The following is a 54,563-nucleotide window of genomic DNA, read 5'->3' as shown; positions in this document are numbered from 1 at the left end:
CCCAGCCAACCGCAGGGGTCGGCGCGCCGCCAAGGCTTTCCATCAGCCCGTCATAGCGCCCGCCGCCGAGGATCGTGCTCTGCGAACCCAGCTTCGAGGCCGCTTCCGATCCCTCATCGGGAATGAACTCGAACGCCGTGTGGCGGTAATAGTCGAGCCCGCGCACCAGGCTTTCCGCGCGCACCCACTTCACGCCTGCTGCATCCAGCCCGCTAGTGACCGCTTCAAAAAACGCCCGTGCCTCGTCCGACAGGAAGGCGTCGATCTTCGGTGCGTCGGCGACGAACTTGCGATCGCGCGGGTCCTTCGAATCGAGGATGCGCAGCGGGTTTTTCTCCAGCCGCTCCTGCGAATCCTCGCTCAATTCGCCCTTCACGGCGCGGAAATGCTCAACCAGCGCCGCGCGCCAGGCCTCGCGGCTCTCGCCGTCGCCCAGCGTGTTGAGGTGCAGTGTGACCCCTTCGATGCCGAGTTCGCGAATAATCTGGTCGGCCATCGCCAGCAGTTCGACATCTGCCTGCGGTTCGGCCGCGCCGATGATCTCGGCATCGATCTGGTGGAACTGGCGGTAACGGCCCTTCTGCGGGCGCTCGTAGCGGAATAGCGGGCCATGGGTCGCGACCTTCAGCGGCGCGTGCTGCTGCCAGCCGTTGGTGAGGTAGGCGCGCGCGATCCCCGCGGTGAATTCCGGGCGCAACGTGAGCGAATCCCCGCCGCGATCCTCGAACGAATACATTTCCTTCGACACCACATCGGTTGTCTCGCCGATCGCGCGGCTGAACACCTCGGTCTTCTCGAACACCGGCATTTCGACCCGGCGGAAGCGATAGAGGCGCCGCACGCGCTCGAAGGTTTCGACCACGAAGGCGAACGCTTCGGCATCGGCGCCGAAGATGTCCTGGGTGCCTCTGATAGCTTGCGGGGTGTTCTTGCTCATGGAGAGCGCGATTAGGCGAGAGAACGACTTGCCGCAATAAGGCAGCAGCGCTAGAGCGCGCGCTCTAATCAATCAGTGCCGCGCGAAGGGGAGAGGGCCGGCACCGCAAGAACGAGATTATCATGCGTATCGACAAGATCCCCACCGGCAAGAACCCGCCCGAAGACCTCAACGTCATCATCGAAGTGCCGACCGGCGGCGAGCCGGTGAAGTACGAGTTCGACAAGGAATCGGGCGCGCTGTTCGTTGACCGGATCCTGCACACGCCGATGCGCTATCCGGCCAATTACGGTTTCATCCCGCACACGCTGTCGCCCGATGGCGACCCGCTTGATGCGCTGGTGATCGCGCGCAGCCCGTTCATTCCCGGCTGCGTGGTGCGCGCCCGCCCGATCGGTGTCCTCAACCTGGAAGACGAGCACGGCGGCGATGAAAAGCTGATCTGCGTGCCGGTCGACACGACTTTCCCGTATTATTCGGATGTCGGCGAAACCAAGGACCTGCCGTCAATCATCTTCCAGCAGATTGAGCACTTCTTCACCCACTACAAGGATCTCGAAGCCGAGAAGTGGGTGCGCGTAGGCAGCTGGGGCGATGCCGAGGAAGCACGCCGGATCGTGGTCGAGGCGATCGAGCGGGCGAAGGGCTAAGCCCTAAAGTACGGCGGCGATGCCCTTGAACAAGCCGGTCAGCACGAACGGAAGTCCGATAGCGAGCCCCCACAGCATCAAACGGTCGCGCTTGAAGGCATCGAGGTAGGATTCGTCGGCGGCCTGCTCGTCGGAAAGCCCGGACCAGCGTTTTTCGAACCAGCGGCAGGCGGGAATGATTCCGGCGACCAGCACAACCAGCGCCAGGTAAGGCAGTATGCTGTGCGATCCGCCCTTGATCGCATGGACCGTCACAAAGATCTGCAGGCCGGTATAGACCAGCAAGGCATAGGCGACATGGTCGCTCATCGCCTTGCGCCAGTCACGGGCATAAGTCTCGCGACCTGTTGCGCGCCCCTCGTGTGAATACACGTCGTTCATCGGTCCTGTCCCCTCAGTACCCCTCTCCGATTCCGGAGTATCACAGAGACTGGTCCGCAGCGCAAGTCTGCTAACCATCGCCAGCAGAAACCCATGCATAAATCCTGCCAATTCGGCGATTACGGGGTTTTCTGCGGGATTGGGGATGCTAAAGCAGGGGCCATGAACGAGTTGGAGACCCTTTCGGCAGCGAGCGGCAGCGAGTCCGCCATGAGCGCGACGGTGCCACTTCCCAATGGCGGGCTCGAAGTCATCTCGATCGCGAAAAGCTATGACAAGCGCGCGGTGCTGACCGATATCTCGCTCAGCGTGGCCAAGGGCGAGGTGCTGGGCCTGCTCGGCCCCAACGGGGCGGGCAAGACGACCTGCTTCTATTCGATCATGGGCCTGGTTCGGCCGGATTCGGGCCGCATCCTGATGGACGGCGAAGACGTCACCAATTTGCCGATGTATCGCCGCGCGATCCTGGGCCTCGGTTACCTGCCACAGGAAACGAGCATCTTCCGCGGGATGACCGTGGAACAGAACATCAATTGCGTGCTCGAGATGGTCGAACCCGATGCAGAAACCCGCGCCAGCGAACTGGAACGCCTGCTCGACGATTTCGGCCTTACCCGCCTGCGCGAAAGCCCGGCGATGGCGCTGTCGGGCGGCGAGCGGCGGCGTTGCGAGATCGCCCGCGCGCTGGCGGCCAAGCCCTCGATCATGCTGCTTGACGAGCCCTTTGCCGGGATCGACCCGCTCTCGATCAGCGACATCCGCGACCTGGTGAAAGACCTCAAGGAACGCGGGATCGGCGTGCTGATCACTGACCATAACGTGCGCGAAACGCTCGATATCGTCGATCGCGCCTGCATCATCTATGGCGGGCAAGTGCTGTTCGCCGGATCGCCGCAAGACCTGGTCGCAGACGAGAATGTCCGCCGCCTCTATCTTGGAGAGGGCTTCACGCTGTAGACCCAATGGCGCTGAGTCCCCGCCTAGACCTTAGGCAATCGCAATCGCTGGTGATGACGCCACAGCTGCAGCAGGCGATCAAGCTGCTGGCGCTGTCGAATCTCGAGATTGAGGCCTTCATCGGCGAAGCGCTCGAATCCAATCCGCTGCTTGAAGCGGGCGAGGTGTCGCGCGATGCGGAAAGCGCCGCCGACATCGACGACATGCCGCGCGATGAAATGTCTGCCGATATGCTGATCGCGCAAGGCGCCGGCGAAAGCGAGGCCCCGCTCGACCTCGACCCCACAGCGCTTGATCGCGACTACGATAGCGGCGGCGGCGACTGGGGCGCAACCCATTCGCTGGCTGCGCTCGATCCAGATGCCCCCGGCTTTGAAGAGCGCAGCAGCGCCGATCTCAGCCTGGCCGACCATCTGCAGGAACAGGTTGGCGCGCTCAGCCGCGATCCTAGCGAAGAATTCATCGCCCGCCACATCATCGGCCTGCTCGACGAAGCCGGCTACCTGCATTTCGACTTGCGCGAGATTGCCCGCGACCTGGATGTCGGGATTGGCGAGGCGGAACAGGCTCTCTCGCTGGTGCAGAAACTCGACCCCAGCGGCGTGGGCGCGCGTTCGCTGGCCGAATGCCTGGCAATCCAGGCGCGCGAAGCGGACCGCTATGATCCCTGCATGGCGCGGCTGATCGACAATCTCGACCTGCTCGCACGCGGAGAGATCGCCCGGCTGCGGCGGATGTGCGGCGTTGACGATGAAGATTTCGCCGACATGCTGAGCGAATTGCGCAGCTATGACCCGAAGCCCGGCCTCGCCTTTGGCGGCACCAGCGCGCAGGCCGTCGTCCCCGACATCCTGATCAGCGCGTCCGGCAATGGCGGGTGGGACATCAGGTTGAACGAGGACACCCTGCCGCGCCTGATCGTCAATCGCGGCTACCTGGTTGAATTGCGCCAGGGCGGGACTGACCAGGCCACCCGGCGCTGGCTCAAGGAAAAGCTGGCGGATGCCAACTGGCTGATCAAGGCACTCGACCAGCGGCAGAAGACCATCCTCAAGACTGCCGCCGAGATCGTGAAGCAGCAGGATGGCTTCTTCCGGCGCGGCGTGGCGGAATTGCGCCCGCTCACCTTGCGCGAAGTTGCCGAAGCGATCGAAATGCATGAAAGCACGGTCAGCCGGGTGACCAGCAACAAGTTCCTGCATTGCGATCGCGGCACGTTCGAGCTGAAGTATTTTTTCACCAGCGGGGTAGGCCGGATTGGAGTTTCTGGCGATGGCGAAGGCGCGTCTTCCGAAGCGGTAAAGGCCCGGATCAAGGCGCTGATCGATGCCGAAGATCCCAAAAAAATCCTGTCGGACGATACGCTGGTAGACCTGCTGAAAGCGGAAGGGTTCGACCTGGCGCGCCGCACCGTCGCGAAATACCGCGAGGCGATCGGGATCGGCTCGAGCGTGCAGCGGCGCCGTCAAAAGAAACTTAACGCACTCTAATTTCAACGACTTTGCTACGCGCGGCATTAGGATGCGCAGCTGTTGCCTCAAAGACTCAGTGTTAACCCGAAGTCGATCCCAGACCCGCTTTACCGTAAATTAACCTTTTTCGTTGAGACCTCGTGTGGTTAATTCATGGCAACCCTTCCTAACGGGGGGTTTCGAGCCAAGCTCTGGGGCAAAGGGGGAACCACCCATGCGCGTGCTTTTGATTGAGGATGAGCCGACAACCGCCAAGGCGATCGAGCTGATGCTCACGACTGAAGGTTTTAACGTCTATTCGACCGATCTTGGCGAAGAAGGCCTCGATCTGGGCAAGCTGTATGATTACGATATCATCCTGCTCGACCTGAACCTGCCGGACATGCACGGCTATGACGTGCTGAAGAAGCTGCGCGTCGCCAAGGTGCAGACGCCGGTCCTGATCCTCTCGGGCATTTCCGAGATGGACAGCAAGATCCGCAGCTTCGGCTTCGGCGCCGACGATTACGTGACCAAGCCGTTCCACCGTGAAGAGCTGGTCGCCCGCATCCACGCCGTGGTGCGCCGTTCGAAGGGCCACAGCCAGTCGATCATCCGCACCGGCAAGCTGGCGGTGAACCTCGATGCCAAGACCGTCGAAGTCGATGGCGCGCGCGTCCACCTGACCGGCAAGGAATATGCGATGCTCGAGCTGCTCAGCTTGCGCAAGGGTACCACGCTGACCAAGGAAATGTTCCTCAACCACCTTTACGGCGGGATGGACGAGCCGGAACTCAAGATCATCGACGTGTTCATCTGCAAGCTACGCAAGAAATTGAGCCATGCCTGCGGGGGGGACAATTACATCGAGACCGTGTGGGGCCGCGGCTATGTGCTACGCGATGCCGAGGACGCTGCCGAAGCGGCTTGAGCAGCCACATAGAGTTCAGCGAGAAATCGCCCTGTAGCCTTTGCTACGGGGCGATTTTTCTTTAGGCGGCCAGCCATGTCTGCATTCAAGGAAGGCGATCCGACCACGCTCAACCGGCTCTATGGCCGCAGCCAGGGCCGGCCGCTGCGCGCGCACCAGCAGGGCCTGGTGGACAACCTTTTGCCGCAGATTTCGGTGCCGACCGAGGGCCCCGTGACCTCGCAGCTGCTTTTCGGAGACGAAAGGCCTTTGCATTTCGAAATCGGCTTCGGCGGGGGCGAGCACCTCGCCTATCGCGCCGACCTGCTGCCCGATCACGGCTTCATCGGGGCCGAGCCTTTCGTCAACGGCGTGGCTCAGGCGTTGACCCATATCGAGGACCAGCGGCTCGCCAATGTGCGCCTGCATATGGGCGACGCGCTGGAAGTGCTGAGCCGCATCCCCGACGGGGCGCTGACCATGCTGTACCTGCTGCACCCCGATCCCTGGCCCAAAGCCAAACATGCCAAGCGGCGGATGATGAACGATGGTCCGGTGAGGATGTTTGCCGACAAGCTCAAGCCCGGCGGTGAATTCCGCTTCGGCACAGACCACCCGGTCTATCTGCGCCACGCGCTGATGGTGATGCAGCGCCACACCGACGCGTTCGAATGGCAGGTCAAGGACCGTTCAAGCTGGGAGAGCCGGCCGTCAGGCTGGCCCGAAACCCGCTATGAACACAAGGCCCGCACGGTCTATGGCCACGAAGTGTGGTACTTCCGCTATCGAAGAAAGGGCTGACGCTAGTCACCCGCCGCAAAAGTGAAATCGACCATGATTTCGCCGGAGATTTCCTCTAGCGCGGCCTGAGCGTCCTCGGGTGCAACACCATCGGGCAAAGTCACTTTCACTTCTGCCCGGAACAGGTGTTCACCGCTCCATGCGCCAGAGACTTCGCCGCTCGACAGGCTTTCGATATTCGCACCCAACCCGGCCAGGATCGAAGATACCTGCTTGATGATTCCGGGCCGGTCCTGTCCCACCAGTTCGAACAGCAGTTGCGGGCGATCGCCTTCAGGCGCAGTGCCAGCCGGGTTGATCACCACGTTGAGGCCGGCGGCATCGATCGCCTGGACCTGGTTCACCAGCTTGGCAACGTTGGCCGGCTCCAGCTCGACCAGCACCGAGCCGACATAGAGCCCGCCCAAGCGGCTAAGGTGCCCCTCTTTCCAGTTCCCGCCGGCGGCCAGCACGGCTTCGGACAGGGCCGAAGTCAGCCCCGGGCGGTCGCTGCCGGTGACCGATAGGACTATACGCGTGATTTCGCTCATGGCCTTACCCCGCCACGCCTGCCGCCGCGAGCACGGCCAGCGTTAGCACATCGGGCGCGATCGCCGTCATCGGCGCGATCTGCACCGGCTTTTGCATGCCCACCAGCATCGGACCGATGGTGGAGGCGCCAGCCAGTTCGCGCAGCAATTTGGCCGACAGGTTGGCCGATTGCAGCCCCGGCATGATCAGCACATTGGCCGGCGCCGACAGGCGGCTGAACGGATAGAGTTCCATCACCTTGGGATTGAGAGCGGCATCGGGCGCCATCTCGCCTTCGTATTCGAAGCCCGGGTCCTCCTCATCGAGGATCGACACCGCACCGCGAATGCTGTCGAGCCACTTGCCTGACGGATTGCCGAAGGTCGAATAGCTGAGGAAGGCAACGCGCGGTTCGTGCCCCAGCCGCCGCGCGACCGCTGCGGTGCCCTTGGCAATATGCGCCAGCTGCGCTGCATCCGGGCGCTCATTGATGGTCGTGTCCGCCAGGAATACCGTGTAGTTCTTGCCGATCATCAAATGGATGCCGAAGGGGATTTCGCCTTCCTTCGGATCGAGCACCAGGTTCACTTCGCGCGCGGTCTGCGCAAAGGGGCGGGTCAAACCGCTGATCATTGCATCGCCGTGGCCCAGCGCCACCAGCAGCGCCGCGAATACATTGCGCTCCTGGTTGACCATCCGCCCGACGTCGCGCTCGGTATACCCTTTGCGCTGCAAGCGATCATAGAGATAGGCATTCATTGCCGGCACGTGTTCGGAGGTCTTCGAGTTCTGGATTTCGAAGCTGTCGGGATCTTCGACCGCCAGTTCAACCAACTTCTCGCGCACCTTTTCCGTGCGCCCGACCAGGATCGGCGTGCCATAGCCGAAATCGCGGAACTGGATCGCAGCACGCAGCACCACGTCTTCTTCCGCTTCGGCGAAGACCACCCGTTTGGGATTGGCCTTCGCCATCTCATAGACCTGCGTCAGCACCGAAGTGGTCGGGTTGAGCCGCGCCTTCAGCGAATGGCGATAGGCGTCAAGATCCTCGATCGGGGCCAGCGCAACCCCTGAATCCATCGCCGCCTTGGCAACGGCAGAGGACACTACCTCCATCAGGCGCGGATCGAACGGCGCGGGGATGATGTACTCCTCGCCAAACTGGTGCGAGACGCCATAAGCCGCCGCGACTTCGTCCGGCACGCGCTCGCGTGCCAGTTCGGCAATCGCCCGTGCGGCGGCGATCTTCATCTCTTCATTGATCGTGGTCGCCTGCACATCCAGCGCGCCGCGGAAGATGAAGGGGAAGCCCAGCACATTGTTGACCTGGTTGGGAAAGTCCGAGCGGCCGGTGGCGATGATCGCATCGGGCTTCACCGCCTTGGCTTCATCCGGCATGATTTCGGGCACGGGGTTGGCCATGGCGAAGATGATCGGCTTGTCCGCCATCTTCGCCACCCATTCGGGCTTGAGCGCGCCGGCGGCGGAAAGGCCCAGGAAGATGTCTGCACCGACCAGCGCTTCTTCCAGGCTGCGTGCCTCGGTTGGCACGGCATGTGCGCTTTTCCATTGGTCGACATCGTCGCGGCCCGGATAGATCGGCCCGGAACGGTCGCACACGATCACGTTTTCATGAGGAATGCCCATCGCCTTGATCAGCGCGGTACAGGCCAGCGCCGAGGCCCCCGCACCGTTCACCACCATGCGGCAATCCTTGAGCTTGCGCCCGGTCAAAAGGCAGGCATTGATCAGTCCGGCGGCGGCGATGATTGCGGTGCCATGCTGGTCGTCATGCATCACCGGGATCTTCATCCGGTCGCGCAGCGCCTGTTCGATTATGAAGCACTCGGGCGCCTTGATGTCTTCAAGGTTGATGCCGCCAAAGCTCGGCTCCATCAGTGCAACCGCATTGATAAAGGCTTCGGGATCTTCGGTATCAAGCTCGATATCGATCAGATCGACATCGGCGAAGCGCTTGAACAGCACCGCCTTGCCTTCCATCACCGGCTTCGATGCCAGCGCGCCCAGATTGCCCAGGCCAAGGATAGCGGTGCCATTGGAAATCACCGCTACCAGGTTCGATCGCGCAGTATATTTCGCGGCGAGTTTGGGGTCTTCGGCGATAGCTTCGACCGGGGCGGCCACGCCGGGCGAATAGGCGAGGCTGAGGTCGCGCTGCGTTGCCATCGGCTTGGACGCGATGATCTCGATCTTACCCGGACGGATCGTCTCGTGGTAAAACAGCGCTTCGCGGGTCGTAAAAGTCACTTTGCTCTTGTCGGCCAAGGCTAACCTCCTGTCTGCCGCTTCCCCTAAACGAGCCTGACACGGAGCGATAGGGGAAAGCTTGGCTTGCCCCGTTCCGAATCGCCAGCCGCACCGCTACGGCTTGGCGAATGTCCGCCCAGCCGACTCCGATGATGCAGCAATATCTCGCGCTGAAGCGCGAAGCCGAAGGCAGCCTGCTGTTCTACCGGATGGGCGATTTCTTCGAATTGTTCTTCGACGATGCGAAACAGGCGGCGGCGATCCTCGACATCGCGCTCACCAGCCGCGGCGAACATGGCGGCGAACCGGTGCCGATGTGCGGGGTGCCGGTGCATTCGGCGGAAGGTTATCTCGCCCGGCTGATCAAGGCCGGGTGCCGGGTAGCGATCGCCGAACAGGTCGAAACGCCCGATGAAGCCAAGGCCCGCGCCAAACGCGAAGGCACGCCATCATCCAAGGCGCTGGTCAAGCGCGACATCGTCCGTTTCGTCACTGCCGGGACACTCACCGAGGAAGCCCTGCTCGAGCCGCGCCGCGCCAATTTGCTGGTGGCGCTGGCCGAAGTGCGCGGCACGGTCGGGATCGCCAGCTGCGACATATCCACCGGCGAGATGGTGCTGGAGGAATGCCCGCTCGATGGCATAGATGCGGCGCTCGCCCGCCTGCCGCTCAGCGAATGCGTGGTGCCCGAGGGATGGATCCACGGACCCGATGGCGCGGTCGCACGGGCCGCGTCCGAATTTGCCAGCGACGGTGGCGAAGCTGTGCTGCGCCGGATCCACGGCGTCGCCACGCTCGACGGGTTCGGCAGCTTCTCGCGCGCGATGCTGGCGGCTGCGGGCGGGCTGATTGCTTATCTCGACCATGTCGGGCGCGGCACCTTGCCGCTCCTCTTGCCGCCCCGCGCACGCGAGGCGGGCCAAGCGATGGCGATGGACGAGGCGACCCGCGGCAGCCTGGAAATCCTCGCCAGCCAGACGGGTTCGCGCGAAGGCAGCCTGATCGCGGCGATCGACCGCTGCGTTACCGGTGCCGGCGCCCGCCTGCTGGCCGAAGACCTTTCGGCGCCGCTGCTCGACATGGCAGCTATCGAGCGGCGCCTGGCGCTTGTGCAGTGGTTCCTGACCGACCCGCTCAGCCGCGCCGAGCTGCGCGATGCGATGCGCAACCTGCCTGACCTTGGCCGGGCCTTGGGGCGGATCGTCGCCGGGCGAGGCAGTCCGCGCGACCTCGGCCAGATCCGCGACGGGCTCAACGACGCGCGCCGCATTGCCGGATTTCTGGGGAATTTGCCCGACGCGCCCGGCTATCTTACGGAACTGCTCCCGCAATTGGGCGGGCATGGCGCGCTGACCGATTTGCTCGACCGTGCGCTGGTCACTTCGCCTCCGACCGAGCGTTCGAACGGCGGCTACATTGCTGAAGGCTATGATGCGGCGCTCGACGAATTGCGCGCGATTTCGGGCAATGCCCGCCGCGCAATCGCCGCGATGGAAGCGCGCTATCGAAGCGACACCGGCATCGCCGCGCTCAAGATCAGGCACAATGGCGTGCTCGGCTATTTCATCGAAGTGCCAGCAAAGCATGCCGACGCGCTGATGGCGCCGGATAGCGGCTTCGCCCACCGGCAAACCATGGCCGGGGCCGTCCGCTTCAATTCGGTCGCGCTGCATGAGGAAGCGAGCCGTATCGCCGAGGCTGGCGGACATGCCTTGGCCGCCGAGGAAGCGCATTTCGAGGAACTGGTCAGCGAGATCCGCGCCGCCGCGCCGCGCATCGCCGCCACCGCAGCCGCGCTCGCGCGGATCGATGTCAGCGCGGGGCAAGCAGAGCGCGCGGCCGAAGGCGGCTGGTGCCGCCCCGAAATCGAGGCGAGCCGCGCCTTGGAGATCACCGGCGGGCGCCATCCAGTGGTCGAAGCCGCGCTCGCGCGCAGCGGAGAGCGCTTCGTTGCCAACAATTGCCTGCTGAAGCCGGATGACCGGCTGTGGCTGATCGGCGGCCCCAACATGGGCGGCAAGTCCACCTTCCTACGCCAGAATGCGCTGATCGTGCTGCTGGCGCAGGCAGGCGGCTTCGTACCCGCCGAAAGCGCGCGGATCGGCCTGGTCGACCGCTTGTTCAGCCGCGTCGGCGCATCGGACAATCTCGCGCGCGGACGGTCTACCTTCATGGTCGAAATGGTCGAGACCGCCGCGATCCTGAGCCAGGCGAGCGAACGCAGCTTCGTGATCCTCGATGAAGTCGGGCGCGGCACATCGACCTATGACGGGCTGGCGCTGGCCTGGGCGGTGGTCGAGGCGGTGCACTCCTCGATCCGCTGTCGCTGCCTGTTTGCCACGCATTACCACGAGCTCGCGCGGCTGGCGGACAGCTGCGAAGCGTTGTCGCTCCATCATGTCCGTGCGCGCGAATACAAGGGTGACCTGGTGCTGCTGCACGAGCTGGCAGCCGGCCCGGCGGACCGCAGTTATGGCCTGGCCGTGGCAAAGCTGGCCGGCGTACCGGACACAGTCGTCGCCCGCGCGAAGCAGGTGCTCGACCGGCTGGAGAAGAACCGGGCCGAATCCGGCGGCCTCGCTGCTGGCCTGGGCGATCTGCCCTTGTTTGCGGCCATGGTTGCAGAACCGGAGCCCGAACGCGATTCACTGGCCGAAAGATTGCGCGCGATCGACCTCGACGCCCTGTCGCCGCGGGACGCACTCGATCTGCTCTATGAATTGGCGGCTGACGCCAAGGCTACGGAAAGTTAACGGCCAGGCGATTATACTCCATCCTCATGGCCAAGGGGTTGTTCGAGAGTCCCAAGAAAGCACTGCTGTTCGTCGGCATGACGATGTTCAGCGTAGCGATGCTCGTGGGCACCGAAAATGATGAAGGCGCGCTGATCAAGGCGGCCTCTGCGATCGATCCTGGCGGACAGGCGCCCGATGCGCGATATATGGGCAATACTCCATCGCAAGATCGCGCCGATCCATATCGTGATGACGCCCCGCCGACTGTCTTCGCGTCCGACGAAGACCTGATCGATTCGGCCGAGGGTTTCGATCCCACACCTGAAGGCGTAGAACCTTACGAGCCCGAGACCGATCTCGGCGCTAGCGAGACACAGGTTGTGAGGATTGAACCCGGTGACAGGCCAGAAGTTGGATTCTAACGAGCTCGCCGCAGAACGCACCGATATGGCGGAGGATCGCACGGTCATGGCGACCGAGCGGACTTTTGCCGGCTGGATGCGAACGGCCTTTGCTGCGATCGGTATCGGCCTGGCGTTCCGCGCAGTGTTCGGCGAATTCGATCCGCCTTGGCTGGCACGCGTAATTGCCACCGCGTTTATCCTGCTTGGCGGCGTGGTCGCATTCACGGCGGAACGGCGCGCCCGCAAGACTCTCTCACGGCTGAGCTCGCACCGCGCAGACGCCCCCGAAATTCCGAGCCTGAGCTGGATGGGTTGGGGGGTTAGCGCAGGTGCCGTAACACTGGCGATTGCGCTATGGATACTGCACAACGGGTCAGCGTTTAACTAGCGCGTCGGAACCGGCGCATCCCCGCTGTAGTCATAAAAGCCACGTCCGGTCTTGCGGCCCAGCCAACCGGCCTCGACATATTTCACCAGCAGCGGCGCCGGGCGATACTTGCTGTCACCGGTGGTGGCATAAAGCACCTTGATGATCTCGAAACAGGTGTCGAGCCCAACAAAATCGGCCAGCTCCAGTGGCCCCATCGGGTGGTTGAGGCCAAGGCGGCAACCCTTGTCGATATCCTCGATATTGGCGGTCGACTGCCCCAGCACGAAGATCGCTTCGTTGATCATCGGCAGCAGGATGCGGTTGACCACGAAGCCCGGCTCGTCCTGGCTCAGGACCACCTCTTTGCCGAGGCTCCTGGCGAAAGCGGTAATGCGGTCAGTCGTTTCCTGTGCGGTGGCCAGGCCGGGAATCACTTCGATCAGGCCCATCACCGGCACCGGATTGAAGAAGTGCAGCCCGATAAAGCGCGCCGGATCGGGCGCATAATTGCCCATGCGGGTGATCGGGATCGAGCTGGTGTTGCTCGCCATGATCGCGCCGCTCGCTAATTGCTTGCCAGCGGCTTCGAAGATCGCTTTCTTGATCTCCTCGCGTTCGGTTGCCGCCTCGATGATCAGTTCGGCGTCGGTCATCGGCGTATAGTCGGAAACCGGGCTGATCCGGCCCAGCAGCGCTTCGGCTTCGGCAATCTCCATCTTGCCGCGACCGACCAGCTTACCCAGCGCCTTGTCGATATTGGCCTTGCCAGCTTCGGCCCGCGCACGGTCGACATCGGCGAGCAGTACCTGCATGCCATGCTGGGCCACTGTCTGGGCGATGCCCGTACCCATCTGCCCCGCCCCAATAACCGCGACTGCCCGCATAGTGTCGATCCCTTCGCAACTGCAGCAAAGGCGGTGCGTTAGCGGCTGAGACCTTGCTTGCCTAGCGATTTGCGCCGGGAATCCACTTTACGTCGGCGCGGCCGCCATGGTTGAGCACACGGGCCAGCACGAACAGGTAATCCGACAGCCGATTGATATAGGCCAATGCCGCCGGATTGACCGGCTCGGCCGCGGCCAATGCGGTGACCGCGCGTTCGGCCGCACGCGTGCCCGCGCGGGCGACGTGCGTGCGCGCCGCCGCTTCGCTTCCGCCGGGAAGGATGAAGCTGGTGAGTGGCTCCAACTGCTCGTTCAATGTGTCGATCGACTGCTCAAGCCATTCCACCTGGCTTGGCAGGACCCGCAGAACCATCTCCGACGGTGCGAAATCGCCATCGGTCGCCGGCGTCGCCAGGTCAGCGCCCAGATCGAACAAATCGTTCTGGATGCGGAAGAGCGAAGCGGCATGAGCGCCTTCGTCCAGCGCGGCCGCGGCCAGCCCGATCGCGCTGTTGGCTTCATCGACTTTGCCGATCGCTTCGATGCGCAGCGAGGCCTTGGTCACCCGCGAACCATCGACCAGGCCCGTGGTGCCATCGTCACCCGTGCGGGTGTAGATCTTGTTGAGCTTGACCACCGAAAGTCAGGGCCGCGTTGTTACTGGCTGATCGCAAGGATGATCGCGACCACCGCGACCGCCAGCGCCTGATACTTGATGCGGGCGAACATCGCCTTGTTCTGCATCAGCTGCATTTCGGTAACGGTCTCGCCTTCACCGGATTCAAGGTCGATCTTGGTCGTTTTGAGGAACGCGACAATGCCGCGTACCAGCGAAAACACCACCAGCCCCATCAGGACTACGAGCACGAGGATAAGAAAAGCTGTCATGCGCTTAATTTAGGGCTTCGCCAGCGAGATACCAGCAGGAAATCGGTGCAACCGCAGTTGCTCGGCAAGCAACAGACCGTCCTCTCCCGCGGCGCGGCGATCGGCCAGCGACGGGCTGCCTTTGCGTTTGGCAAGCTTTTCGCCGTTCTCGTCGAGCAGCAGCCCATGATGGTGCCAGCGCGGTACAGGCAGGCCGAGCAGCGCCTGCAGCACCCGGTGAATATGTGTGGCCATGAACAGGTCGGCACCGCGGGTGACCAGCGTCACGCCATCTGCGGCATCGTCGAGCGTCGCCGCAAGGTGATAGCTCGCCGGCTCATCCTTGCGCCCCAGCACCACATCGCCGAACGGGCGCGGATCGGCGATCACTGCACCGTAGGTCGCATCCTCCCACACAATCTCACCGACCTGCGCGAGCGCCTTTTCGACATCGAGCCGCAGCGCGGCGGGCTTGGCCGGATCGAGGTTGCGGCCTTTGCAGGTGCCCGGATAGATCAGCCCTTCCGGCCCGGTGCGCGGCGCCAGCGCTGCAATTTCCTTGCGAGTGCAGCTACAGCGATAGAGCAAGCCCATCTCCAGCAGGCGCTGTGCCGCGGCTTCGTAGCTCGCCAGCCGGGTCGATTGCGCGGGCACTTCGTCCCATTCGAGACCGAGCCACTCCAGGTCGCGGCGGAACGCATCGGCCAGCTCGGGCCGGCTGCGGGCGCCGTCGATATCCTCGATCCGCAGCAGGAAGCGCCCCCCGCCTTGCCGCGCCAGATCATGCGCGACGATCGCTGAGAACGCGTGGCCCAGATGCAGCATGCCATTGGGGCTGGGGGCGAATCGCGTAACGATCATGCTTGACTCAATTCCCCCAATTCCTGCCGCATGCGTCAAATCATGCTTGTGGAAAGAGATTTTGTCACGGGGTTGACGCTTTCCTCCGCAAATGATTCTCTCGCATCAATCAGGGAGGAACGCGAGCCGTGTTCAAAGCCGAACTGATCGAGAAGACGGCGAATTTTCGCCAGGCGGGCGATGACCCGACACGCAATCTGTCGGCCTGCCCCGCGCTGGTGCTCAACGCCGACTATACCCCGCTGTCGTATTACCCGCTGAGCCTGTGGCCATGGCAGACCGCAATCAAGGCGGTGTTCCTTGACCGGGTGGACATCGTGGCGAGTTACGAACGCGAAGTCCACTCGCCATCGCTCGACATGAAGATCCCCAGCGTGATCGCGCTGCGGCAATATGTCCGGCAAAGCGAATTCCCGGCCTTCACCCGCTTCAACCTGTTCCTGCGCGACAGCTTCCAGTGCCAATATTGCGGGGCGCATGACCACCTGACCTTCGACCATGTGATCCCGCGCAGGCTGGGCGGCAAGACGGCCTGGGAAAACATCGTCACCGCCTGCGCGCCGTGCAATGCGAAGAAGGGTGGGCGCACGCCGGGGCAGGCGCATATGCATTTGCGCGAGCGGCCGATCCGCCCGACCAGCTGGCAATTGCAGCAGCGCGGGCGGCTGTTCCCGCCCAACCATCTCCACGAAACCTGGCTCGACTATCTCTACTGGGATATCGAACTGGAGGAGTAACTTCAGGTCACCGCCGCGCGCTGGCTGAATTCGGGCCGGTTCCATTCGCCCATATGCAGCACTTCGGACAGGTGCCGGGCGGCCTCGGCCATGTCCTCGAACCTCAGGTAAGCGGGCGCGAAGCCCAGCCGCAGGATATCGGGATCGCGGAAGTCCCCGATCACCCCGCGCGCGATCAGCGCCTGGCAGATCGCATAGGCGTTTTCATGGCGGAAGCTCAGTTGGCTGCCGCGCTGCGCGCTGTCGAGCGGGCTGACCAGCTCAAGATCGAGCCCCCATTCGCCCAGGCACACAAGGAAGAACTCGGACAGCGCGCGCGACTTGGCATGGAGCGGCTCGATCCCGATTTCCGCTAGCAGTTCGACTCCGACCTCCAACGCGGCGAGACCGAGGATCGGCGAGGTGCCGCACAGCAGCCGGTCGATGCCCGGTGCGGCCACGTAATCGTCCGAGAACGCAAACGGCGCGGCATGGCCGAACCAGCCGGTCAGCGGCTGGTGCAGCGCCGCGTGGTGCCGCTCAGCCACAAAAGCATAAGCCGGCGAACCGGGCCCGCCGTTGAGGTATTTGTAGCCGCAGCCGACCGCGAAGTCTGCTTTGGCGGCGTTGAGGTCGACCGGCAGCGCGCCGCAACTGTGCGACAGGTCCCACAGGACCAAAGCGCCCGCATCATGGGCGGCTTTGGTCAGCGCCGCCATGTCATGCATCGCGCCGCTCTTGTAGTGCACATGGGTGAGCAGGAGCAGTGCAACTTCGCTATCCAGGGCTTCTTCCAGGTTACATCGGTCTACCAGCCTACGCTTGGCCAGCCCCTGCCGCTCAAGCCCTTGAATCATGTAGAGATCGGTCGGGAAATTGCCCGGTTCGCTGAGGATTACCTTGCGCCCCCCATGCCCCTCGCGCCGCATGTCGAGTGCAGCAGCGATCAGCTTGAACAGATTTACGCTGGTGCTGTCAGCCGCTACGACTTCATGCGGCTGCGCGCCGATCAGCGGGGCGATCTTGCCGCCAACGCGCCGCGCGGCGCCGATCCAGTCCGCCGTATTCCAGCTGCGGATCAGCCCCTCACCCCATTCGCTGCGGATCACCTGTTCCATCCGTGCCGGGGTGGCTTTCGGCAGCGCGCCCAAGGAGTTACCGTCCAGGTAGATCACGCCTTCGGGCAGGGCGAAACGCTCGCGATAGTGGCCAAGCGGATCGCCGGCGTCGAGTTCGCGGGCTTTATCGAGCATCGGGCAACTCCCGCAGGATCGCCCGCACCGGCGAGGCGTCGCCGCCGACAATCGGCAGCGGCAGCGCGATCAGCTCGTATCGCCCCGCCGGCACATGATCGAGCACCAGCCCTTCGAGCACGCGCATATCTGCGGCGAGCACCGCCTTGTGTGCGTCCATGGTCTTGGAGTCTTGCGGATCGAGCGAGGGGCCATCCATGCCAACCAGCACCACGCGGGCTTGGGAAAGCGCAGCGATAGTTGCGGGCGAAATCGCCGTGTGGTTTTCGTCCCATTTATCGTGCGGAAACAGCGCATACGTGCGAAACAACACGCGCGAGGCGCCATCCAGATCGGGCAGGTGAGCGGGCTCGATCAGCGCCCCGCAGCCGCGCGCGTCGACCACCACGCATTCGCCGAGGTACGCATGCAGATCTACCGAAGCGATATCGGGCGCGGCCGCATCATAATGCAGCGGCGCATCGGCATGTGCACCGGTATGCGTCGACAGGGTGAGCTCAGAGACATTGACCGGTGAGCCCGCTTCCATCTGCCATGTGCGCACCTGCTGGAACGGAGTGTCGCCTGGCCATACCGGCATACGGGGCCGCAGCGGCTGCGAGATATCCCAGATGCGCCGAGTGTTGCTCATATCGCGGTCCGCACGCTCAGCAGCTCAGGAAAGAATGCCTGCTTCAGCACGCCGGCGAGATAGGGCACGCCGGGCGTGCCGCCAGTGCCGCGTTTGAAGCCGATGATGCGTTCTACCGTCTTCAAATGGCCGAAGCGCCAGCGCTGGAAATGATACTCCAGATCGACCAGCTTTTCAGCCAGCTCATAAAGGTCCCAATGCGCCTGAGGATCGCGATAGATCGCCGCCCATGCAGCCTCCACGCTGGCGTTGTGCTCATACGGGGCAGCCACGTCGCGCCCGGTCACGCTCCGGTCGATGGCGAAACCGCGCCGGGCAAGCAGATGGATGGCCGCGTCGTAAAGGCTTAGCCGGGCGGTCTCATTGCGCAGCCGCGAGGCCCAATCTCCGTTTTCCGCATGACGGTCGATATGCTCCGCATTCCGACCGCCCAGCATGAATTCCATCATTCGGTATTGCGCCGACTGGAACCCGCTCGAACTGCCCAGGTGCGGGCGGATCTGCGAATAATCGTGCGGAGTCATGGTGCTAAGCACGTCCCAGCTCTGGATCAGCTGTTCCTGCGCGCGGGCAACGCGCGACAGCATCTTGAAAGCGGGGCGCAGGTTGTCGCGCTCGATACAATCGCGCGCAGCAGCCAGTTCATGCAGGCACAGCTTGAGCCATAGCTCGCTCGCCTGGTGGACGACGATGAACAGCAGCTCGTCATGCGCATCCGAGGCCGGATGCTGCGCCTCCAGGATCCGCCCAAGATCGAGATAGCTGCTGTAGGTGACATCGCTTTTCGCCATGCGCCCAGCCCTAGCGCGAGACGATAACAATGGAAACTATCCCTCGATCACGCGGGTGGCGGGATGATGCTTGTCGAGATGCTTCTTGATGATCCGCAAATTGCGGGTGTTCGATCGGAACAGGAAGTCTGCCGCATCGCCGACCACCGGCACTGCGCCAATCGCGGTATCGAACGCGACATTGCCGACCATCCGCCACAGCTTCCACTTGGGCATGCCGAGATTGCGCGCTTCCCACACCAGATAGGCGCCCATCGCGGTGGTCACGAGATCGCCCAGCACCGGCACCAGGCCCACGATCGCATCGAGGCCGATCGGGTAATTGACGCCTGGAATGCGGAAGCTGCGTTCAAGCAGGATCTCCAGCGCTTCCACGCGCTGGCGGATCGAATGCGGATCGCTGCCAGTGGGGATGGACAGGCTTACCGGGCGGGGGCGCTGTGGATCAGGCATAAATCCTCATAATCATCTAATTGGGGGACTGTACCAGCGGGAACAAGGGGTGGAGCCCCCATTCGTTGTTCTCGAACCCGAACACGTTTCCGCGCACCAGCGACCAGCGGACCGGAGCGCCCAGCGGGATGAAGACCTCTGCCGAAACCAGTTCGCGGTGGGCCTGCGCCAGCACTTGCAGCTTTTCAGTTGCGCCTTGCTGGCGGTTGGCACGTTCGACCAGCTCATCCGCCTCGGGCGAGCACAGACCCAGTTTGAGCCGGCAATTGAACTGGTTGAGGTACCACAGCGGATAGCCATAGCGTGCAAGCCGATCATACAGTTCCAGGTCCGCCGCATCGCCCAGACCAACCGGCCTTGCCGTCACGCCGATCAGGCCAAGATCACCCGAAATCTGGGCAAACAGCGCGTCCGCTCCGGGCCCCTTGGGCATGGCAATCCGAACCACGGCATCCCGCCCTTGCGCGCGTTCCCAGGCTGTCACCCGCTGGCGTGCAATGTCGCGGCGGTCCTGAAGCGAGAGGTCTTCCCAGCGCTGCTGCTGCGGCCCGGCGTCGCCAAGCCCGCCAAGTGGCACGATCCAGGTTGAGGATTGCCAACCGCCGATATTGAGCGGCTGCATCAAGCCCGCACGGTCGATCGCCATCGACAAGGCCTCGCGCCGCTGCGGATCGCCCAGCAGCCCATTCTCGTTGCGGAAGACCAGCCCGAACAAGCCGTTGACCCCGTCCAGCCGGATGGTCCCACGGGTAAGCGGCCCGGTATCCGCCAGCGGGATACTGGCGATCCCGCCGTTCAGAACCAGATCGACTTCGCCGGAGGAAAAAGCCTCTACCGCTTGCTGAGCGGGAAGCGAGCGAACCATCAGCGGCCGCACAAACTCCCGCCAGTCTTCCCGGGCAGGCAAGCCGCGCCGCTCGGGCGGCAGGGCCTCAAGGGTTACGACGCCTTCTGCTCCGTCGGATACGATCCGCATCGGTCCTTCGCCGAGACTGCCCCGCATGATGCCCATTTCAGGTTGGGCGAGCAGCCTGAGGAAATCGGGCATCGGGCCCTTGAGGCGAATTTCGATCACTCGCCCGGTCATCGCCCTGATCTCGTCGATCTGCTCAAGGTCCAGTCCAAGCGAGGTGCCTTGGAGCCGGCGTACTAGCGACCGCAGCGAGTTGCGCACCTGTGTTGCGCTGACGGTTTCCCCGTCCGACCATTCGGAATTGCGCAGACGAAAGATGTAGCTTTGCCCGTCGTCGGTTACGATCCAGCGTTCCGCCAATGCCGGCACCACCTGGCCCGCTTCATCGAGCGCCACCAGACCTTCCGCGGTTGCAGCGCGCAAATGCTGGGCTGTCGGCGACAAACGCACGCCGCTCGCAGTCACTTCCGCAGGATCGCCGATAATCGCGACCTGGACCGGTCCGTCGGACCCGGAGGGGCTGCAGGCGGCCAGGACGCAAAGCAATAAAACCGAAATCAAGAATCGCATCGGATCAGCGATTAGCAGCTTGTTCGTTCAGGGTCAGCGCCGATCGGCCTTTCGGCGGCAAAATCATCGAGGCCGATATGCCGGCCCACTGTCGGTTATGGGTTCCCCAGTTCCGGCAACTCGTCATCGAAGGCCATGCCAAAGCGGGGATCCTGTACCCAAACGATGGTTCCGGATACCTCCCCGAAATCGGGCAGCGACACGACAAGCCTTGTGCCACTGGATACCGCCATGGGCGCTTCGCCCATGAGGCCGCGTGACGAAAGATTGCGCACCTTGATCCGGTGAATTGCCGGATCCTTGCCGATCTGCGCATCGGCCAGCTGGAACAGATTTTCGCGCTCGACGCTGCGTCGTTGCAAACCGGCCATGGCCCTTACCGCCCCTGCAATTGCAATTAACCATCGGCATACCGGAAACCCCGGCATTCTACCACGGCATTAACAATGCAATGCTAAGGAAGCTTTAACCGCAAAGCGGCGCCGTCCCCAGTCAATCAGTCGTCGCGCGAAATCTTTTCGCGCCGTTCATGCGCCTCTTGCGCTTCGACCGTCATGGTTGCCACCGGGCGGGCAATCAGCCGCCTGAGGCCGATCGGATCGCCAGTGACTTCGCAATAACCGTATTCACCGGCATCAATCCGGCGCAGCGCCGCGTCGATCTTGGAGATCAGCTTGCGCTGCCGGTCGCGAGTGCGCAACTCGATGCCCCAATCGGTTTCGCTGGAGGCGCGATCGTTGAGGTCCGGCTCGCGGATCGGTCCATCCTGCAAGGACTGCAGTGTCTGCCCTGCCGCCTGATGGATCGAGCGCTTCCATTCGAGCAACAGCATGCGGAAATAGTTCTGCTGCTTCTCGTTCATGTAAGGCTCGTCTTCGCTCGGCGTGTAATCCGGGCCCAAGATGCGTTTTGCCTTCGCCAGAATATCAATTTCTTCAGATGCCGCGGTGGCCATGTAGTCCTCTCAACCCAGTCAAACCCTGCCAGACCGTTCCATGCCCTGCTGCCCCGATGTTGCGGTGGCGAAGGGGGTGACCCTCTGCGCGCGCCTATAGGCTTGGGCCATTACACGCACAAGACGTTTCCCCCGCACACGTGATAAAGTCTGCGGATTAATCTCGCGCCAACCGGTCCGTTCTCCTGCGAAAGTGAAATCTTTGCGGCATCGTTAACCAATTATTGACCATGTTCTGGCGAATTCCCCTTAGGCGGACCGGCAAGGGGGCAGGGCCGCCAGAAACTGGGGGACCGGAATAATGGAACTGACGGGTATCGACGGAAGCGCGGCAACCGAACTCAAGCCGAGCGAGTGCAACAAGATTGTGGCGCAATGCCTGGCAGCCGCCGCGCAGGGGCAGATTGCCGCCTATTTCGACCTTGGCGTGGCATTTTCCACCGGAAGTCACGGGCTGGAATGCGACCTCGTCGAAGCGCACAAGTGGTTCAACCTTGCCGCTTCGAAGGGCCATGAGGAAGCGGCCTATTGCCGCGCCGATATTTCCGAGGAAATGACCGCGCGCGAAATCGCCGAAGCCCAACGCCAGGCCCGCGAGTGGCTGTCGAGCGAACGCCGGCAGGCCGCCTGATTACCCTTTCCGGAAAGGCGTCCGCCGGTCCAAATAGTTCTGGTCCTGCGCGACGCCCGCACGTTCGCGTTCCAGGAAATCGGACACAGCCTCGCGAAAGCCCGGATCGGCGATCCAATGGGCTGACCAGGTCTGGACCGGTTCATATCCGCGAGCGAGCTTATGCCCGCCTTGCGCGCCAGCCTCGACCCGTTTCAATCCGCGTTCGATGGCAAAATCGATCGCCTGATAATAGCACAGCTCGAAATGCAGGAAGCGCTTGTCGACGCTGCACCCCCAGTAGCGGCCATAGAGCGCTTCATCGCCGATGAAATTGAGCGCTCCGGCAATCGGGTGCCCCTCCACCAGCGCCAGAATCATCACGATCCGGTCTGACATCCGCTCGCCCAGCAGCGTGAAGGCCTCACGCGTCAGATAGGGCCGGCCCCATTTTCGCGCACCGGTGTCTTGGTAGAAAATCCAGAACGCATCCCAATGTTCGGGCCGGATGGCATCGCCTGACAGGCGCACGATCTCGACGCCAGCCTGCGCCGCGGCGCGTTCCTTGCGCAGCGTGCGCCGTTTGCGCGAGGCCAGCTCTCCGAGAAAATCGTCGAAATTCTCGTATCCGCGGTTCTCCCAGTGAAACTGGATATCGCTGCGCATCAGCCAACCGGCATCTTCGAACAGCTCCAGTTGCTGCGGTTCGATAAAGGTCGCGTGGGCGGAGGAAAGCCCGCTTTTCAGGCAGACCGTCTCTGCCGCCTTGAGCAGGTGCGGCGCAAGGCTTTCATCGCGCAGCAACAGCCGCGGGCCGTTGGCGGGTGTGAACGGCGCGGCGATCTGCAGCTTGGGATAATATTGCCCACCGGCGCGGTGCCAGGCATCGGCCCAGGCATGGTCAAACACATATTCGCCCTGACTGTGCCCCTTGGCATAACTCGGCATCGCCGCAAGCAAGGCGCCCGATGCATCTGTGATCACGATCGGCACTGGGTCCCAGCCGGTGCCCTCGCCCACGCTGCCCGAGTCCTCCAGCGCGGTGAGGAATTCATGGGCAACGAAAGGATTGCGATTCCCGCCCAGCGCATTCCATTCGCCGGCATCGAACGCGCCGACCGAGGGCGCGATCCTGACGGTGAGCTCCTGATCGCTCATGCCAGCCCCGCCCCCTCAGCGATAAGTGCATCGGCATTCTGCAAAGCGCGGGCGCGGGTTTCGGGCGAATTGACCGTCCAGGTCAGGATCGGCAGCCCCTTGGCGCGCAAGCCCGCCACCCAGCGGCTAGGCAGCGCGGCAATATGGTAGGCGAGGAAATCGGGCTTCGCGATCCAAAGCGCCAGCCGCCGCTGCCACGCCTTCTGGGTATAGCCATGTTCGTCTTCGCGCATGACCAGCCCTGCGCAGGTCTGCGGCGAGTGGTGGCGAAACCAGCGTGCCACGCGCGGGTCGAAGCTCATCACGGCGTGAGGGCCGGAGTAATCATGCAAACAGTCGGCAACTATTCGGCACGTGCATTCGACGTCATAGCCGCGCTTCGACTTGATTTCGATCAGCAACGGCACCCGGCCATCAACCAATGTAAGCAAATCGATCAGCGGAGCCGGTGCCTCTTCGCTATCGAGATAACGCAATTCGCGCAGTTCCACTGCGGTGCGGCCTTCGGTCAGGCCTTCGTTGCCCGTCAGCCGCAACAGATCCCAATCGTGGAACACCATCGGCCATTCATCACGGCTGCGCTGGATATCGCATTCGATCCCCATACCGCGTTCGATCGCCAGCCGCGCGCCGGCCAGCGAATTTTCCGGCACGCCCCCAAACTCACCGGCGCCATGTAGCCCGCGGTGGGCGTATTCCCACTGCGTCAGCCAGTCCGGAACAAGCCGGTCACGCACCCTTGATCGCGACCACCGCATCGACTTCGACCGCCACGCCGCGCGGTAGCGAAGGCACGCCCACCGCGGCGCGGGCATGCTTGCCGGCATCGCCGAACACATCGAGCATCAGGTCGGAGGCGCCATTGACCACCTCGGGCTGGTCGGTGAAGTCGGGCGTCGAATTGACGAAACCGCCAAGCTTCACAATCCGCTCCACCCGGTCGAGCGAGCCGAGCGCGGCCTTGAGCTGAGCCAGGATCATGAGCCCGCATCCCCGCGCCGCCTTGATCCCGTCTTCCAGCGAAACGTCTTCGCCCAGCCGCCCTTTCAGCAGCTCGCCGTCCACAAGCGAGACCTGGCCCGAAACAAAGGCAAGGTCGCCATGGATCACGACCGGGACATAGCTCGCCACCGGCGCGGCCGCCTGCGGCAGAGTTATCCCCAATTCCTCAAGGCGTGTTTCGATACTCATCGCGGTTCCCTTTCCAGTTCTTCGAGCAGCCAGGGCAAGGCCTCGGCCCATTGGTCTATACGGGCATGGGCGTGGCCCGCCTCATGCGCACAATCGATATGCGGTGCGATCATCGGTTCGCCGCACAGATGCAGGCGGCTGACGTTCGGTACGGTTTCCGCGGCAGACTGGTGGTGCTGCGGCAGATCGTCGATGAAGATCGCCTTGCTTGGTGCATACTCTTCCAGGATGGCTTTCAACGCCGGGCCTTTGGGCCCCTGGTTCGTATAGACCCGCGCATGCACCCCGTGTTCGGCCAATTGCCGTGTGCGCCGTTCCTGCCGCTCGTCATTGAGGTTGGTCAGGATCACGACATCGGCATTTTCGGCCAGCCGGTTGATCCCTTCAACCGCGCCTGCGATCGGCAGCTGGCGATGCATCTGGCTGTCGAAAAAGCCGCCAAGGAAACGCCAGATATCCGCCTGCTCCAGCGGTTCGCCGGTCTTTTCCCAGCGCATCGCCGTGGCAAAATTGTTGCCCTTCAGCTCGAAGCGGACACCCTCGCTCTCTTCAAGCCATTCCTTGAAATGCGCGACCATATGCAGCAGCACTTCATCGCAATCGCTGATCACCAGCGGGCGGCTCATCGTGCCAGCTCCCGCGCGGCGCTGACCAGTTCTTCCGGCGCCACCGCCAAGGCTTCCGCGCAACGCAGCAGGTCGGGCTCGTGGTTGGCGAGGAATTCCATCACGGCGGCAAGCACCGCCGGATCGCCCAACCCGGCTCGCAGATTGTCGGGGTCAAGGCCTGTCAACGACAGCAAGCGCTGCGCGCGATCCGTATCTTCCAGCAGCCAACCAAGCGCTGAAAGAGCCAGGACCTGAGGCTCGTCTGCCGCGCGGCCGGGGGCATGATTGGGGGATGAACTTCGCATTCGAATTGTCAGCAGCCTTTCCGCTCGACTATCTGGGGTACAAGACATGGGAGTGCCAGAGGGCAGTGGCAAAGAGAATCCTGGTTGTCGAGGATAACGACCTAAACCGGAAATTGTTCTGCGACGTGCTGAAGGCCAACGGTTTCGAAGTGGAACCGGTGGGTGATGGCAGAGTCGCGCTCGACGCCGCGCGCCAGCTCTCGCCCGACCTGATCATCATGGATATCCAGCTGCCCGAGGTATCCGGCATCGACCTGATCGAACAGGCCAAGCGCGACCTGCAATTGCAGGCGATACCCGTGCTGGCCGTGACCGCCTATGCCGCCAAGGGCGATGAAGAGCGGATCAGGGAAGCCGGTGCGGCCGGTTATCTGGCCAAACCGATCTCGATCATGCCCTTCATGAATGCTGTCAGGGAACTGTTGCCCGATTGAACTGGAGCGTTCAGCTTCGCCCCGCTATGAGCGACGGTGCTTGACAAGCGGGCCCAACAACCGCTTTTCCGCCGCAACCGCGTGGCAGCCGCCGCGCATGAGTCACACGAGAAGGTTTTGCCCGCATGGACCGCGCCGAAGTCGACACCACAATCCGCTCGCTGATCGAGCCGTTCAACAAGAAGGGCGTCGAGATCACCGATGCGACGACCTTCGCCAATGACCTCGAGTTCGACAGCCTGACGGTGATGGATTTCGTCGCCGAGATCGAAGACGCGTTCGACATCATCATCAGCATGAACCAGCAGGCCGAGATCGAGAATTTCGGGCAGCTGATCGATGCGGTGACCAAGCTGCAGGCCGACTGATGGATCAGGCCATGGCCAGCGGAGACCTGTTCTCGAAGTTCGACGAGCTCATCGCGATGCGCGAAGGCTTGCTCGCAGGCGGGCGGGAGGATCCCTTCAGCCTGGTGATGGAAAAGGTGCTGAGCCCGACGCAGGCGATCTGCAACGGGCGCGACACCATCCTGCTTGGCACCTACAATTACATGGGCATGACTTTCGACGACGATGTGATCGCCGCCGGAAAGCAGGCCTATGATGAATTCGGTGCAGGCACCACTGGCAGCCGGGTGCTCAACGGCACGTTCTTCCATCACCGCGACGTAGAAGACGCGCTCAAGGAATTCTACGCCATGGACCATGCCATGGTGTTTTCGACCGGGTACCAGGCGAACCTCGGCATCATCAGCACCATTGCCGGCAAGGGCGATTACATCGTGCTCGACATCGATAGCCACGCCAGCATCTGGGATGGTTGCGCGATGGGCAATGCCGAAGTCGTGCCGTTCAAGCACAATGACATAGAAGCGATGGAAAAGCGCCTTCGCCGCATTCCTGAAGGCGCCGGCAGGCTGGTGGTGCTGGAAGGCGTCTATTCGATGCTCGGCGATATCGCGCCGCTCGCCGAAATGGTCGCGGTCGCCAAGAAATACGGCGCCATGGTGCTGGTCGATGAAGCGCATTCGATGGGCTTCATTGGCGAACACGGCCGCGGCGTGTGCGAAGCGGCCGGCTGCATCGACGATGTCGATTTCATCATCGGCACGTTCTCCAAAAGCGTAGGCACGGTCGGCGGTTTTTGCGTCTCGAACCACCCCAAGTTCGAAGTGATGCGGCTGGTCTGCCGCCCCTATGTCTTCACCGCGGCGCTGCCGCCTGCAGTAATGGCATCAAGTGCCGCCTCGATCCGCAAGCTCATGCACAATGGCAACAAGCGGGCGCACCTGTGGGAGAATTCGCGCACGCTGCATGCGGGGCTGCGCGCGCTCGGGTTCGAGCTCGGCACCGACGAGCCGCAAAGCGCGATCATCGCGGTGGTCATGCCCGATCTGGAGCGGGGCGCGGCGATGTGGGAAGCGCTGCTCAAGGAAGGACTTTACGTTAATCTGGCGCGCCCGCCGGCAACGCCTGCCAATATGACGCTGCTGCGCTGCTCGCTCTGCGCCGAGCATTCGTCCGAACAAGTGCAGACGATCCTCGGTATGTTCGAACGCGCGGGGAAAGCGGTGGGGATCATTTGATCAGCTGCGCTTGGCCGCGCTTCAATTGATCGAAATTACCCCGTCGACCGCGCGCCATTCCTGCGGGCCGATCAGCTGCTTGTGCGCCACCCGCACCGAATGCAGCACTGCATCGATCTCGCGCCGCCAGAATTCCAGGAACTTGCCCAGTTCGGGGAATTTCGGCGCCAAATCATATTGCTGCATCACGAACAGCTGCAGCAGGCTGACATGGTCGGGCATGTAATAGTGGATCTCGACGGTGGTCAGGCCATAACCGTCCAGTTGGCGAATGAACCCCGGATCGCTCATCAAACTCCTCCCCAAAGACCCCAGGTGAAGAAAGCTCGATGGCAGAATTTATGTCTATCGCATTTCGGTCAAGTTACCCGCGCGGGTTTTTCCGCAATTTGAAAGTGTTGGGCGGCCGGCACCTCTCCCTGCCGGCCGCACCTGGAAGCATCAGGCGCTTTGAGCGGCCATGCTCCCTTCGTCCTGTTCACCGCGCATAACCTTGTTTTCCGGAAAGATCGGCCACAGCAATTGCTGGCCCAGCGTCGCCGGTGCAAGGTTCTCCACCCCATAGCTTTGCGGGAAGGTGCGGGTGATCTTCGCCGTGCCGAACAGCACGTCCCAGAAGAACAGCAGATTACCATAATTGCCCTTGTAGTGGACCGCCGGGTCGTCGGCATGGCGGCCGTGGTGGGCGTGGTGCGTGGCGGGCGTCGAGATCGTGCGTTCGACCAGCCACATCAGCGGCGAAAGCCACTTGATCCGGTAGAGCGGCTTGTCCCAGGCAACGTCCGAATGCGCGCCGATGATCACCGCCATCTTCACCACCAGGTAAAAAGCATAAACCCAGCCGAGCCCCAAATAGAGCAGCGCGCCCGACAGCCACAGGCTGGGCATCATCGCATAGTAGATCACGTTGTTCCGGTAGACGAGCCGCACGCTCATATACTGCGCGTTGTGATGCGCGCGGTGGAGGTTGTAGAGCCATGAAAAGCTGTGGCTGGCGCGGTGCCACCAATATTGCGTCATGTCGTCCAGCACGAGGAACAGTGCGATCGCAGCGAACACGTTGATGCCGGCCAGCGCGCCTTCGAGCCCGGGTGCGGCCCAGCCCATCAGGGCAGCCGATCCGAAAACGATCGCGGGCTGCGTCACCGCGAGCAGCATGATCATGCTGATGCTTTCGACAATCCCGTCATCGCGGGTCTGCTCATCCTTGGAGAAGAGGTTCGATTGCCACAGCTCCAGCAAGGCGAAGCCGAAATAGATGGCCAGAATGGCGATGGTGTATCCGGGCATGATCCTCTCCTTTGACGCGAGATGGAATAGCCGATAAATCCGCATTAAAATGTCAGATATTTTACATTCTTCGAGCCGGTCGCTTAGGGCGCCGATGCTCTTCTCGACGCTGCCGGAAGAACAGCGGGCAGCGCTGGTAGCAGCTGCCCCGGCCCGGCCCTTTGCCGAAGGGGCGATCATCCAGCAGCGCGGCGAGGAGGCGGGCGGGTTCTACCTGATCGAGCGCGGCTCGGTCGCGGTAGGACAGTTCCTTTCCAGCGGCGAGTTCCGCAGCATCGCGCTGCTCGGCCCCGGCGATTCCTGGGGTGAACTGGCGATGTTCGCCCAGCGGCCCCGCGTGGTCGATGCCCTTGCCCGCGCGCCCAGCGTGGTGAGGTTCATTCCCACAGCCACTTTCGACCGCGTGCTGGCGGGCAACCCGCAGGTGATGCGCGAGCTGCTGGGGGCGCTGTCGAGCCAGCTGCAAGAAGTGCTCGACGTGATGGCCGGGATCCGTCGCGGCTCGGCCCGGCCGCGCGTGGCCGCGATCCTTGCCACGCTTACCCACGATGCGAGCATGATCGCGAACATTGCGATTACGCAGCAGGAACTGGCTGAGCTGCTCGGCCTGACTCGCGCGACGGTCAACAGCGTGCTCAGCGAGCTGGAAGGCGCCGGGATAATCGCGCGCGGCTATGGCACAATCCGCGTGCTCGACCGCGCGGCGCTGGACGAACGCGCGCTGGATGGCTGAAAGCGCTTAGCTCGCCAGCGCAACCGACTGTTCGATCGCCGCATTTGCGCATGGGTCATTGGCGTCTTCACTGTCCCCGCCGAATTGGGTGATCGCAACGATCCCGGCCACAACCAGCAACACGAAGGCCGTGGTTGCAAGGCCCAGGTACTTGTCGATGAAGGCCTTGATCGGCGCGCCGAATACCTTGAACAGCACGCCCACCGTGAAGAAGATCATGCCCCGCCCGGCAAGGCTTGCCAGTGTAAATGTGACGAGGTTCATGCCGATGAAACCGGCGGTGATGGTGAGCAGCTTGAACGGGATCGGCGTGGCCCCGGCGATGACGATCGCCTCCCAGTCATATTCCTTGAGATAACACGCCGCCTGCGGGAAGCTTTCGGTCAATCCCAGCAGCCCGAGCAGCCACGCGCCGACGAGGTCATACAGGCCCCAACCGATGAAATAGCCGAACAGCCCGCCCGCGACCGACGCCAGCGTGGCGATAATGCCGAAGCGCAGCGCCTTTTGCGGTTCGGCCAGGCACATCAGGCCCAGCAGCGGATGCGGCGGGATCGGGAAAAAGCTCGCTTCGACAAAGCAGAAGAACGCCAGCCAGCCCTGCGCATGCGGATGCGCCGCCTTGTCCATCGTCCAGTTATAGAGCCCGCGCAGCGGTTTCATGATCATGGAGGAAGCGATCCTAATGCGGTTTTGCGGCAATTACGGCAGCAGCGATGGCGAGGCAAGATTGACCATCTCGGCCGTGCTACCGGTGCTCCGCAGCCATGGTCTGCTAGGCAATTTTGCCTTATACCTCGGCAACTTCATGATAATCGGACGTTGTAACGTGCAGCATCAACGACAGAGCGATTGCGATGCAAGAATGCTGCTTAAATGCAACACTTTGGCTTTAAAGCCCGCTTGCTTCGGCACCTTTGAGGCGATAGAAGCGATACCAACCTAAATGCAGTTTGTAAGCAAAGGGGAATATAAAAATGCGCAGACTAGTCATGGGGATGGCGCTTGCGTCGACCGCGCTCGCCACGCCCGCACTTGCCCGCGACGGCCAATGGTACATTGGCGTTGATGGCGGTGCGATGATCGTTGAAGACGCATCGGACAATGACGCCGGTGTAACCGTTAGTCACGACGAAGGATACGATTTCGGCGGCGTGGTTGGCTATGATTTCGGGGCATTCCGTCTCGAAACCGAAGCTGCCTACAAGAAGGCCACGCTCGACACGATCGAAGTGGGCTCGGCAGTTCTCGAGGGCGATGGGTCAGGCAGTATCCTTAGCTTCATGCTGAACGGCCTTCTTGACTTTGGACCAGACGACGGATTGCAGGGCTTCGTCGGCGCCGGTATCGGCGTGGCACGCACAGATCTGCAGGGCACCCGCCGTACTGGTGGCCCGGATCTCTACAATGATTCGGATACCGGCCTTGCATGGCAGGCACTGGCTGGCATCCGTGCCCCGCTCAGTGGCAATTGGGACGTTGGCCTGAAGTATCGCTACTTCAACGCCACCGACGTTGGCATTGTCGACGCCGGCGGAAATTCGATCAATACGGACGTTTCGACGCACTCGATCCTGGGTTCGTTGATTTACAACTTCGGCGCCCAGGCCGCCCCGCCGCCGCCTCCGCCGCCCCCGCCGCCTCCGCCGCCTCCGCCGCCGCCCCCGCCGCCTCCGCCGCCTCCGCCGCCGGCGCCGGTCTGCAACACGGGCCCGTACATCGTCTTCTTCAACTGGGACGAATCGGACATCACGCCTGAGGCAGCAACGGTTCTCGATAACGCGGTCACCGCTTATGCGGATTGCGGCACGGCAAGCGTCATGCTGGCCGGTCACACCGACCGTTCGGGCACCGCGACATACAACATGGGTCTGGCAGGCCGCCGTAACGCATCGGTTCGCGAATATCTGACCGGTCGGGGCATCCCCGATGGCCGGATCAGCAGCGAAGCCTTCGGTGAAACGCAAAACCGCGTTCCGACCGAAGACGGCGTGCGCGAACTGCAGAACCGCCGCGTCGAGGTGACTTACGGTCCGGGCTCGGGCATGTAATCATCCGATCGTTCGGATAGAAAAATGAAGAGGGGCCGGAGCAATCCGGCCCCTTTTTCGTTAGTGCAGGGAAAGCTACTGGCGGAGAATTGAAATGCACTATCGCTCGCTCATCACGCTCACCCTGGCATCCGCGATCTCGGCTGGTTGCGTCACGACCGGTGGACCAGGCTTGGAAGAAGTCGCCTCAGGGGCGCTGATCAAATCGGATGGCGCGACGGCAGGCACCGCCCGCCTCGTCCGCGCGGACAATAGCCTGTCTCTAGAAATTCAGGGACAAGGGTTTGAAGCGGGCGAGCGAGCGCTGCATCTCCACCAAACCGGCACATGCGAAGGGCCCGCCTTTACATCGGCTGGCGGTCACTTGAATCCCTTTGGCAAAACGCACGGCCACCTGAGCCCGGATGGCAAGCACCTGGGCGACCTGCCAAATCTCCAAATTCCATCAAGCGGGCAGTTCGATGTTACCGTTCAAGTCAGCGAAGACGCTGCCGCCGTCTTGCCAAAGATCTTTGACACGGACGGAACCGCCGTGATGATCCATGCCGGGCCGGACGATTATCGCACCGACCCGACCGGCGCGGCCGGTGCGCGCATCGCCTGTGCGGTGCTTGCGTCCTGATTCGAAAGCGCCGCGCTTGGCCTAATCGACTCCCAGGCCAGGCTCTCCCGCCGCCTTGGCGCGCGCCAGAAGTGTCTCGCTCGCCTTGGGCACCAGTTTGATCGCCAAGGCGAGCAACACCAGTCCGACCGGCGTGATCCAGAGGGTCGACAGTACACCGCGTGACAGATCCCCGTCATGCTGGGCAGAGACATAACCGGCAAGGTAAGGCCCCAGCGCCAGACCGACGAGCGTGGTCGCGAGGAAGAACGTCGCCGTGGCTGTGCCGCGCATCCGCGGCAGTACCAGCGCCTGGCTGCTGGCCGCCGCCGCACCCAGCGCCGATGCCGCCAACGCGCCCACGACAACATTCAGGATCAGGAAGAGCGCGAAGCTCTCCGTCGTGTACTGCACGATGGCAAACGGGATCGGCGACAGCAGACCGAACATGATTACCCATATCCGCCCGGCGGCAAAGCGCGTGAAGAGGTAATCCGCCATCCGCCCGCCCAGGATAACCCCCAGGAAACCGCCAGCCGCACCGCCGCCGCCAAGCCAGAAGCCCAGTTCGGCCTTGCTCACATCGAACACGCGTTCCGCGTAGGGCGCACCCCAATAGGACGCGGCATAGGCCATGAAGGCGACAGTGCCATACCCAAGGATCGTGCACAGGAAGGCAGGCGATCCCCAGGTCAGGGCAAAGGTCGGGTAGTCCCGCTGGCGCAGCGCGCTGGCCCAGCAAAACACCGCGTAATAGCCGATCGCCAGCAGCAGCCACTGGTCGGTGATCTGCGGCACGATCAGGCCCCGGCCAGAATCCAGCACCTCGGTCAATCCAAAGGCGACGGACATGGCCAAGATAAACACAGCGATGTTGATGAGCAGCGCAACCCCGCCGCGAGCGGCTGCTCCAAGGAAGGTGAAGGGCGGTATGACGGTATAGAGTTCCCGCACAAATCCGCGGAAGGGTTCCGGGTCTTCAGGGCTTGCCAATCCGTCAATCGCTCCGCGCACGGGTTCGCGCAAAGTCATCACCCATAGAGCGAGCAGGAGGCCGGGCACGCCGACAGCAATGAATGCTGCCTGCCAGCCGGCAAACCCGAACCATGGGTCGCCATTCGGAAATGCCGCATTCCAGCGATCGACGATCACGCCGCCGATCGCGAGCGACACACCCCCGCCGATGTAGAGGCCTGAGCTGTAGATCGCCAGGGCCGTCGCCCGCAGTCGGGCGGGGAACCAGTCAGAGATCAGTGAGTAGGCCGAGGGGCTGGCCGTCGCCTCGCCGACGCCCACCCCGATCCGGGCAACGGTCAGCGTCGCAGCGTCTCTGGCGAAGCCCGACACGGCAGTCATCGCCGACCACAGTGTCAGGCCAAGCGTCATCAATCGCACGCGCTTCCAGCTGTCAGCCAGTTTGCCCAGCGGGATGCCGAACAGCGCATAAAAGATCGCAAAGGCGGTCCCGTAGAGGAAGCCGAGATAGGCATCATCGACGCCCAGGTCCGCCTTGATATCATTCGCAAGGATCGAAAGAATCTGGCGATCGATGAAGTTCAATACATAGATCAACACCAGCACACTCAACGCATACCAGCTGTATGCTGGAACACTGTCGCTCGGCGTTGCCGGCACCGCAGGATCGGTGTCTTGCTCGGTCATCAATCTCTCCCGGGAAAGGCTTTCGCCTTAAGCTGCGTAACAGGTGCTATCCTCAACGCCCGACTCGGCAAACCCCTTTTTTCGCAATCGGCAGGAATCGCACATCCCGCAGGCCATACCTTCGCTGGTGGGGTCATAGCACGACCAACTCCAGCCGGGATCGAGCCCCAAACGGTCGCATTCCCTGGCGATGTCAGCCTTTGTCATGTGCTGGAGCGGTGCATGGATCTGAAACGGCAGACCTTCCACCCCCGCCTTTGTACCCAGCCGGGCGGTTTCGGCAAAACTGGCAATGAATTCAGGGCGGCAATCGGGATAGCCCGAATAGTCGAGCGCGTTCACGCCGATGAAGATATCGCGTGACCCGACCGCTTCAGCAGCGGCAACGGTCAGCGAAAGGAAAACGAGATTGCGCGCAGGAACGTAAGTGACCGGTATGGTATCATCCACCCCGGTCTTGGGGACCTCGATATCGTCTGTCAGGGCAGATCCGCCAAATGCACGCAGATCGAGCGCCAATTCGATATGCCGCTCCGCCCCCAGTTGCTTGGCGATGGAACGCGCCGCCTGAAGCTCGCGCCGGTGACGCTGGCCATAATCGATCGACAAGGCATGAAGCCGGAAACCCTGCTCGCGCGCGATTGCTGCGGAAACCATCGAGTCCAGCCCGCCCGAAAGCAGGACCAGGGCTATCGGCTGGTGTTCGGAACTATCTTTGTGCATCCGCCCGGCTTAGCGTCTCGCGTGCCCGATGCAATCGGAACCGTTCCCGCGGTTAACCAGCCTGTTACTGGCAGGTGCCGGTGCGGCGCGCTTCGGCCTGGAACTGGAACGGCAGCCCCTCGGCGATCCCCTGGCTTTCGATCTGGACCAATGAAGACGTTTCCCGGCGGACATTGGTCCGGCCATAGCCGTTGCCACGGCAAGTGTACTGCACTGTGACTTCGCTGGCTGCATCATCGACAACAAAGCGGCTGCAATTGCGATCGTCGTGGCGCAGCTGGATCAGCTCGTCACCCTTGCGCAGGCAAATCTTGCGGTCAGGCGAACCATCGCGGTAGCGCACGGTCCACTCGCCCTTGGCAAGTCCATCCAGCATCGCCAGCGCCCCGGTTTGGGCCTGCCCAGGCGCAGCCAGCACAAGACCGGCCGCAGCAATCGCTGCAACCAAGCTTGTCATGCCTGCCAAAAACCTGTTCATCATGTCCGATCCACTGTGCGCTTTCGCATTTACATGCGGTGAATTAGCACCGCTGCGATAAACCGTTTCTGAACAGCGACGAACCGCTTCAAAGGTCGATAACGAACTCTTTCGAGCAAAAGGCGCAATCGACCACGATCTCGCCGTTGGCATTGCGCATCGCATTGCGCTCGTCTTCGGGAAAGCGGGAAAGCACGCTGTTGTAATGCGCGACATCGCAACGGCATCCCTTGCTGAGGCAAGCGCCCGGCTCGACCCGCACTTCGTCTTCTTCGTGGAACAGCCGCCAGACGATCGCCTCCATCGACAGGCCCGGATCGACCAATTCCTGATGGCTTAGCGATCCGGCCATCACCGCGACATGTTCCCAGTCAGGATGGTCAAGCCGCACATGCAGCCGTTCGCGCCCTTCCTCGCCTTGCGGCAGGTGCTGCAGCAGCAGCCCACCGGCAATGCAGCTGGAGCCCTGGGCCAGAATTCCGACCTTGAGCAATGTCGGGATCTGTTCGGACTGGAAGAAATATTGTTCGCAGGCTTCGGCCAGCGAAGCGCCCTCGAGCGGCACAATTCCCTGATAGCGTCGCCCCTGCCCGGTTTCGAAAGTGATCGCGAGATAGCCTTTCCCGAATAGCGCCGAAAGCGACGGATTGGTGCCGAGACTGCCCAATTGCTGGTCGTCGAAATCGGCATAGCCGCGCATCTGGCCGGAACGGTAATCGCACACCATCAGCCTGATCGGCCCGCCTTCGGTCTGCGCCTGCATCGTGAGCTGGGCGTGCTCTTCCTTGAGCAAGCCGCCCATCAGCGCGGTCAGCACCAAGGCTTCGGCCAGCAGGTGTTTGACCGGCGCGGGGTAGTCATGTGCGCTGAGGATATCGTCAAGCGAACGATCGAGCCGTACCACCCGTCCTCGCGCATCGCGCGACGGGACGCTGAAACCGAGCAGCTGCTCCGTGAAGATTTCCGATGTGTCCGTCATCCGCGGCTATATGGTGGCTTGAGCCGGGAAATTAAGGGCTGCTCGCCGTTCAGCCGTCACAACTGGCCAAAGCACCAGCGCAGGACCGACTTCTGCGCATGGATGCGGTTCTCGGCTTCGTCGAAGACGACAGACTGGCTTCCTTCGAACACTTCGTCGGAGACCTCCTCGCCCACGTGAGCCGGCAGGCAATGCAGGAAGATCGCGTCTGCCTTCGCCTTGGCCATCAGCGCCGAATTGACCTGATAGGGCGCCATGGCAGCCAGTTTTTCCTCGGCATGCGCCTGGCCCATCGAAATCCACGTGTCCGTAACGACCACATCGGCGCCTTCGGCAGCGGCTGCCGCATCATGGGTCAGGGTGACTTTGGCCCCGCCCGATCTCGCCATGTCAACGAATTCCCGATCCGGCTCATAGCCTGCAGGGGTGGCCACCCGCACGTTGAACTTCATCAGGCCGGCAGCCTCAAGGATCGAGTGCAGCACGTTGTTGCCGTCGCCGAACCAGGCGACTTCCAGGCCCGGCAGCGGTTTGCCATGCTCGATGATGGTGAGGAGGTCAGCCACGATCTGGCAGGGATGAGAACGATCGGTCAGGCCGTTGATCACCGGAACGCTGGCATGGCGCGCCATTTCCTCGATCTTGGCATGATCGTCCGTCCGCAGCATGATCGCGTCGACCATCCGGCTCAAGACACGGGCCGTATCGGCAATCGTCTCGCCCCGCCCCAGCTGGCTCGAAGCGGAATCCAGGATCAGCGTCGAACCGCCCAACTGGCGCATCGCGATGTCGAAGCTGACGCGGGTGCGGGTCGAATTCTTCTCGAACACCATGCCCAGCACGTGATCCGCGAGCGGCCGGTCGGCATCGGGTCTGCCCTTGGGCCAACCTTCACGCGCCGCTTTCCGGTCAATCGCATCGCCCAGCATGGCGGCAATCGCATCGCCGCCTGCATCGCCTAGATCGAGGAAATGGCGCGGCTGGGCCATTACTGCTCTGGCGAGAAGCTCGCCGCCCCGGCCGATAGTTTCTCGAAGAACTCGTCGATCTCGGCATCGCCGATCACCAGCGGCGGCAAGACGCGAATCGTGTTGTCGCCCGCGGCCACGGTCAGCAATTGATGATTGTCGCGCAGGTGAACGAAGAAGGGACGGCTCTCGACCTTCATCTTGATGCCCAGCATCAACCCCTTGCCGCGCACCAGTTCGAACAGCTCCGGATAATTGCCGATGAACTGTTCCAGGCGGCTGCGCAGGCGCTCGCCCTTTTCGCGGACGGAGCTGAGGAATTCTTCGTTCGCGACCGCTTCCATGACCGCGCTGCCCGCTGCCATCGCCAGCGGATTGCCGCCATAGGTCGAGCCATGCGTGCCGAACACCATGCCGCGCGCGGCCTTTTCCGTGGCCAGGCACGCACCCAGCGGGAAGCCGCCGCCGATACCCTTCGCGGTGGCAAGGATATCTGGCTCGATTCCGTATTGCTCATAGGCATAGAGCGTGCCCGTGCGCGCAACCCCGCACTGCACCTCATCCAGCACTAGCATCAAATCGTGCTGGTTGGCGAGTTCGCGCAGGCCCTTCATGAAGGCATCGCTGGCCGGGCGAATGCCGCCTTCGCCCTGGATCGGTTCGACCAGGAAGCCGGCGGTGTGCGGCCCCATCAGCGCTTTCGCGCTCTCCAGATCGTCGAACTCGGCATATTTGAACCCGGCGAGCAGCGGTGAAAAACCGTGGTGCATCTTTTCCTGATTCGACGCGCTGATTGTAGCCATCGTCCGGCCATGGAACGCGTTCTTGAAGGTGATCAGTTCGAACTTCGTCGTATCGCCTTCATGCTGGTGATAGGCGCGCGCCGTCTTGATCGCGCATTCGACCGCCTCGGCACCGGAATTGGTAAAGAAGACGGTGTCGGCAAAGGTGTTGTCGACCAGTGCCTGTGCCAGCTTTTCACCCTGCGGGCTGCCGTAGAGGTTCGAAACATGCATCAGCGTTGCCGCCTGCTGCTGGATCGCTGAAATCAGCCCTTCATGGCTGTGGCCCAGCAGGTTCACTGCGATCCCGCTGGCGAAATCGAGATAGCGCGTGCCATCCTCATCGATGAGGTGGCAGTGCTCGCCGCGCACCGGCCGCACGCCGCAACGGGGATAAACGGGCATCAGGGGAGTGATCGACATCGCGGAACCTCAAGCAAATTCAAATCAGGCAAATGAGAAATGGCGGCCCCGCAGGACCGCCATTTCCACGTCGTGTAAAGCCTCATCAGCGGCCGGTCAAATGGCCGCGCAAGGCAGCTGATCAACCCTGGACGGGAACGAGGTTGACCGCCGAGTGCTTGCCTCGTCGATCGACTTCGATGTCGAATTCGTAACGTTCGCCTTCATTCAGGCTGGAGAGGCCCGACCGCTCGACCGCGCTGATATGAACGAATGCATCCGGCTGGCCATCGTCACGTACGAGGAAGCCGAAACCCTTCATCGAATTGAAGAACTTGACTGTCCCGGTCGCCTTCTCACCGGTAAGCTCGCGCTGCGGCGCAGCAGGACGCTTTTCGACCGCGATCACGTCGCCCACAACCTGCAGGTCCTGCGCCGACACCTTGCCGCCGCGATCCACTAGGTTGAACTCAAGCTCTTGCCCCTCTGCCAGGCCTTCCAGCCCGGCCCGTTCGACCGCGCTGATATGAACGAAGATATCTTCGCCGCCCGAATCCTGCTGGATGAAGCCAAAACCCTTCTGGCTATTGAAGAATTTGACCGTGCCCTTACCGGTGCCGATCACCTGGGCCGGCATGCGGTTGAAACCGCCGCCACCGCCGCCACCACCGGGCCCACGGCCACCACCACCCGGACCGCGACCACCGCCGCCGAACCGGTCGCCGCCGCCCGGGCCGCGATCATCTCCAAACCCGCGGCCACCGCCGCCAAAACGATCCTGCTGTCCGAAATTGTCGCGCGGGGGGAAGCTGTCACCGCCGCCGAATGGATCGAAGCCGTCCTCGCCGAATCCGTCGCGCTTGTCCCGGCCGCGGCGGCGCCCTCTGTCGTAACCCATAACCTAATTCGTACCTTGTCTCTCCGCCCTGAAACACCCACGCCAATGCTGCGGACGGAAAGCAGCATTTTGCGCAGCAGGCATCGCAGCTGATTTGCCGGAACCCCACCTCTACTCCTGCAACATAGCGGACAAAGCCTTGCGAGGCGAATGATTTAACGCGCCCTGCTCGTTTGGCGCAAAAATGTGACATTTTCGCATTGCGATTGTTGCCGGGAATGCTTGCCCCAGCCAAGGGTTTTGGGCGAAACCACCGTGCGAGTCGCGCCGGCCGCGAGACAGGAGAGATATCATGACCGATTTTCGCGAGCTTTCGCCAACCATGCTGGCCAGTCCGCAGATCCAGCTGGACGATATAGCTGAGGCAGCGAACGCGGGGGTAACTCTGGTCATCAACAACCGGCCCGATGGGGAAGCCCCAGAGGAACCGCAGGGCGCCGAAATCGAAGCGGCCGTGCGCGCGGCCGGAATGGATTATCTCGCCATCCCTATCGGCCATTCCGGCTTCAGCGAACCGCAAGTGGCGGCGATGCAGGCGGCGCTTTCCAGCACTGACGGGAAGGTGCTCGGCTATTGCCGCAGTGGCACGCGTTCAACCTTGCTCTGGTCGCTGGCGCAAGCGCGCGCCGGTCATAATCCTGACGAAATCGCCGCGGCAGCGCGCAACGCTGGCTATGACGTATCGCCGGTCCGACCGGCGATGGACATGCTGGCTGCGCAAGCCAAGGGCTGAACGGCGAAGCTACTTGCGGTAGTCGAGCGGTGGCGGGCGATCGCCCAACAGCGAGCGGTACTGGTAGCCAGGACCGCGCGACTGGTCGAATTCCGCCCGGGCCGCAGCCCGCAATTCGGGATTGGTGAACAGCTCCGCCGCCATCAGCGCCATCGCTTTCGCCGCGACTTGCGCCCCCTTGTGCCCGATCGAATGGCCACTGGCTGCCACCGCCTGCCAGCTGTGTGCGCTGGTGCCTGGCACCCATGTCGCGGTGCGCACACCAACGGTCGGCGTCGCCCATGAGACATCGCCGACGTCGGTCGAACCATATCCCAGGCTCTTGCTGTAAGGCTGGATTTCAGCAGCGCTTTCGAGCGCTTTTGCTGCGTCGCCCAGCGACTTCTGGATTTCCGCTGCCCAGACCCGCTCTTCCGCTGAATAGGCCACGCCGCCGACCTGCCGAAGCTTGGCATCCATCACCATGGCCAGCGTTTCGTTCACGAGCAACGGGTTGTTGCCGTGGATCACTTCCCAATCGACCTTGGTGCCGGTGCCTAGCGCCGCGCCGCGCGCCGCATCTTCAAGTCGCGCCCAGATATCCTCTACGCCCTTCGGGTCTGGATGGCGCACATAATAGAACACCTCGGCAAAGTCCGGGACGACATTGGGTGCGTTCCCGCCCGACGTGATCACATAATGCATGCGCGCCTGCTGCGGCATATGCTCATGCATCATATTGGCCATCATGTTCATGGCCTCGACCCCGTCAAGGGCCGAGCGCCCGCGTTCTGGAGCACCGGCGGCATGGGCCGAGACCCCGTGGAAGCGGAACTTGGCGGAGCGATTGGCGAGGCTGGTGCGCGCCGCAGCGCTGTTTTCATCGTCGGCATGCCAATGGATCGCGATATCCACGTCATCGAACAGGCCCGCGCGGGTCATGTAGACCTTGCCCGAGCCACCTTCTTCGGCAGGCGTGCCGTAAAGCCGGATGCGGCCTGGTGTGCCGGTTGCCTCCAGCCAGTTCTTGACTGCAATCGCCGCCGTCAAGGAGCCCGCACCGAACAGATTGTGCCCGCAGGCATGCCCCGCGCCCTTGCCATCGACCGGATCGCGCGTGGCCGAAGCCGACTGGTTGATTCCGGGCAGCGCGTCATATTCGGCCAGGATCGCAATCACCGGCCCACCCTTGCCCCATTCGGCCACAAAGGCGGTGGGGATATCGGCTATGCCCGCTTCGATCCGGAAGCCTTCCCCGGCAAGCTCTTCCATCATCAGCCCGCTCGAACGCTGTTCAAGGTAGCCAAGTTCGGCCCAATCCCACAGCTGCTGCGCCACCCGGGCGGTGCGGTCCTTCTGCGCGGCCACCTCTGCAGCCGGGTCAGGCACCTGCGCGGCGAGCGGGGCGGCGATCAGTGTGGCGATAGCAAGAATGCTGGCAAATCTGGTCATGCAGTGGTCCTCTCTCTTGCCTGACTGCTTGCCGCAAAGCACCGCCCGTGCCAATCGGCATTTCGATGAATCTGCCGCCAGAAATCCTCCAGTTTGTCGGCTCGCTGCTGGCTATTCTGCTGCTCGCCTGGCTGGCGCATGCCTTGCGCCTGGGGGGCAAGCCAGCCTTGGACAGCGAAGCCGCCATCCGCAGGGCTGCCGACGAAGCGGTCGACGGCTATGAGCCCACCGCCTGGTCGGTCGACATGAGCGGCAAGTCCGCGATTATGTGCGACGCAAATGGTCGGCTGTTGTTGCTGAGACAGCATGGCAACAAGTTGGCAGGTCGAATTCTGGGGCCTGACGCAACCGCAAGAATTGCGCCGAGCACGCTCCGAATCGATAGCGGCGAACGTCGCTTTGGCAGCGTTGAGCTCAAGCTGGATGATGCTCAGGCTTGGGCAGAAGCGGTGAATGCATTAGGATCGCATAGCAATGCCTGATTTCTCACCTGTCGACTATGCCGTACCGGGCTTTGTGGCGCTCGTCCTGATCGAGATGATCTGGGCGTGGCGCAAACGGCCATACGCCTATGAGCCGCGCGACACGCTGACCAGCCTGCTGTTCGGCCTTGGCAGCACCGTATCCAGCCTGCTCTTCGGCGGCTTCTTTTTCGTGCTGTTCCTGGGGGTATGGCAGTTCCGCCTATTCGACATCGGATGGGCGTGGTGGGCCTGGCCGCTATGTTTCGTGCTCGATGATCTCAAATACTACTGGGTTCACCGGGCCGGGCATCGCATCCGCTGGATGTGGGCTGCGCATGTGAACCATCATTCGAGCCAGCACTACAATCTTTCGACTGCGCTGCGGCAAACGTGGACCGGGCCGTTCACGTTCGGCTTCCTGTTCGCGCTGCCGCTGGTGCTGCTCGGCTTCCACCCGGCGATGATCGCGATTTGCGGCGGGTTCAACCTGATTTACCAGTTCTGGATCCACACTGAGGCGATCGGACGCATGCCGCGCTGGTTCGAAGCGGTGATGAACACGCCCAGCCACCACCGCGTGCACCACGCCACCAATCCGCGCTATCTCGACCGCAACTATGCTGGCGTTTTCATCGTATGGGACAAGATGTTCGGCACGTTCGAGCCGGAGAGCGATGAGGAGCCAATCCGCTACGGCATCATCAAGCAGCTGGGCAGCTTCAACCTGCTGTGGGCGGTGTTCCACGAATGGATCGGGATGATCCAGGATATCTGGCGCGCGCCGTGGGGCAGCAAGCTGGGCTATCTGCTGCGCGAGCCGGGCTGGACTCATGACGACAGCCGCGACACGTCCGACACGATCCGCGCGCGCTGGCTGGAACGGCAAGGGCATAATCCTGCGCATAAAAACTCAGTGGTCAATCAAAACCCGATTGCCGGGCAAAGCGAGCCTGCCTAACACTCTCCGCCAAGAGGAGAGATGATGGACAGCTTCGATTATATCGTGATTGGCGCGGGCAGCGCCGGCAGCGCTGCAACCGCCCGATTGGCCGAAGACGGCCGTAACACGGTGTGCCTGCTCGAAGCGGGTGGCAACAATACGCATATCTTCACGCGCACGCCCGGCCTGCTGGCGATGATGCCCAAGGCCAGCAATTGGGCCTTCGATACCGAGCCGATGGAGAGCCTCGGCGGCAGGATCGGTTACCAGCCGCGCGGTCGCGGGTTGGGCGGGACCAGCGCGATCAACGGCATGGTCTATATTCGCGGAAATCCCTGGGATTATGACAATTGGGCCGCGATGGGCTGCACCGGCTGGGCGTGGGAGGATGTGCTGCCCGTCTTCAAACGGCAGGAAGGCAATCAGCGCGGCGGGGACGCATGGCATGGCGGTAATGGCCCGCTGACCGTGAGCGAGCAAATCAGCCCCAGCCCGGTTGCGCAGGCCTTTGTCGAGGCGGCCGAGCAGTTGCAGATCCCGCACAATGACGATTTCAACGGGCCGCGCCAGGAAGGCTTCGGCCTTTACCAGGTGACCCAACAGAATGGCGAGCGCTGGTCATCTGCCCGCGCCTTCCTCGATCCGCTGCAAGGCAGGCCGAACCTCGACATCCGCACCGGCGTGGTCATCGAACGGATATTGATCGAGGATGGCCGGGCGACGGGCGTGATGGTGCGCCGCGGCAGCAAGCGCGAAACGATCACGGCACGATCGGGCGTGATTCTCAGCGCAGGGGCCTTCGGATCGCCGCAGATCTTGATGCTGTCAGGCATTGGCCCGGGCGCAGAACTGTCGCGGCACGGAATTGACGTGCTGCTGGACCGGGGCGCAGTTGGCGAAAACCTGCAGGACCATTGCGACTTCCTGACCAGTTATGAGCTCAACGACCTCGGCCTGTTTGGCGGTTCGCTGCGCGGCATCTGGGCAGTTGCGAAGGCTTTCGTCGAACATCGTCGCCATCGTACCGGCATGCTGACCACCAATTTCGCGGAGAGTGGCGGCTTCGTCACGATCGACCCTGAGGCGCCCTGCCCCGACGTGCAATATCATTTCATCCGCGCCATCATCCAGAACCACGGGCGCGACAAGCTGAGGGAACACGGCTTCTCGCTCCACGTCTGCGTGCTGCGGCCAGAGAGCAAGGGCTGGGTGCGGCTGAAGAGCGCCGATCCGACTGATGCGCCCGCGATCAACCCCAATTTCCTGTCCGATCCGCGCGACATGGAGTTGCTCAAGAAAGGCGCGCGACTGATGGCGCGCATTGCCGATACGCCACCGCTGTCGACGCTGGGCGCGCGTGACCGTAACCCGATCGATTATGAGGATGATGCCGCGCTGGAGCGTCGCATTCGAGAGGTATCCGATACTATCTATCACCCGGTCGGCACCTGCCGGATGGGCTGCGATGCCGACAGCGTAGTCGATCCGCAGCTGAAGCTGCGCGGGCTCGATGGGCTTTGGGTGGCCGATGCATCGATCATGCCCAAGATCGTCAGCGGCAATACCAACGCGCCGAGCATCATGATTGGCGAACGCTGCGGGGATTTCGTGCTCGCGGCAGCGCGCGGCTGAGGCTCAGGCGATCCGCTTCCACATCGTTGCCAGCGGTACTGGCACAGCGCCATTCTCGTCGAACCATTCGCTCTCGACCGCGTAACCGCAAGCTTCATAAAGCGGCTTGCCTGCCATGGTTGCCGCCATCTCCAGCTCGCTAAAGCCTTCGCGCCGCGCAGCCTCCTCGGCGGTGTCGAGGATCAAGCGCCCGATCCCTTTGCGCGTGTGTTCCGGGTGGGTGTACATCGCGCGGATTCGCGCGCTTTCGGTTGCGGGATCGAGCAGGCGCGGATTGCGCCCGGCCGAATGATTACCGCCATAAAGCGTCGCGCGGCGCGACCACCCGCCGCACCCGACCAGCACCCCATCCTCTTCGACGCAGAAATAGGTGCCGTCTTCGATCAGCTGCAGGTCCAGCCCCATCGCGACATGCGATGCGGCGATCTGTTCAGGGGTTAGGAAACCCTGCTGCAATTCGGCGATGGCGCGATCCATCAGCGCCTTGATCGAAGGCGCATCATCCGAGGTGGCTATGCGAATCTCGAGCATGCCAAGGCTCCAAGCAAAAAGGGGCGACCCGCCACCCGCCTCCGCATTCTAGCGTAGAATTTGGCGAGGCAGAACAGAATGCGTGCTTACCCACCCAAGGCTGCCGCCATCAACAGCCTAGACAAAAAGGGGCCGGAGCGGCTGGCTCCGGCCCTTTCGCAGTTTGTTCGTTCGCAGGAGGAACGAGGTGAGGCGGGGTGGGGAGGGAGAGGAGAGAGAGAGGTTCCCCGCCCCGCCAAACTGGTGTTGCTTCCGGTTGCGTTGCGCGGAGAACAGTCCCCACTTCCCGCGCAACGCTTCGGTTAGTTGTAGGCGCGCTCCCCGTGTTCGGAGATGTCGAGCCCGTTGACTTCGGTCTCTTCGTCGACCCTGAGGCCGATCAGCAGCTTGACGACATAGGCGGCGATCAGGGTGCCGATACCGGCCCACACGATCGTCACCAGCACGCCATGCGTCTGTGTCCAGAGCTGCGCACCAAGAGTGGTCGAACCATCTCCAGGGCCGCCGAGGAACGGCTGGTAAACCACTGCCGTGCCGATCGCGCCAACGATCCCGCCAACGCCGTGGATGCCGAATGCGTCGAGCGAGTCGTCGTAGCCGAACTTCGCCTTGAGTTTGGCAACCGCGAAATAGCACACTGCAGAGGAAACGATGCCCAGCAGGATTGCGCCGAATGGACCGCTGTTGCCTGCCGCGGGAGTCACCGCCACAAGACCTGCGATCACACCCGAACAGAAGCCGAGCGCCGAACCCTTGTGGCCAGCAAGCCGTTCGATGACCATCCAGGTCAGCGCTGCAGCTGCGGTAGCGACGAAGGTGTTGAGCATGGCGAGGCCCGCGAAAGCGTCAGCTTCGAGCGCCGAGCCAGCGTTGAAGCCAAACCAGCCCACCCACAGCAAGCCGGTGCCAACCATAGTCAGGGTCAGGCTATGCGGGGGCATCGGCTCGGCCGGATAGCCGCGACGCTTGCCGAGGAGATAGGCCAGCACGAGTCCGGAGACGCCGGCGTTGATGTGGACCACGGTACCACCGGCAAAGTCGAGCGCGCCCTTCTCAAACAGGTAGCCACCGCCAGCCCAAACCATGTGTGCGATCGGGAAATAGACAATCGTCAGCCAGATCGGGACGAACAGCATCAACGCATTGAATTTCATACGTTCTGCGGTCGCACCCAGAATCAGCGCGGCGGTGATTGCTGCGAAGGTCATCTGGAAGCTGATGAACACATATTCGCTGATCACTTCGTCGGAGAAGGTCGCTGCTGTGCTTTCATAGGTTGAAGCAGTCAGGAACAGATTGCCCCAGCTGTAGAAAGCATTGCCCTCAGGACCAAAGGCAGTCGAATAGCCCCAGATCACCCAGACTATCATGGCCAAGGCAGCGGTAGCGCCGACCTGGGTCATGGTGCTGAGCATGTTCTTCGATCGCGTCAGGCCGCCGTAAAACAGCGCCAGGCCCGGCAGGATCATCAGCAGGACAAGCAGCGTGGAAGTCATCATCCAGGCATTGTTGCCCGGATTGGGAACGGCTGCTGCCGCCTCAACGACTTCAGCTGGAACGGCTTCTGCGACTTCAGCGACAGTTTCGGCCACCGCTTCGGCGGCTTCCTGCGCGAAGGCAGCGGTAGCGGCAAACATCGAAGCTGCAACAGCTCCTGTGCCGGTCACGAATTTGCGGATCATGGTTGAGCCCCTCATTGCGATTAAAGCGCCGTGTCGCCGGTTTCGCCGGTGCGAATCCGGGTGGCCGAAGCCAGGTCGAGCACGAAGATCTTGCCGTCGCCGATCGCGTCGGTGCTGGCGGTTTGCTGAATGGTTTCGACGACCTGAGCGGCGATGTCGTCACTCGCGGCGATCTCCAGCTTCACCTTGGGAAGCATGTTGGTCGAATATTCGGCACCGCGATAGATTTCGGTCTGGCCCTTCTGGCGACCGAAGCCCTTCACTTCCGAGACTGTCATGCCGGCGACCCCGATGGCGCCCAGCGCTTCGCGGACCTCATCGAGCTTGAATGGTTTTATTACGGCGATGATGAACTTCATCTCTGCCCCCTACTGCTTACCGGACACTCTTCCGGCTGTGCAGGTGCAGCAAAAGCCGTGCCAGAACTGAAAATAAGCAGGAAATCAGATTCTTAGCTGCTCACAAGGCTGCTAACAATCAAGGCATCGTGCGGGTAATTGCCTAAATATTAATCGCTAGCCTAGTATTTGGGCAATCTTAACCGGGCCCAGACAGGCAGGTGATCGGATGCCTGCACTGCGGTTGCGCTGTGGTGCACGCTGCTGTCGCAATAGTCCCAATGCGGCGTCGCCACGATCCGGTCGAGCGGGGCGATCGGCCGACGCGCAGGATAGCTGGGCCCTGGGGTAATCTGCTGCCACGCGACGCCGAAAGCACGCATCGCCCCCGTCAACCTGCTCCACTGGTTGAAATCGCCCATGATCACCGTCGGAAGGCGCGGCCCGCGCGCGCAGTGTTGCAACATGGCCTTGAGCTGGTCACGGCGCCTGAGGCCGGAGATATCGAGATGTGCGCCCATGACCCGCAACGGGCGCCCTTCGACCTCAAGTTCGGCAACCACCGCACCGCGCGGTTCCAGTGTCGGCAAATCGAGCGGGTGCGACAACACGCAGTCGATGTCGCGCCGCACCAGCAGCGCATTGCCATGCCAGCCCAGGCTGCGCGGCCGTTCCGCCACATCAAGCGCACGCCAATGCGTGTCATCAAGCAGCGCTCGAGGAAGCACCGATGCGCGCTGTCCGAACCGCCGATCCGCCTCCTGCAGGGCAATGATATCGGCATCCACTTCGCGTAGCACCGCGATAATCCGCTCGGGATCGCGCTTGCCATCCAACCCCACTGCCTTGTGGATGTTGTAGCTGGCGAAAGTCAGTTCCACCCGCTGCGCCCGCTAGTCGCCTGCGATGTAGCGATCTGTCGCGCGCGCGGGCAGGCCGTCGATACTGCTGATCCGCAGCGACATTTTGGCTGCCCATTCATCAGGGTTAGCCTGGGCATGCGCCTTCTTGAGTGTTTGCCGTTCTTCCTGGAATTCCATGAACGGAACGCCCCAGCCGCAACTGGTTTGCACGCTTTCAATATCGATCACGAAGATTTGCCTAGTGCCCGGCAGCAGGGTGAAGTGCGCGGCCAACCCTTCCCATTCGTCATCTTGCGGCAGGACAGCACGGCCCCGCCCGTAAATCCGCAGGATCAAGGCGGGCTGCTGGAAATTGCAGAACATCAGCGTGATCCGCCCGTCGGCGGCGAGATGGGCGTGGGTCTCATTGCCCGAACCGCCCAGATCGAGATAGGCGACCTGGGTAGGCGAAAGAACGCGAAACGCGTCATATCCCTTGGGGCTGAGGTTGATCCGCGCGCCCTCGGCGGCAGTAGCCACGAAGAACACCGGCTGCCGTGCGATCATCTCGACATGCTTGGCTTCCAGCGCTTCGTAAAAATCGGCCATCAGAGAAAATCCTTCAGCACCTGCATGAAGCGATCGAACTGGTCATGGTGAAGCCAGTGCCCGGCCTGTTCGAACTCGATCACTTCGGCATTCTTGAAATATTTGATCCGACCGTCCTTGGCCGGGTTCGATGCCCAGCTGTCTGCGCCGTACAGCAACAGAGTGGGGCATGTGATCGCGCCCCACAGCTGCTGGAGGAATTCATCGGCGATGTCTTCGACGCCCCATACGTTGAGGTGGGGATCGAATTTCCAGGTGTAAGTGCCATCCTCGTTGCGGTTGACCCCATGGATCGTGAGGTGCCGCGCCTGTTCCTCGGTGAGGTAGGAATTCTCTTCGATCATGCGGCGGAAAGCGTCTTCGATCGAAGCGTATTTGCGCGGGATCCGGCCCGATGCGGCGCGCTTCTTGCCGATCCACTCGGCAAAGCGCTCTGGATAGGGCGTAGCGCGCATTTCTGCTTGCCGATCGGGGCTCGGGCCCAGCCCTTCGATGGCCACGATCTTCCTGACCATCTCGGGAAACACCCCGGCATAGCGCAGCGCGACATTGCCGCCCATCGAATGGCTCACGATGGTTACCGGCCCGACATCGAGCTGGTGGACGAACTGAGCCAGGTCATAGACCATATCGTTGGAGCGGTAGTTGCCGTCGCTGACCCACTCGCTGTCGCCATGGCCGCGGTGGTCCATCGCCACGACATGCCAGTCCTGGCACAGCGCCTCGGCCGTCCAGTCCCAGCTGCGCGCATGGTCGCGCCCGCCATGCACCAGCACTAGCGGCGGCTTGCCGCGGTTGCCCCAATCGACATAGTTGAGCCGCAGCCGTTGCGATATGAAAGTCTGGTTGGTGGGTCCGGTGCCGTTCATGCCGCTTCCATGCCGTGAAGCCGCATGACCTGCAAGCCTACCGTTCCTTGGTCGCGGAGAAGGTCAGCTCAGGGTTCTTTTCGGCCTGGTAGCTTACGTCCCACGGGCTCTTGGCCATGAACACCAGATCGCCATCGCGGTCGCGCGCCAGATTGGAGCGGTTGAAATCGGCAAAGCCTTTGAGCGCCGCATCCGAACCTTTCAGCCAGCGCGCGGTGGCAAAGGGCGAGGCCTCTAGCACCGCCTCGACCTTGTATTCGGCTTCGAGCCGGCTGATCAGCACTTCCAATTGCAACTGGCCAACCACGCCGACGATCCACTGCGCGCCGATTTCCGGATAGAACACCTGGATCACGCCCTCTTCGGAAAGATCGTCGAGCGCCTTACGCAGCTGCTTGGTCTTGGTCGGGTCGCGCAGAACTACGCGGCGCAGGATTTCCGGCGCGAAATTGGGCAGGCCGGTGAAGCGCAGCTGGTTTTTCTCGCTCAGCGTATCGCCCACCCGCAGCGTGCCGTGGTTAGGTATGCCGATGATGTCGCCCGCTTCGGCGGTATCGGCCAGTTCGCGGTCCTGCGCGAAGAACAGGATTGGCGAATGCACCGCAATCGCCTTGCCAAGACCAGAAGGCGTCAGCTTCATGCCGCGCTTGAAGGTGCCCGAAACCATCCGCATGAAGGCGATCCGGTCGCGGTGGTTGGGGTCCATGTTCGCCTGGACCTTGAAGATGAAGCCGGTCACTTCGTCGCGCGTGGGCGGGACCTGCTCCTCCCCAGCGGGCTGCGGGCGCGGCGGCGGGGCATATTTGGCGATCGCGTCGATCAGTTCGGACACGCCGAAATTCTTGAGCGCGGAGCCGAAATAGACCGGGGTCAGATCGCCATTGCGATAGGCCTCGATGTCGAATTCGGGATAGCCGATCTGGGCCAGTTCGACATTCTCCGCAATCTCTGCGGGCAGTTCGACGTCGGTATCGCGCTTGCCAAGAAATTCCTTCGACGGGCCTTCCGGCCGCGCGACCGTGCCGCTGGCAAAATCGAGGATGCCCTGGAATTCGCCACCCATGCCGACCGGGTACATCTGCGGGCTGACGTCGAGCGCCAGCATGTCGGCGATCTCGTCGAGCAGTTCGAACACCGGACGGCCTTCACGATCGACCTTGTTGACAAAGGTGATGATCGGCACGCTGCGCAGCCGGCAAACCTCGAACAGCTTGCGCGTCTGCGGCTCGATCCCCTTGGCCGCGTCGATCACCATGATGGCGCTGTCGACCGCAGTCAGCGTGCGATAGGTGTCTTCGGAGAAATCCTCGTGCCCCGGTGTGTCGAGCAGGTTGAAGGTGATCGTTTCACCGTCATATTCCTTCTCGAAGGTCATCACGCTGGAAGTCACCGAGATGCCGCGCTGCTGCTCGATCTTCATCCAGTCCGAACGCGCACGCCGGGCCTGCCCGCGCGCCTTGACCTCGCCGGCCAAGTGGATCGCGCCGCCTTGCAACAGCAGCTTTTCGGTCAGCGTGGTCTTGCCCGCGTCAGGGTGGGAGATGATCGCGAAGGTTCGGCGATTTGACATGGTTTTCCGTCTGCACCGGGTTACCCGCGCAGTTCCGCCCCCTGCTTGGCTGCTGCTGCGACGATCGCATCGGAAATCGCCTTCAGGTCGGCATCCTTGTAGCTCGCCTGCTGCGGCTGCAGCGTCACTTCGACCGCGATCGATTTCTTCCCATCGGGTACGCCCTGCCCGGCGAACACATCGAATACGCGCGCGCTCACAATGTTGTTCTTGTCGGCACCGGCGACCGCGCGCACGAGCTCCGCGGCAGGCAGGTCTGCAGGAACGAGGAAGGCGAAATCGCGCGTGACCGCCTGCAGCGCGGGCGGCGCATAGGCTTCGCGGGCAAAGCCGGCGTTCTTCCTTTCAGGGATGGCATCCAGGAATATCTCAACCGCAGCCACCGGGCCATCGATGTCGAAAGCCTTGAGCGTTGCCGGATGCAGCATGCCGAAGCGCGCCAGCACGTTCTTGGGGCCCAGCCGCAGGGTTGCAGACTGGCCGGGATGGAACTGCGTGCCTGCTTCGCCCATCGTCATCAGCTTGTTGACCGGCGCACCGGCCTCAGCCAGCAGGGCGCGCGCAACCGACTTCGCATCATAGGCATCGAACTTCGTCGCCTTGCCGCTCATCCAGCGCCGCGGGTCCTTTTCGCCAGCGAGTATCACGCCGAGCGTCGGCCTCTCGTCGCTTGAACCGTTTTCCCCACGGAAATAGCGCCGCCCAATTTCGAACAGGCGCAGGCCTGAGGCGCCGCGATCCAGATTGCGTTTGGCCGCGCTAATCAGGCCCGGCAACAGCGAGGGCCGCATGGCCTTCATGTCTTCGCTGATCGGGTTTTCCAGTACCCAAAGCTGCGATCCATCCCCGAAATGCTCGGCATCGGGCACGGGAAGGAAGGACCAGGTCACCGCTTCATTGAGACCGCGCGCAGCGGCCGCACGGCGCAGCTTGCGCTCAATCACCTGCTGGGCTGTGGCAGTCGGCCTGGCGACGCCGTCGGCGCGCGGCAAGGCGACGCTTTCGACCTGGTCGAGCCCGTGAATCCGCACGACCTCTTCGACCAGGTCAGCCGCTCCTTCGATATCGTGCCGCCGCAGCGGGCAGGTCACCTGCCAGTCGGCTGAAAACTTGAAGTCGAGGCTTTCGAGGATTCGGCGTTGTTCAGCCTCGGGCACGTCAACCCCGCCCAGGCGCGCGGTAAGCGCCGGATCGAACGCAATGACCTTAGGCTCGCTTGGCGGCGTGCCGGCATGCACCTTTTCGCTCGCCGTACCGCCCGCCAGTTCGACGATCAGGCCGGTGAGCAGGTCCAACCCGTCATCGAGGAACGCCGGATCGACCCCGCGCTCGAAGCGGGTGCGCGCGTCAGAGGTTAGCCCCAGCGCCCGCCCGGTTGCCCCGATCCGTGCCGGATCAAAATAGGCGATCTCGAGCAGGACATCCTTGGTGTCTTCGCTCACGCCCGAATGTTCGCCGCCCATGATGCCGGCGATGTCATGCACGCCGCTATCGTCGGCGATCACCGTCATGGTGCTGTCGAGCGTGTAGGTCTTCTCGTTAAGCGCCAGCACCTGCTCGCCATCCTTCGCTCGCCGGGCAACCACCGCACCGTTCAGCTTGGCGAGGTCATAGGCATGCGCCGGGCGGCCAAAGGCGAGCATCACATAATTGGTGAGGTCAACCAGCAGCGAGATCGGCCGCTGCCCCGCGCTGATCAGCCGCTGCTGCAGCCATTCTGGCGAAGCGCCATTGGTCACGCCCGTGATCACGCGGCCATAGAAAGCCGGGCAGCCTTCGGGATCGTCGGTGCGGATCTCTACCGGGCAAGCGCCCTTTGCTTCGAAGGCGGGCAGCGCGATCGGCTTGAGCGTGCCCAGCCCTGCTGCGGCAAGGTCGCGCGCAATGCCATAAACGCCCATACAATCGGGCCGGTTAGGCGTAATCGCGACGTCAATTACCGGCGAAGCGCCGTGATAATCCGCAAAACTGGTGCCGACCGGCGCGTCTTCCGGCAGTTCGATGATGCCATCGTGCTCATCGCCAAGCTCGAGCTCGCGCACTGAGCACATCATGCCGTTCGATTCGACGCCGCGGATCGCGCTCTTGCGCAATTCCATGCCATTGGCCGGCACCACCGCGCCAGGCAGGCCAAGTACGCCCTTCATCCCCGCGCGGGCATTGGGCGCCCCGCAGACCACCTGCAGCGGATCGCCTTCACCCGTATCGACCGTGAGCACCCGCAGCTTGTCGGCATCGGGATGCGGCGCGGCGGTGAGCACCTTGGCAACGCGGAAACCGGCGAGCTTTTCCGCCGGATCCTCGATCCCTTCGACTTCGATCCCGATCCGGTTGAGTGCAGCCGCGATCTCCAGCACCGAGGCATCGGTGTCGAGATGGTCCTTGAGCCAGGTCAGCGAGAACTTCATGAACGTGCCCCCACCCCTGCAGAGAGCGTCGGCTGGTCCAGATGGCTGAAGCCATAGTGCTTGAGCCACCGCACATCGCCGTCAAAGAAGGCGCGCAGATCGTCCATCCCGTATTTCAGCATGGCCAGCCGGTCGACCCCGACGCCGAAGGCAAAGCCCTGCCACTGGTCAGGATCGAGCCCGGCGAATTCGATCACCCGGCGGTTGACCATGCCCGAGCCGAGCAGTTCCATCCAGCCGTGGCCCAGCGCGTCACCATCGCCGCCTAGCACGCGGCGACCACCTACTACTTCGAAGCCGACATCGACTTCGACCGAAGGCTCGGTGAAAGGGAAATAGCTCGGTCGCAGGCGCAAGACGATATCATCGCGCTCGAAGAAGGCTTTGAGGAAGGTTTCCAGCGTCCATTTGAGGTGGCCGAGGTGGATGTCCTTGTCGATCACCAGCCCTTCGACCTGGTGGAACATCGGGGTGTGCGTCGCATCGCTGTCGCTGCGATAGACGCGGCCCGGTGCGATGATGCGGATCGGTGCACCTTGCGCGACCATGCTGCGGATCTGCACCGGCGAAGTGTGGGTGCGCAGCAGCATCTTGCGGCCTTCAGCGTCGCTATCGGGGAAATAGAATGTGTCGTGCATCGCGCGCGCGGGATGGCTTTCATCCATGTTGAGCGCGGTGAAATTGTGCCAGTCGTCCTCGATTTCAGGTCCGGTGGCGACAGCGAAACCCATGTCGGCGAAAATTTCCGCCAGTTCATCCATCACCTGGCTGACCGGATGGACCGAGCCGGCCGGAGCTTCCGCTGCAGGCAACGTCAAGTCCAGCCGCTCTCTGGCCAGCTGGGCTTCGAGCACAGCCGCCTCCATGGCGTCTTTCTTCGCGGCCAGCGCATCTGAAATCTCCGCGCGCACCGCCTGGATTGCGGGCGCAGCGACAGTGCGTTCTTCAGGGGCCATCTGGCCCAAGGTTTTTAGGGCAAGGCTGACCCAGCCCTTCTTGCCAAGCGCCGCCACGCGCTGTTCTTCCAGCGCATCAAGCGTTTCCGCAGCCGCAATCGCCGCCAGTGCGGCATCCCTTTGTGTGGTCAAGTCAGTCATGGTGTTTAGATTCACTTCCGAAGGGCGCCCCGCTAGCGGCAAATGGCGCGCAAGGCAAAGTGCTTTCAGTCCGGGCGGTCGAGCGTTTGCGCAGGCGAACCCCAGATCCGCGCCCGCGCTTCGATAAATGAGGTGAGGATCGGATGCTCCAGCGCGGCATATTCGCTGGGCGACATGCCCATGAAGGTGCGGAACTCGCGGGTGAACTGCGCCTGGTCGTGATAGTGTTCATCCATCACGTCCGTCCATTTGCTTCCACGATGCAGCATGAAGCTGGTGAGGCTGCGCATGAAGCGCTGGCGCCGCAGCAGCAGCTTGGGCGTGAAACCGAAATGGCGTGCACACAGTCGCTCCAGATTGCGCGCGCCAAGCTCCGATCGCTCGGCAAATTCGGCTACGTTGGCGAGCTGTTCATCGACCATGACGCGATGCACGCGCATGATCTTTTCCTCATCGCGATGTGGGCGCGTCAACCGGCGCATCGTGTCTACAATCGCGTCAAACTGCTCCTGATCGCTGCATGCAGGGTCACACAATACCTCCGCGAGATGCGCGAATTTGGCAAAGGCCGGGTGCGTTTCGCCATCGCAAGTGTAATTGGCAAGCGAGCCGGCATCGACATCGAAGTAGCGACTCCAGCCGAGCGGCAGGAAGCCGATCCCCCACATGCGGGTTGAACCGATTGTGAAAT

General features: G+C 62.6%; 61 protein-coding genes (2 of these 61 running past the window's edge). 20 read left to right on the top strand and 41 right to left on the bottom strand.

The genetic code is table 11. The features are described 5' to 3' along the window. Positions 1-937, bottom strand: partial view of a histidine--tRNA ligase gene (gene hisS / locus G6N82_RS10005; RefSeq protein ID WP_165196088.1) — the 5' portion only. 332 nt of this gene lie to the left of the window's left edge; the window shows 937 of its 1,269 coding nt (coding positions 1-937); its start codon is at positions 935-937; its stop codon lies beyond the left edge, outside the window. A 122-nt stretch (positions 938-1,059) separates the two neighbouring features. On the opposite strand from hisS, the gene ppa reads away from it, so the two are divergent. Beyond that, positions 1,060-1,587: an inorganic diphosphatase gene (gene ppa / locus G6N82_RS10000; protein WP_165196086.1), complete on the top strand. Its 528-nt coding sequence runs from the start codon at positions 1,060-1,062 to the stop codon at positions 1,585-1,587. 3 nt (positions 1,588-1,590) lie between these two features. On the opposite strand, the gene G6N82_RS09995 is transcribed toward ppa, so the two are convergent. Then, positions 1,591-1,968: a hypothetical protein gene (locus G6N82_RS09995; protein ID WP_165196084.1), complete on the bottom strand. Its 378-nt coding sequence runs from the start codon at positions 1,966-1,968 to the stop codon at positions 1,591-1,593. A 162-nt stretch (positions 1,969-2,130) separates the two neighbouring features. Between G6N82_RS09995 and lptB the strand changes: the two genes are divergently transcribed. The 4 genes from lptB to G6N82_RS09975 all read left to right on the top strand — a co-directional run bounded on the left by lptB (position 2,131) and on the right by G6N82_RS09975 (position 6,087). Then, complete coding sequence (lptB, locus tag G6N82_RS09990; protein WP_165196082.1) at positions 2,131-2,925, top strand: LPS export ABC transporter ATP-binding protein; 795 nt, start codon at positions 2,131-2,133, stop codon at positions 2,923-2,925. 5 nt (positions 2,926-2,930) lie between these two features. Further along, positions 2,931-4,415 carry an RNA polymerase factor sigma-54 gene (rpoN, locus tag G6N82_RS09985; RefSeq protein WP_165196080.1) on the top strand — a complete coding sequence of 495 codons (1,485 nt, stop codon included), beginning with the start codon at positions 2,931-2,933 and terminating at the stop codon, positions 4,413-4,415. 196 nt (positions 4,416-4,611) lie between these two features. Beyond that, a complete protein-coding gene (locus G6N82_RS09980) occupies positions 4,612-5,307 on the top strand; it encodes a response regulator transcription factor (protein WP_165196078.1) in 696 nt (231 codons plus the stop codon). Between the two features lie 75 nt (positions 5,308-5,382). Then, positions 5,383-6,087, top strand: coding sequence for a tRNA (guanine(46)-N(7))-methyltransferase TrmB (locus tag G6N82_RS09975; RefSeq protein ID WP_165196076.1), 705 nt, complete (start codon positions 5,383-5,385; stop codon positions 6,085-6,087). A 2-nt stretch (positions 6,088-6,089) separates the two neighbouring features. Here the strand turns inward: G6N82_RS09975 and G6N82_RS09970 are convergent, their stop codons facing one another. Together G6N82_RS09970 and G6N82_RS09965 are read right to left on the bottom strand one after the other, a co-directional pair. Further along, the gene (locus G6N82_RS09970; RefSeq protein WP_206520161.1) at positions 6,090-6,617 is read right to left on the bottom strand and encodes an ACT domain-containing protein; all 528 of its coding nucleotides are present in this window, start codon (positions 6,615-6,617) and stop codon (positions 6,090-6,092) included. A 4-nt stretch (positions 6,618-6,621) separates the two neighbouring features. Beyond that, positions 6,622-8,883 carry an NADP-dependent malic enzyme gene (locus G6N82_RS09965; protein ID WP_165196074.1) on the bottom strand — a complete coding sequence of 754 codons (2,262 nt, stop codon included), beginning with the start codon at positions 8,881-8,883 and terminating at the stop codon, positions 6,622-6,624. A 110-nt stretch (positions 8,884-8,993) separates the two neighbouring features. Between G6N82_RS09965 and mutS the strand changes: the two genes are divergently transcribed. From mutS to G6N82_RS09950, 3 genes are read left to right on the top strand one after another with little or no spacing between them, the layout of a single operon-like run. Then, a complete protein-coding gene (gene mutS / locus G6N82_RS09960; protein ID WP_165196072.1) occupies positions 8,994-11,618 on the top strand; it encodes a DNA mismatch repair protein MutS in 2,625 nt (874 codons plus the stop codon). A 26-nt stretch (positions 11,619-11,644) separates the two neighbouring features. Beyond that, a complete protein-coding gene (locus G6N82_RS09955; protein ID WP_165196070.1) occupies positions 11,645-12,022 on the top strand; it encodes a hypothetical protein in 378 nt (125 codons plus the stop codon). Further along, a complete protein-coding gene (locus tag G6N82_RS09950; RefSeq protein ID WP_241255065.1) occupies positions 11,997-12,392 on the top strand; it encodes a DUF202 domain-containing protein in 396 nt (131 codons plus the stop codon). The genes G6N82_RS09955 and G6N82_RS09950 overlap by 26 nt, the downstream gene beginning before the upstream one ends. Here the strand turns inward: G6N82_RS09950 and G6N82_RS09945 are convergent. The 4 genes from G6N82_RS09945 to gluQRS all read right to left on the bottom strand — a co-directional run bounded on the left by G6N82_RS09945 (position 12,389) and on the right by gluQRS (position 14,986). After that, a complete protein-coding gene (locus G6N82_RS09945; protein ID WP_165196068.1) occupies positions 12,389-13,258 on the bottom strand; it encodes a 3-hydroxyacyl-CoA dehydrogenase NAD-binding domain-containing protein in 870 nt (289 codons plus the stop codon). The genes G6N82_RS09950 and G6N82_RS09945 overlap by 4 nt on opposite strands. Positions 13,259-13,319: 61 nt before the next feature. Beyond that, positions 13,320-13,895 (bottom strand): cob(I)yrinic acid a,c-diamide adenosyltransferase, encoded by a 576-nt coding sequence (locus G6N82_RS09940; protein ID WP_165196066.1) that lies wholly within the window; start codon positions 13,893-13,895, stop codon positions 13,320-13,322. A 20-nt stretch (positions 13,896-13,915) separates the two neighbouring features. Next, a complete protein-coding gene (locus G6N82_RS09935; protein ID WP_165196064.1) occupies positions 13,916-14,146 on the bottom strand; it encodes an HIG1 domain-containing protein in 231 nt (76 codons plus the stop codon). 9 nt (positions 14,147-14,155) lie between these two features. Next, on the bottom strand, positions 14,156-14,986 hold the full coding sequence (gene gluQRS / locus G6N82_RS09930) for a tRNA glutamyl-Q(34) synthetase GluQRS (RefSeq protein ID WP_165196062.1): 831 nt from the start codon (positions 14,984-14,986) through the stop codon (positions 14,156-14,158). Positions 14,987-15,132: 146 nt separating this feature from the next. On the opposite strand from gluQRS, the gene G6N82_RS09925 reads away from it, so the two are divergent. Then, a complete protein-coding gene (locus G6N82_RS09925) occupies positions 15,133-15,723 on the top strand; it encodes an HNH endonuclease (RefSeq protein WP_241255259.1) in 591 nt (196 codons plus the stop codon). A 2-nt stretch (positions 15,724-15,725) separates the two neighbouring features. Here G6N82_RS09925 and kynU read toward each other — a convergent pair whose 3' ends face one another. From kynU to dksA, 7 genes are all read right to left on the bottom strand, one after another. Then, positions 15,726-16,955, bottom strand: coding sequence for a kynureninase (gene kynU, locus G6N82_RS09920; protein ID WP_165196058.1), 1,230 nt, complete (start codon positions 16,953-16,955; stop codon positions 15,726-15,728). Further along, positions 16,945-17,586: an arylformamidase gene (gene kynB, locus G6N82_RS09915; RefSeq protein ID WP_165196056.1), complete on the bottom strand. Its 642-nt coding sequence runs from the start codon at positions 17,584-17,586 to the stop codon at positions 16,945-16,947. The genes kynU and kynB overlap by 11 nt, the downstream gene beginning before the upstream one ends. Next, on the bottom strand, positions 17,583-18,377 hold the full coding sequence (locus G6N82_RS09910) for a tryptophan 2,3-dioxygenase family protein (protein ID WP_165196054.1): 795 nt from the start codon (positions 18,375-18,377) through the stop codon (positions 17,583-17,585). The genes kynB and G6N82_RS09910 overlap by 4 nt, the downstream gene beginning before the upstream one ends. Positions 18,378-18,413: 36 nt before the next feature. Then, the gene (locus tag G6N82_RS09905) at positions 18,414-18,830 is read right to left on the bottom strand and encodes a DUF4112 domain-containing protein (protein WP_165196052.1); all 417 of its coding nucleotides are present in this window, start codon (positions 18,828-18,830) and stop codon (positions 18,414-18,416) included. Positions 18,831-18,846: 16 nt separating this feature from the next. After that, positions 18,847-20,313 (bottom strand): ABC transporter substrate-binding protein, encoded by a 1,467-nt coding sequence (locus tag G6N82_RS09900; protein ID WP_165196050.1) that lies wholly within the window; start codon positions 20,311-20,313, stop codon positions 18,847-18,849. Positions 20,314-20,408: 95 nt separating this feature from the next. Continuing rightward, a complete protein-coding gene (locus G6N82_RS09895; RefSeq protein WP_165196048.1) occupies positions 20,409-20,684 on the bottom strand; it encodes a PilZ domain-containing protein in 276 nt (91 codons plus the stop codon). A gap of 125 nt (positions 20,685-20,809) precedes the next feature. Continuing rightward, entirely contained in the window at positions 20,810-21,268 is a 459-nt protein-coding gene (gene dksA, locus G6N82_RS09890) for an RNA polymerase-binding protein DksA (protein WP_165196046.1), read from the bottom strand. A gap of 301 nt (positions 21,269-21,569) precedes the next feature. Between dksA and G6N82_RS09885 the strand changes: the two genes are divergently transcribed. Beyond that, positions 21,570-21,899: a sel1 repeat family protein gene (locus G6N82_RS09885; protein ID WP_165196044.1), complete on the top strand. Its 330-nt coding sequence runs from the start codon at positions 21,570-21,572 to the stop codon at positions 21,897-21,899. On the opposite strand, the gene G6N82_RS09880 is transcribed toward G6N82_RS09885, so the two are convergent. Genes G6N82_RS09880 through G6N82_RS09860 form a run of 5 tightly spaced genes read right to left on the bottom strand, consistent with a single transcriptional unit; the run spans position 21,900 to position 25,140 of the window. After that, complete coding sequence (locus tag G6N82_RS09880; RefSeq protein ID WP_165196042.1) at positions 21,900-23,036, bottom strand: GNAT family N-acetyltransferase; 1,137 nt, start codon at positions 23,034-23,036, stop codon at positions 21,900-21,902. After that, positions 23,033-23,773, bottom strand: a complete 741-nt coding sequence (locus tag G6N82_RS09875) for a glycerophosphodiester phosphodiesterase family protein (RefSeq protein WP_165196040.1) — start codon at positions 23,771-23,773, stop codon at positions 23,033-23,035. The genes G6N82_RS09880 and G6N82_RS09875 overlap by 4 nt, the downstream gene beginning before the upstream one ends. Next, on the bottom strand, positions 23,766-24,227 hold the full coding sequence (locus G6N82_RS09870; protein WP_165196038.1) for a RidA family protein: 462 nt from the start codon (positions 24,225-24,227) through the stop codon (positions 23,766-23,768). The genes G6N82_RS09875 and G6N82_RS09870 overlap by 8 nt, the downstream gene beginning before the upstream one ends. Further along, positions 24,224-24,853, bottom strand: a complete 630-nt coding sequence (locus G6N82_RS09865) for an HAD family hydrolase (protein WP_165196036.1) — start codon at positions 24,851-24,853, stop codon at positions 24,224-24,226. The genes G6N82_RS09870 and G6N82_RS09865 overlap by 4 nt, the downstream gene beginning before the upstream one ends. Then, on the bottom strand, positions 24,850-25,140 hold the full coding sequence (locus G6N82_RS09860) for a DUF3572 domain-containing protein (RefSeq protein ID WP_165196034.1): 291 nt from the start codon (positions 25,138-25,140) through the stop codon (positions 24,850-24,852). The genes G6N82_RS09865 and G6N82_RS09860 overlap by 4 nt, the downstream gene beginning before the upstream one ends. 65 nt (positions 25,141-25,205) lie before the next feature. Here G6N82_RS09860 and G6N82_RS09855 point away from each other — a divergent pair, with 65 nt between their 5' ends. From G6N82_RS09855 to G6N82_RS09845, 3 genes are all read left to right on the top strand, one after another. After that, a complete protein-coding gene (locus G6N82_RS09855) occupies positions 25,206-25,574 on the top strand; it encodes a response regulator (protein ID WP_165198145.1) in 369 nt (122 codons plus the stop codon). 125 nt (positions 25,575-25,699) lie between these two features. Continuing rightward, complete coding sequence (locus G6N82_RS09850; protein WP_165196032.1) at positions 25,700-25,942, top strand: acyl carrier protein; 243 nt, start codon at positions 25,700-25,702, stop codon at positions 25,940-25,942. Positions 25,943-25,953: 11 nt separating this feature from the next. After that, complete coding sequence (locus tag G6N82_RS09845) at positions 25,954-27,159, top strand: aminotransferase class I/II-fold pyridoxal phosphate-dependent enzyme (RefSeq protein WP_346773729.1); 1,206 nt, start codon at positions 25,954-25,956, stop codon at positions 27,157-27,159. Between the two features lie 21 nt (positions 27,160-27,180). On the opposite strand, the gene G6N82_RS09840 is transcribed toward G6N82_RS09845, so the two are convergent. After that, positions 27,181-27,450 carry an usg protein gene (locus G6N82_RS09840; RefSeq protein WP_165196028.1) on the bottom strand — a complete coding sequence of 90 codons (270 nt, stop codon included), beginning with the start codon at positions 27,448-27,450 and terminating at the stop codon, positions 27,181-27,183. A 150-nt stretch (positions 27,451-27,600) separates the two neighbouring features. Beyond that, complete coding sequence (locus G6N82_RS09835) at positions 27,601-28,449, bottom strand: sterol desaturase family protein (RefSeq protein WP_165196026.1); 849 nt, start codon at positions 28,447-28,449, stop codon at positions 27,601-27,603. 94 nt (positions 28,450-28,543) lie between these two features. Here G6N82_RS09835 and G6N82_RS09830 point away from each other — a divergent pair, with 94 nt between their 5' ends. Continuing rightward, positions 28,544-29,182 carry a Crp/Fnr family transcriptional regulator gene (locus G6N82_RS09830; RefSeq protein ID WP_165196024.1) on the top strand — a complete coding sequence of 213 codons (639 nt, stop codon included), beginning with the start codon at positions 28,544-28,546 and terminating at the stop codon, positions 29,180-29,182. A gap of 6 nt (positions 29,183-29,188) precedes the next feature. On the opposite strand, the gene G6N82_RS09825 is transcribed toward G6N82_RS09830, so the two are convergent. Next, positions 29,189-29,851 (bottom strand): DedA family protein, encoded by a 663-nt coding sequence (locus G6N82_RS09825; RefSeq protein WP_165196022.1) that lies wholly within the window; start codon positions 29,849-29,851, stop codon positions 29,189-29,191. 308 nt (positions 29,852-30,159) lie between these two features. On the opposite strand from G6N82_RS09825, the gene G6N82_RS09820 reads away from it, so the two are divergent. Next, positions 30,160-31,233, top strand: coding sequence for an OmpA family protein (locus tag G6N82_RS09820; protein ID WP_165196020.1), 1,074 nt, complete (start codon positions 30,160-30,162; stop codon positions 31,231-31,233). A gap of 94 nt (positions 31,234-31,327) precedes the next feature. Continuing rightward, positions 31,328-31,855, top strand: a complete 528-nt coding sequence (locus tag G6N82_RS09815; RefSeq protein ID WP_165196018.1) for a superoxide dismutase family protein — start codon at positions 31,328-31,330, stop codon at positions 31,853-31,855. A gap of 21 nt (positions 31,856-31,876) precedes the next feature. On the opposite strand, the gene G6N82_RS09810 is transcribed toward G6N82_RS09815, so the two are convergent. The 7 genes from G6N82_RS09810 to G6N82_RS15185 form a co-directional block, all read right to left on the bottom strand. Beyond that, positions 31,877-33,496 carry an MFS transporter gene (locus tag G6N82_RS09810; protein WP_165196016.1) on the bottom strand — a complete coding sequence of 540 codons (1,620 nt, stop codon included), beginning with the start codon at positions 33,494-33,496 and terminating at the stop codon, positions 31,877-31,879. Between the two features lie 27 nt (positions 33,497-33,523). Next, entirely contained in the window at positions 33,524-34,219 is a 696-nt protein-coding gene (gene queC, locus G6N82_RS09805) for a 7-cyano-7-deazaguanine synthase QueC (protein WP_165196014.1), read from the bottom strand. A gap of 64 nt (positions 34,220-34,283) precedes the next feature. Then, entirely contained in the window at positions 34,284-34,676 is a 393-nt protein-coding gene (locus G6N82_RS09800) for a hypothetical protein (RefSeq protein ID WP_165196012.1), read from the bottom strand. A 109-nt stretch (positions 34,677-34,785) separates the two neighbouring features. Continuing rightward, entirely contained in the window at positions 34,786-35,676 is an 891-nt protein-coding gene (locus G6N82_RS09795) for an Hsp33 family molecular chaperone HslO (protein ID WP_165196010.1), read from the bottom strand. Positions 35,677-35,732: 56 nt separating this feature from the next. Then, complete coding sequence (gene argF, locus G6N82_RS09790) at positions 35,733-36,665, bottom strand: ornithine carbamoyltransferase (RefSeq protein WP_165196008.1); 933 nt, start codon at positions 36,663-36,665, stop codon at positions 35,733-35,735. Next, a complete protein-coding gene (locus tag G6N82_RS09785; RefSeq protein ID WP_165196006.1) occupies positions 36,665-37,849 on the bottom strand; it encodes an aspartate aminotransferase family protein in 1,185 nt (394 codons plus the stop codon). The genes argF and G6N82_RS09785 overlap by 1 nt, the downstream gene beginning before the upstream one ends. Positions 37,850-37,970: 121 nt before the next feature. Further along, positions 37,971-38,726, bottom strand: a complete 756-nt coding sequence (locus G6N82_RS15185; RefSeq protein ID WP_165196004.1) for a cold-shock protein — start codon at positions 38,724-38,726, stop codon at positions 37,971-37,973. Positions 38,727-39,018: 292 nt separating this feature from the next. On the opposite strand from G6N82_RS15185, the gene G6N82_RS09775 reads away from it, so the two are divergent. Further along, positions 39,019-39,459, top strand: coding sequence for a TIGR01244 family sulfur transferase (locus tag G6N82_RS09775; protein WP_165196002.1), 441 nt, complete (start codon positions 39,019-39,021; stop codon positions 39,457-39,459). A 9-nt stretch (positions 39,460-39,468) separates the two neighbouring features. On the opposite strand, the gene G6N82_RS09770 is transcribed toward G6N82_RS09775, so the two are convergent. Then, positions 39,469-40,890, bottom strand: a complete 1,422-nt coding sequence (locus tag G6N82_RS09770; RefSeq protein ID WP_165196000.1) for an amidohydrolase — start codon at positions 40,888-40,890, stop codon at positions 39,469-39,471. Between the two features lie 47 nt (positions 40,891-40,937). Between G6N82_RS09770 and G6N82_RS09765 the strand changes: the two genes are divergently transcribed. Genes G6N82_RS09765 through G6N82_RS09755 form a run of 3 tightly spaced genes read left to right on the top strand, consistent with a single transcriptional unit; the run spans position 40,938 to position 43,926 of the window. Beyond that, positions 40,938-41,372 (top strand): hypothetical protein, encoded by a 435-nt coding sequence (locus tag G6N82_RS09765; RefSeq protein ID WP_241255064.1) that lies wholly within the window; start codon positions 40,938-40,940, stop codon positions 41,370-41,372. Continuing rightward, positions 41,365-42,312 carry a sterol desaturase family protein gene (locus tag G6N82_RS09760; RefSeq protein ID WP_165195998.1) on the top strand — a complete coding sequence of 316 codons (948 nt, stop codon included), beginning with the start codon at positions 41,365-41,367 and terminating at the stop codon, positions 42,310-42,312. The genes G6N82_RS09765 and G6N82_RS09760 overlap by 8 nt, the downstream gene beginning before the upstream one ends. Before the next feature lie 24 nt (positions 42,313-42,336). Beyond that, entirely contained in the window at positions 42,337-43,926 is a 1,590-nt protein-coding gene (locus tag G6N82_RS09755; RefSeq protein ID WP_165195996.1) for a GMC family oxidoreductase N-terminal domain-containing protein, read from the top strand. Positions 43,927-43,929: 3 nt separating this feature from the next. On the opposite strand, the gene G6N82_RS09750 is transcribed toward G6N82_RS09755, so the two are convergent. The 10 genes from G6N82_RS09750 to G6N82_RS09705 form a co-directional block, all read right to left on the bottom strand. Beyond that, complete coding sequence (locus G6N82_RS09750) at positions 43,930-44,457, bottom strand: GNAT family N-acetyltransferase (RefSeq protein ID WP_165195994.1); 528 nt, start codon at positions 44,455-44,457, stop codon at positions 43,930-43,932. Between the two features lie 302 nt (positions 44,458-44,759). Then, complete coding sequence (locus G6N82_RS09745) at positions 44,760-46,139, bottom strand: ammonium transporter (protein WP_165195992.1); 1,380 nt, start codon at positions 46,137-46,139, stop codon at positions 44,760-44,762. A 20-nt stretch (positions 46,140-46,159) separates the two neighbouring features. Beyond that, positions 46,160-46,498: a P-II family nitrogen regulator gene (locus G6N82_RS09740; RefSeq protein ID WP_165195990.1), complete on the bottom strand. Its 339-nt coding sequence runs from the start codon at positions 46,496-46,498 to the stop codon at positions 46,160-46,162. A gap of 161 nt (positions 46,499-46,659) precedes the next feature. Continuing rightward, positions 46,660-47,358: an endonuclease/exonuclease/phosphatase family protein gene (locus G6N82_RS09735; RefSeq protein ID WP_165195988.1), complete on the bottom strand. Its 699-nt coding sequence runs from the start codon at positions 47,356-47,358 to the stop codon at positions 46,660-46,662. 12 nt (positions 47,359-47,370) lie between these two features. Further along, positions 47,371-47,928 (bottom strand): pyridoxamine 5'-phosphate oxidase family protein, encoded by a 558-nt coding sequence (locus G6N82_RS09730; protein ID WP_165195986.1) that lies wholly within the window; start codon positions 47,926-47,928, stop codon positions 47,371-47,373. Further along, positions 47,928-48,797: an alpha/beta hydrolase gene (locus G6N82_RS09725; protein WP_165195984.1), complete on the bottom strand. Its 870-nt coding sequence runs from the start codon at positions 48,795-48,797 to the stop codon at positions 47,928-47,930. The genes G6N82_RS09730 and G6N82_RS09725 overlap by 1 nt, the downstream gene beginning before the upstream one ends. A 37-nt stretch (positions 48,798-48,834) precedes the next feature. Next, on the bottom strand, positions 48,835-50,367 hold the full coding sequence (locus G6N82_RS09720) for a peptide chain release factor 3 (RefSeq protein WP_165195982.1): 1,533 nt from the start codon (positions 50,365-50,367) through the stop codon (positions 48,835-48,837). Between the two features lie 20 nt (positions 50,368-50,387). Next, positions 50,388-52,775, bottom strand: coding sequence for a phenylalanine--tRNA ligase subunit beta (gene pheT / locus G6N82_RS09715; protein ID WP_165195980.1), 2,388 nt, complete (start codon positions 52,773-52,775; stop codon positions 50,388-50,390). Continuing rightward, positions 52,772-53,872 (bottom strand): phenylalanine--tRNA ligase subunit alpha, encoded by a 1,101-nt coding sequence (gene pheS, locus G6N82_RS09710; protein WP_165195978.1) that lies wholly within the window; start codon positions 53,870-53,872, stop codon positions 52,772-52,774. Before pheS ends, pheT begins: the two co-directional genes overlap by 4 nt. A gap of 65 nt (positions 53,873-53,937) precedes the next feature. Beyond that, positions 53,938-54,563 carry the 3' portion of a helix-turn-helix domain-containing protein gene (locus G6N82_RS09705; RefSeq protein WP_165195976.1) on the bottom strand. It continues 274 nt past the right edge of the window, so the window shows 626 of its 900 coding nt (coding positions 275-900); its start codon lies beyond the right edge, outside the window; its stop codon occupies positions 53,938-53,940.

This window comes from Altererythrobacter sp. BO-6, from assembly GCF_011047315.1.
Taxonomy (GTDB): Bacteria; Pseudomonadota; Alphaproteobacteria; order Sphingomonadales; family Sphingomonadaceae; genus Erythrobacter.
The sequence above is the reverse complement of the archived record's forward strand: the minus strand, read 5'-3'. Positions and strand labels throughout refer to the sequence as shown.

Bases quoted from the DNA above. Each gene is read 5' to 3' on its own strand.
- ppa (WP_165196086.1), top strand. From the start codon at position 1,060: ATGCGTATCGACAAGATCCCCACCGGCAAGAACCCGCCCGAAGACCTC.
- G6N82_RS09995 (WP_165196084.1), bottom strand. From the start codon at position 1,968: ATGAACGACGTGTATTCACACGAGGGGCGCGCAACAGGTCGCGAGACT.
- lptB (WP_165196082.1), top strand. From the start codon at position 2,131: ATGAACGAGTTGGAGACCCTTTCGGCAGCGAGCGGCAGCGAGTCCGCC.
- rpoN (WP_165196080.1), top strand. From the start codon at position 2,931: ATGGCGCTGAGTCCCCGCCTAGACCTTAGGCAATCGCAATCGCTGGTG.
- G6N82_RS09980 (WP_165196078.1), top strand. From the start codon at position 4,612: ATGCGCGTGCTTTTGATTGAGGATGAGCCGACAACCGCCAAGGCGATC.
- G6N82_RS09975 (WP_165196076.1), top strand. From the start codon at position 5,383: ATGTCTGCATTCAAGGAAGGCGATCCGACCACGCTCAACCGGCTCTAT.
- G6N82_RS09970 (WP_206520161.1), bottom strand. From the start codon at position 6,617: ATGAGCGAAATCACGCGTATAGTCCTATCGGTCACCGGCAGCGACCGC.
- mutS (WP_165196072.1), top strand. From the start codon at position 8,994: ATGTCCGCCCAGCCGACTCCGATGATGCAGCAATATCTCGCGCTGAAG.
- G6N82_RS09955 (WP_165196070.1), top strand. From the start codon at position 11,645: ATGGCCAAGGGGTTGTTCGAGAGTCCCAAGAAAGCACTGCTGTTCGTC.
- G6N82_RS09945 (WP_165196068.1), bottom strand. From the start codon at position 13,258: ATGCGGGCAGTCGCGGTTATTGGGGCGGGGCAGATGGGTACGGGCATC.
- G6N82_RS09935 (WP_165196064.1), bottom strand. From the start codon at position 14,146: ATGACAGCTTTTCTTATCCTCGTGCTCGTAGTCCTGATGGGGCTGGTG.
- gluQRS (WP_165196062.1), bottom strand. From the start codon at position 14,986: ATGATCGTTACGCGATTCGCCCCCAGCCCCAATGGCATGCTGCATCTG.
- kynU (WP_165196058.1), bottom strand. From the start codon at position 16,955: ATGCTCGATAAAGCCCGCGAACTCGACGCCGGCGATCCGCTTGGCCAC.
- kynB (WP_165196056.1), bottom strand. From the start codon at position 17,586: ATGAGCAACACTCGGCGCATCTGGGATATCTCGCAGCCGCTGCGGCCC.
- G6N82_RS09910 (WP_165196054.1), bottom strand. From the start codon at position 18,377: ATGGCGAAAAGCGATGTCACCTACAGCAGCTATCTCGATCTTGGGCGG.
- G6N82_RS09905 (WP_165196052.1), bottom strand. From the start codon at position 18,830: ATGCCTGATCCACAGCGCCCCCGCCCGGTAAGCCTGTCCATCCCCACT.
- G6N82_RS09900 (WP_165196050.1), bottom strand. From the start codon at position 20,313: ATGCGATTCTTGATTTCGGTTTTATTGCTTTGCGTCCTGGCCGCCTGC.
- G6N82_RS09895 (WP_165196048.1), bottom strand. From the start codon at position 20,684: ATGGCCGGTTTGCAACGACGCAGCGTCGAGCGCGAAAATCTGTTCCAG.
- dksA (WP_165196046.1), bottom strand. From the start codon at position 21,268: ATGGCCACCGCGGCATCTGAAGAAATTGATATTCTGGCGAAGGCAAAA.
- G6N82_RS09885 (WP_165196044.1), top strand. From the start codon at position 21,570: ATGGAACTGACGGGTATCGACGGAAGCGCGGCAACCGAACTCAAGCCG.
- G6N82_RS09880 (WP_165196042.1), bottom strand. From the start codon at position 23,036: ATGAGCGATCAGGAGCTCACCGTCAGGATCGCGCCCTCGGTCGGCGCG.
- G6N82_RS09870 (WP_165196038.1), bottom strand. From the start codon at position 24,227: ATGAGTATCGAAACACGCCTTGAGGAATTGGGGATAACTCTGCCGCAG.
- G6N82_RS09865 (WP_165196036.1), bottom strand. From the start codon at position 24,853: ATGAGCCGCCCGCTGGTGATCAGCGATTGCGATGAAGTGCTGCTGCAT.
- G6N82_RS09860 (WP_165196034.1), bottom strand. From the start codon at position 25,140: ATGCGAAGTTCATCCCCCAATCATGCCCCCGGCCGCGCGGCAGACGAG.
- G6N82_RS09850 (WP_165196032.1), top strand. From the start codon at position 25,700: ATGGACCGCGCCGAAGTCGACACCACAATCCGCTCGCTGATCGAGCCG.
- G6N82_RS09845 (WP_346773729.1), top strand. From the start codon at position 25,954: ATGGCCAGCGGAGACCTGTTCTCGAAGTTCGACGAGCTCATCGCGATG.
- G6N82_RS09840 (WP_165196028.1), bottom strand. From the start codon at position 27,450: ATGAGCGATCCGGGGTTCATTCGCCAACTGGACGGTTATGGCCTGACC.
- G6N82_RS09835 (WP_165196026.1), bottom strand. From the start codon at position 28,449: ATGCCCGGATACACCATCGCCATTCTGGCCATCTATTTCGGCTTCGCC.
- G6N82_RS09830 (WP_165196024.1), top strand. From the start codon at position 28,544: ATGCTCTTCTCGACGCTGCCGGAAGAACAGCGGGCAGCGCTGGTAGCA.
- G6N82_RS09825 (WP_165196022.1), bottom strand. From the start codon at position 29,851: ATGATCATGAAACCGCTGCGCGGGCTCTATAACTGGACGATGGACAAG.
- G6N82_RS09820 (WP_165196020.1), top strand. From the start codon at position 30,160: ATGCGCAGACTAGTCATGGGGATGGCGCTTGCGTCGACCGCGCTCGCC.
- G6N82_RS09815 (WP_165196018.1), top strand. From the start codon at position 31,328: ATGCACTATCGCTCGCTCATCACGCTCACCCTGGCATCCGCGATCTCG.
- G6N82_RS09810 (WP_165196016.1), bottom strand. From the start codon at position 33,496: ATGACCGAGCAAGACACCGATCCTGCGGTGCCGGCAACGCCGAGCGAC.
- queC (WP_165196014.1), bottom strand. From the start codon at position 34,219: ATGCACAAAGATAGTTCCGAACACCAGCCGATAGCCCTGGTCCTGCTT.
- G6N82_RS09800 (WP_165196012.1), bottom strand. From the start codon at position 34,676: ATGACAAGCTTGGTTGCAGCGATTGCTGCGGCCGGTCTTGTGCTGGCT.
- G6N82_RS09795 (WP_165196010.1), bottom strand. From the start codon at position 35,676: ATGACGGACACATCGGAAATCTTCACGGAGCAGCTGCTCGGTTTCAGC.
- argF (WP_165196008.1), bottom strand. From the start codon at position 36,665: ATGGCCCAGCCGCGCCATTTCCTCGATCTAGGCGATGCAGGCGGCGAT.
- G6N82_RS09785 (WP_165196006.1), bottom strand. From the start codon at position 37,849: ATGTCGATCACTCCCCTGATGCCCGTTTATCCCCGTTGCGGCGTGCGG.
- G6N82_RS15185 (WP_165196004.1), bottom strand. From the start codon at position 38,726: ATGGGTTACGACAGAGGGCGCCGCCGCGGCCGGGACAAGCGCGACGGA.
- G6N82_RS09775 (WP_165196002.1), top strand. From the start codon at position 39,019: ATGACCGATTTTCGCGAGCTTTCGCCAACCATGCTGGCCAGTCCGCAG.
- G6N82_RS09770 (WP_165196000.1), bottom strand. From the start codon at position 40,890: ATGACCAGATTTGCCAGCATTCTTGCTATCGCCACACTGATCGCCGCC.
- G6N82_RS09760 (WP_165195998.1), top strand. From the start codon at position 41,365: ATGCCTGATTTCTCACCTGTCGACTATGCCGTACCGGGCTTTGTGGCG.
- G6N82_RS09755 (WP_165195996.1), top strand. From the start codon at position 42,337: ATGGACAGCTTCGATTATATCGTGATTGGCGCGGGCAGCGCCGGCAGC.
- G6N82_RS09750 (WP_165195994.1), bottom strand. From the start codon at position 44,457: ATGCTCGAGATTCGCATAGCCACCTCGGATGATGCGCCTTCGATCAAG.
- G6N82_RS09745 (WP_165195992.1), bottom strand. From the start codon at position 46,139: ATGATCCGCAAATTCGTGACCGGCACAGGAGCTGTTGCAGCTTCGATG.
- G6N82_RS09740 (WP_165195990.1), bottom strand. From the start codon at position 46,498: ATGAAGTTCATCATCGCCGTAATAAAACCATTCAAGCTCGATGAGGTC.
- G6N82_RS09730 (WP_165195986.1), bottom strand. From the start codon at position 47,928: ATGGCCGATTTTTACGAAGCGCTGGAAGCCAAGCATGTCGAGATGATC.
- G6N82_RS09725 (WP_165195984.1), bottom strand. From the start codon at position 48,797: ATGAACGGCACCGGACCCACCAACCAGACTTTCATATCGCAACGGCTG.
- G6N82_RS09720 (WP_165195982.1), bottom strand. From the start codon at position 50,367: ATGTCAAATCGCCGAACCTTCGCGATCATCTCCCACCCTGACGCGGGC.
- pheT (WP_165195980.1), bottom strand. From the start codon at position 52,775: ATGAAGTTCTCGCTGACCTGGCTCAAGGACCATCTCGACACCGATGCC.
- pheS (WP_165195978.1), bottom strand. From the start codon at position 53,872: ATGACTGACTTGACCACACAAAGGGATGCCGCACTGGCGGCGATTGCG.